Below are 42148 nucleotides of genomic sequence, written 5' to 3'. Positions count from 1 at the left end.
CTCTATTAAACAACGCTACGTAGAGCTGAGCTACTTGCGCTTGAGTTACTGCCATTTAGGGACTCCTTTAATCGTAATTTAAATTTAAATATTTTTTATAGATTGGGTGCAATTATAGCATAAAAAATAAAATTTGTTTAAAGGTGGAGTAAAAACTAGTGCAAGAGTTGGGTTAGATTGCTAAGACTATAATGTAAAATAGCAAAATTTAAGACTAAATCAAAAGAGAAAAATCTCCCGAGATAAGTCGGGAGATAAATATATAAAAACTAATATCAGTTGATATTAAATGTTCCTTGAGTGGTATCATATGTAGCTATGATATCATCCGCTCTGACGCCAGCTAGCTTTACAAGGTGGTCATCAGTAGTTAGCGCATTAGAACTAGTAGCAGCATTATGAACTACATAGGTGTCGTTGCCATAAGTGAAGTAATATACCTTACCGGCTTCATCGTGCGTGGATAAGACAGCATTAATAGCTTCTTTAAGAGTAGTTTTGTCTCTTACTACGCTATCAGCTATTTTCTGGATACCGCTAACCGATCCAAATTTAATCTTATCGCCACTAGAAGCATCGCTAATTACTACATATTTGCTAGCGTCAGCATCGGTCTTTGCATTAGTTACAACGAATTCGTCGCCGCCCGCTCCACCTTTTACGGTAATTGTTTTACTCGCAGTTAGAGTACCGAATGTAATCTTATCATCGCCTGCGCCGAGATCTATATCTAGATTTCTAATAGTAGTCTCCGAAAGCATATTATCCCGCAAAGTAACGGTATCTTCGCCACCGGTAGCTTTAAGAGAGATCAAATTTTTCGCGTTAAGAGCATCTAAGGTTATAGTACCTTTTTCTACATTTCTAAGACCGCTTAAATCAATGGTTCTTAGGCTATCGCCGGTATTGCTAGTATTTAGAGTGTACTCGTCATATCCGGCCCCAAGATCGCCGCTAACTTTAATATTTTCGACACCGACTATACTATTTGTTTTTGTTATATTGATAGTATCATTTTTTACCGAACCTGTAATGTCTGCTTTAAAATCTCTACCGCCAGCTATTCTTAGATCTATAGGAGCCTCGTTCGTTCCTGTTATGTAAGAAATTTTTAGCTTTATGTCGTTTGCGGTTAACCAAGCTGGACCATTGTCAACAAACGATGTCACTCCAAGGGTTTGACCGAGATCTATATCTATTTTGTTTGCAGCTATATTTCCGATAGTTACCTTATGCGCCGTACCGCCTTTTACGATCACGCTATCAGTCGCATCGGTATAGTCAAGAGTAGATGATAGTTTTAAGTGCTGGATATTTGCGCTATTGTTTTCGATATTTAAAGTTCCCGCATTACTAGTATCTATCTCAACTTCACCGCGAGTATCATTATTTAATGACACGTTGATAGTGCCTTGAGTATTTAGCGTAGCATGTAAGGACTGATAGTTATGAGCCTCTATAGTAGCTTGCAGATGATCAGCCGTTAAATTTATATCCTGAATAGACGTACTTCTGTGAGTATTATCTGAGGACTGAATACCTGCAACTACGGTAGCAGATGACTTTTCGTTAGTACCCTTTAAATTTATAGTCGAAAGAGTCGCAAAGTGATCTTCGGTAGCGGTATTGCTTAGCTTAAACTTACCTGCAGTGGTTACATCCAATGTCTTAAGGGCTTTTAGCTTATTTGCTGTGGAATCAAATACGCTATCTGCTTGTGTCGTAGTTACCTTCATAGATGTAGCTAATGGTGCATCAAAGCTTAAATTTTTACCGCCGACGTCTTTTGAATCCATAGTAAGCGTAAGAGCAGTAGCTTTATCTGCTTTTATCGTACCCGTTCCAGAGATAATACCTTTTAAACTTACGTCTAGTTTCGTAGCATTAGCTGCCGTGACGCTAACTAGCTTACTGTCCGTATCAATTTCGTTAGTGTAGTTGACGGCATTTAAATTTGCAGTGTCTATAGTGATTTTATTACCTGTTCCGGTACTTGTTAAAACATTAAGGGTTTTAAGATTAGCTGAATTTATGACGTTCAAACTTTTATTGCTCATCGTATCTTTCAAGCCTACCGTTAAGCTTGTTACATCCGGAGATTTCTCAAGGTCTAAAACAGCAGGAACGCTAGTTGTTATCTCAGAATTTTTAAATATTAAATTCTCAATAGAAGTACTTTCTAGTTTTCTAGCAGTATTAAGTCCGCCGTCTAAATCGTTAAATTCGAGAGTATCGTTACCGTCGCCGCCGTTTACTTTAAATATACCTACGCTTGCGCTATTGATATTGGCCTTGAAGGTATCATTACCCTTACCGCCTTTTACATCCTCTAAAGTAGTATATCCGCCGACTAAATCAGCCGATAGGTTTGCATTTAAGGCTGATGCGTCAAAATTTGTAGTAACACCGTTAGGTGCGGCTTTAGTGCCTGCTAGAGCTATATCTAGAGCCGCATCGCCTTTTACGACTATATTTTTATTGCTAACGCCGCTTATATAGCTTGCAGAGCCTTTAGTAGTAATGTTTAGCTTTTCGATGCCGCTAAATGTTGTAACAATAGAATTTGACATCATACCCTCGGCGGTAGCTGCGCCTACGTTGTCTAAAGTGAGATTTTGCTCGTCGTTAGAGCCTGCGATTATAGCAGGGTTGTAGGTCAGAAGTATATCGCCTGATTTTACGTTTGCAGCACTTAGATCGACGATGTTGGCTAAATTTATAACTCTAGTCGCGCTATCTCCGCCGATATTTACTTTTCTTAAGCCTTCTACGCCTTCAGCATTAAATACCTTTCTAGTGCCGCTATTGTTAGTTAAATTTAGATTTTCTACGTTTCTCAAATATCCGCCGGAAAATCCGTTAAAATTTGTAGTCATATCCGCATTTAGCGTATCTTCGCCAGAACCGCCGTCGATTTTATCTTCAGGATTAAACGTATTTTGAGAAACCACTGAGCTTATAACGCCGTTTATGACATCCGCCTTCGTAGTACCGTTTACGGTATCTTCGCCGGTAGTTAGAGTATGATAAGCGGTGTTTGCCAGCTGATCTACTCTAGCTTTTTGCTCGGTTAAATTCGTAGAGTTCGTAGTTCTGATAATCTCTTGAAAAGGAGTATAATCGTAATTGCCGCTATTATCTTGAGCTATTTGAGAAATTTTTTGCGCCATGTAGGCTGAAATTTCGGTTTTATTTGCAAAAGTCGCCGCAGCAACCGGGTCAGCCGCTCTAGCTTCCGCCGAAGTAGCCACCTCAAACAATTTTACGATAGTGTCGCCTCTTGAGTTGCCGGCTTGGATGTGTCTAACCCATGCGTCTATACCGCTTGGGTCTTGCGAGTAATCCTTGCCTAGGATATTTTTATAAAGCATTTCGACAAAATCTTTATCTTGATTGATTCTGCCGTTATAGTAGGATCTAGCCGCATCGGAATTTAGCATCTCTTGCGCTATTTGAGCTTGCGTTTTATTCGCTCCAGCTCTAACCCATGCGTTAAAGCCGTCTCCCTCGGGAGCGCGGTTAAATAACGCTACGTAAAGTTGCGCGACTTGCGCTTGTGTTACTGCCATTAAGGACTCCTTTTTAATGTTTTTCTTGAGTTTTTGGGTATCTTTACAGAATACTGTCGCTAATTATATCATAAAAACGGTTTAAAACGCAAAAATAAAAACAAATTTTACTTAAACGCTCTTTGAAGGTCTCTCATCATTTCGACTGAAATGTTTGAGTTTAGCCACTGTATCTCCAGATAAGAAAGCACGAGATTATAAGCCGCCGTTAGCGCTTCGTTTCTGGTTTTAAACACTCTAGCGCGCGCGTCGAATAAATTTACGGCGTCTTTTAGACCCTCTTCGTAGCCTCTTTCTATCGATTTTTCGTAAAGTTCGGCATTTTGTAGCGACCTATGCATTAGCTCGCACTCATCGATATAGTTAAGATAGTTGTTGATTGCTTTTTTTTGGCTGATTTCTATCTCTTTTTTTATATCTTTTTGCTGCTCGATGCTAGCTAAATTTAACAGCTTGCCCTCCTCGACCCGCGAGCTGGTAGACCCGCCTGTATATAAAGGCAGAGTAAATCTAAGCATAGTATCTAGCTTTCTGCGCCTATCGCCCGAATAGTCGTTGTCGTCGTAATATAAATTTGAGTAGCTGATACTAAAATCAAGCGTCGGTAGATGCTCGCTTTTTCGTTTTTTATACTCTTGCTCGGAAATTTCAACCGCAAGTACGCTGTCTTTGTATTTGAAATTTCTAGCCACGTCGCCAAACTGGGCTAAATTTATACTTTTAAAAAACTCGGTATCGATATTTTTAAAGCTATCTTTGACCTCGACCTCTTGCCCGACGAGTTTCGTTAGCTCCAGTTTTGCCACCTCGATATTTAGCTTGGCTTTGTTTACGCCTAGCATCGCTTCGTCCAGTCTTACTTTGGACTCTAGCATATCCATTTTATTTACCAGACCGAATTCCAAAGACTTTTGCATCTGGTTAAATTTAGCGCGATTGGCCTCCTCGTAGCTTTGCGCTAGAGCTAGCGTCTCAGAGGCGAAAGTATAGTTAAAATACGCCTCTACGACCTTTTTGGCTAGCTCTTGCTTAGCGTTTTCATAGACGAGTTCGTTGCCTCTTACTCTGATTTCCTCTTGGTTTCTTTGATACCAGATGGCGGGTCTAAAAACGCTTTGGCTAAGGCTAACGCCTACTTTTTTATAGCTTTCGTTTATTTTAGATACTCTGCGTCTATCCATCCTGTCGTATTTTTCGCCTATATAAGACGCCTCAGCGTTAATGGTAGGCAAAAACATAGCCGTAGCTTGAGAGAGTCTCTCCTGAGAGGCTATGTTGTTATACATATTCATCTTTACTTCGTTATTATTTTCTAACGCCATCTCGTAGGCTTCAGAGAGGCTGACGCTTTGAGCCAAAGCAAAATTTGAAGCCAATAAGGCGGAAAGTAAAATTTTAGTCTTCATTAAACGCCCTTTTAAACATATCTATGAATGGTTTTAAGATATACTCCAGCATAGTTCTGTCGCCGGTCTTTATCATCACCTCTACAGGCATACCCGGCACGATAAAAAACTCGTTTCTGTCAAATTCTTTCATGCCCTCCGGCGTGAGCTCGGCTTTTATATCGTAATAAGAGTGTCCGGCACTATCCTGAACGCTATCTGCCGATACGTACGTAATTTTGCCTTCCATAACAAAGCTCGGTTTATGCTGAAACGCGCTAAATCTAATGTCGGCAAGCTGTCCTACATGCACGGTATCGATATCCACTACGTTTAGCTTAGCTTCTACGACGTAGTCGGTATCGTCTGGCACTATGCTCATGATCCTCTCGCCCGGCCTTATAACTCCGCCGATAGTATGAAACGCTAGCTCTACGACGCTACCTTCTACCGGAGATTTTACGATGGTGCGCTCGGATTGGTCTTTTAGCGCATTATATCGCTGCTCCAAGTCTACGAGGCGAATTTTAGCGTCTTCGAGTTTTTTTAGGATATCTTCTTTAAAGCTCCTATCTCTTAGAGCTATCTGCCCTTGCGTCTCGTTTATCTGGACGCCTAGCCTTGCGATCTCGGCGGTACCTGCGGCTAGTTCGCCCTCAACCGCGGTTTTTTCTCTATTTAGGTCGCGCAGTCTGACCTTATCGGCTAATTGCTCTTTAAAAAGCCTTTCCCACTCCCTTATCTCTTCATTTAAAGAAGCGATACGGTCTTTTTTGGCGCTCATAATGGCTTTTGCGCCCTGGATTTGATTTTCCAGCTGCTTTATGCGCTGTTTTAAGATAGTTTTTTCGTTATCGAGCAGCTTTTTTTGCTCGTTAAATATACTAATCTGGCCGTTAGCGACCTCTTCATAGCCGCTTATTTGCTTTATATCGTCGCTAAATTTGATCTCGCTAGCATCGTCTTTTTGCGCTTCTAGTCTAGAAACTATGGCGCTAGTGCGTAGATAATCGGCTCTAACGATACCTATCTCGCTTTGCAATGCGGCGTTTTTTATCTCCACTAGCGGATCGCCTGCTTTGACTACGTCTCCGTCTTTGACGAAAATTTTATCTACGACGCCGCCTTCTAAGTGCTGGATAATCTTTTTGTTACTTACGACGTTTATCTTGCCTACGGCTACCGCAGCGCTATTTAGGGGCGCCATACCTAGCCATATCCCAAAAACTCCCACGAGCATAAATATAACGAAAATGCCGAAATTTACCGTGCCTTTTTCACTCTTAAGTATCATTTATTCCTCCGAATCGTCAAGGCTTATGCTTGGGCGGTTTTGTTTTTGCTGCACTTGAGCTTGTTGCGCGTTGGCTTTGTTAAGCTCGGCTAGTACGGCGTCTCTGGCTCCGAAATACATCAATCTACCACCGTTTAATACCGCGATTTTATCCACTAAATTTAAGATATTTAGCTTATGGGTTATTAGCACGATAGTAGCTTTGCCTTTCATGCTGGAAAGCGCGGCAAAAAGCGCTCTCTCGCCCTCCTCGTCAAGGCTGGCGTTAGGCTCGTCTAGCACGATTATCTTAGGCTCTTTATAAAGCGCTCTAGCTAGAGCGACTCTTTGACGCTGGCCGCCGCTTAGGCTCGCGCCGCCGATACCGATTTTAGTTTCGTAGCCGTCGGGTAAATTTAATATCATATCGTGGACGTTGGCTAGCTTTGCCGCGCGAACGATCGCTTCGCTGTCAAGTTCGCCGAATCTCGCGATATTTTCGGCGATATTTCCTTCAAAAAGCTCGACGTCTTGCGGCAAATATCCGACAAACCGTCCTAAATGATCGCTGTTATACTGCGTGATATCGGCTCCGTCTATACGCACTACGCCGTGAAATACCGGCCAAACGCCCAGCATCGCTCTAGCAAGCGAGCTTTTGCCCGCCGCGCTTGGACCGATGATAGCGCACATATCGCCGCTTTTTAGTTCGAAATTTATCCCCATCAAAGTAGGCGCTTTGCCGTGAGGCGGCACTAGGCTTATGCTTTCTAAAAATATATCGCCCTGCGGATCAGGAAGTTTAAGCTTTTCGTTATCCGCCGGGAAATCCTCTAAAAACTGCGAAAGCCTAGCATAGCTTTCTTTCGTATTTTTATAGCTTTTCCAGCTTGAGATCAAGATATCAAGTGGAGCTAGCGCGCGGCCCATGATGATGGAGCCTGCGATCATCATTCCCGGATTTACTTCCTGTAAAACGACTAAATACGCGCCAAGACCTAACATAAGCGACTGGGAAACTACGCGAAAAACTTTACTTATATTTGCGTACATTCCGGCCTTTACGCTAGATTCGGAGTGGGCTTCTAAAAATTCGTTGTGCTTTTTATGCCAAATTTTCTTCAAATTTCCGTTCATTCCCATCGCTTGGATGACTTCGGAGTTGCGCAAATTTAAGTCCACGAAGCGAGTCTCGGCGTTAAAAGCGTCGTTTGACCTTTTTAGTCCTTCTTTGGTCGCGCCCTCGTTTAAAAGCGCAAGCGCAAATAAAATAATCGCCGCTACGATACTAAAATATCCAAAATAAGGGTGAAAGAAAAATAGTATAAGGATATAAAAAGGTAGCCAAGGAGCGTCTAAAAAGGCAAATACGCCGTTTGCGCTAAGGTACTGCTTTATCGTATTTAAATCTCTCATCGGCTGAGACGAGACTCTGCCCGGCTGCCTGGCCGAGAGCTTAAATATCGCATCATAAACGCGCTCTGATAGCCTAAGATCGAGTTGATTTGAAAATACTACGAGTATCCTAGAACGTAAAATTTCAAAAAGCGCCATACAAAGATACAAAAATATAACGATAAGGGTTAGGAAAAATAACGTATCAAGACTTCTTGAAGTTACGACCCTGCCGTAGAGCTGAAGCATGTATAAAGGCGAGGTCAGCATCAAGACGTTTATGAACATACTAAAAAGTCCCGCGTAAATAATTACGCGTTTGGACTTTTTAATGCTCTCTTTTAGTTCATTTATTTTCATTTGCCGTTTTGCTCTCGTTTTCTAAAATTTTAGCAGCCAAATTTTGCAAATTCGACAAGCTCCTGATGTGCGCGTCTATCAAGCTAATATAGCCTTTTCTAGCAAAATCGGCCAAAGTCGCGTCGTCAAGCTCGTTTAGCTTCTTTCTGCTTACGACCGAAAATCCCTTTATTAGAGTTATTTTTTTATCGTTGTCCGATACCGTTAGCTCTTTGTTTATCAAAATTCCGGCCTTTTTGATTTCTTCGAGCGCTTTTTGAGTCGCGGCTAGCTCGGCATTATAGTTTTGGATAGCCGTGATGGTATTTTTTAGAAAATCGCTAGGCTCTTCGTTCTTCTTAAATAGCTTCTCGCCCTTGCCTTTTAGCTGAGGCGCGTCTTCATCGACGCAAAGGATAGTTTGGTCTTCTACCTTAGCTACCGTAAACGGATAGTTTTGCATTATTGCCGGTACGTATCCTTTGTAGTCTTTATCTATGATTAAATTTTCGTTTCTGCCTAGCAGTACCAAAAGCTTAGGCACTACGTCGTTGGTAAAAACTATCGCTAAGTCCCTATCGCAAAAAAACGCCTCGCTGGCGACTATCTCCGCAAACGGAAAATTCGGTAACTCGTCTTGGTGATAAGACAACCCTTTATGTACTTCTGAATTTAAAGCAACCACTTTCATTTCTGTCCTTTTTTTAAAATTTTGAATTTCTATTCTTTTTGCTAAGCTTAAATTTTTGTCGATATTTTTAAAGGTATATCCGCCGCTTTTTTGTAAGAATGCCAAGACGTCTTCGAATTCGTTTATAAAAACGTTCCTTATCTCGTACCTTTTTATATCGCTTTCTTGAACGAAGCCTCTTTTTTTGTTTCTATTTCGTATAAAGGCGCTGTTTAGTTCCTGCATTATTTTAGGTATGTTTAAGGACTTTAAAAACAGCGATACGGAACCGGACTCCAAAACGTAGCCCAGTATCTCCATATCGTGCTTTTGAGCCAAAGAGTTCAAAATCTCAATGTAAAGCTCTTTTTCGCTTTCGTCGCTAAAAAAGCTTCCTTTTTGTTTTATCAAAACCATTTCCGATTTTATCTCTCTAATTGCTCTACCCAAAATTTACCTTAACCAGTAACTCAAACATCAAGAATGTGATTGTAGTCCTTTTATACTTAAAAAAATATTAAAAAGTGCCAGAGTATTTAATTTTTTATTTTAAGATTTCGGCATTATTGGAATAGATATTGCTTATATTTATGCGATGAATAGTCTATCGCTATTATAATAGTTGCATTGACTTTGCGTAATAGTCGATACATTTATTCGTTAGACGTTAGCGCTTAAGCTAAAATTCACTTTTAAGGAGCCGACATGGCAATTACGCAAGCACAAGTAGCCCAACTTTACGTGGCATTATTTAACAGAGCACCAGAAGGCGCTGGTCTTAGAGCATGGGTCGCCGCAGGCGCGAGCAAAACGCAGGCTCAGTTAGCAGACGATATGCTGCGCTCTCCGGCCGTTCAGTCGTATTTTAACGGCAGCATCGATACTAACAGAGGTTACGTAGAAAATATCTACAAAAATATCCTGGGCAAAGACTACTCCCAGGATCCAAGCGGCATAGACGCGTGGGTGCGCCATTTAGAGGCCGGACACTCAAGAGGCGAGACGCTGGCTAAACTCTTTGAGGTGGCCGCATCGGCAGAAGCAAGAGCCGCAGACCCTACGGCGGCTAGGATATTTGAAAACAAATCCGCGATCGCCGCATACATGGCACAAAAGATCGGAAACATCGATAGCGACGGCAACGGCGGCTATAACTACGCTCCGTTTCAAGAAATCATCCGCACGACTAACGCTACGAATTTAGAAGAGCAAAAGGCTAGAGTAGACGCGCTAGCAAGCGCGGGCGTAAGCAAAACCCTAACCGAAGACGTCGATAATATAACCGGCACCGCGGGCGACGACACTTTCACGGCGAAGTATTATCAAGGCAGCGGCGATAGAAAATCAACGCTCTCTCCGCTAGATAAAGTAGAGGCTGGAGCCGGAAAAGACACGCTAAATTTAACCGTGCTTAGAAACACGAACTCCACCGAACTAACCGACACGGAGCTAACCAACGCCCTAAAAGGCGTCAAACAAATCGAAAATTTAAATATCGATTCGGAGGTTAAATTTAACGCAAGCGGCGTCAAATTTAACTACGGCTTTGAAAATTTAAGCATCTCTACTATCGACAAAGTTAAAATCACCGAAACCGACACCTCAAACAAAGTCAAAATAGACACCACTGGCGACGTAGAGCTAACCGCGGCGCAGGCAAAGGAAACGCAGATAATGTCGCAAGGAAACGTCGTGCTAAACGCCGCCGAAGCTACTAAAGTAGACGTGTCGGCAAACGGTACCGCAAACGTAAACGTCGCTAAAGCCCAAACCCTAAAACTCCAAGCGGGCGGGGCTACGACCGTAACCACGGGCGAAGCGATCAAAAAGGTAAATATCGACCTAAAGCGCGACTCAAACGCCCTAACCTACGCTAATACGAACGCTGCCGAGCTAACGCTGGCAAATTTAGCCCTAGCCTCAGATATAGTCGCGGCAAAAGCCAAAAAGATCGACGTAACGGACGTAAATTTCGGCTCAAACTCTATAAAAACCGACGAACAAGACGTGGATCTAACGATGTCTTACGCCCAGGACTCCGCTCACGCCACGGCCAAACTCTCTTCAAGCGCGGCCGATAAGGTAAAAACGCTAAATTTACACGCCAAAGCGGGCAAAGAAGGCAGCCTAGACGTAGGCAACATCACGTCGCTAACCAAGGTCAAAGTAGACGGCGGCATGAGAAATTTAACCATGGATCTCTCCGCGCAAACGGCTCTTACGAATTTCGATTCAAGCGCTTTTGAAGGCGGATTTTCTAGCCTCAAGCTAAAAAACGTCGCAAACTCTACGGCTACTTTAGGCGGCGGAGACGATACGGTCGAGGTAGATAGCGTAGCAAACGTCCAGAGCATAAACGGCGGCGCGGGCAACGACACTATAGCCGTAACCTCAGCCGTAGCAAAAGCGACCGTAAATAAACTAACGCTTACGAATTTTGAAAATTTAAAGATAACTAACGCGCTAGACGGAGCGGTCGATATGACTAAATGGGCGAATCTAAACTCCGTCGTTCTAGGAGGCGGCACTAGCGCGGGGGCTGAGATCAAAAATCTAGCTAACGGCTCTACCGTAGCGGTAGATACCGTAGCCGTTACCGCAGACGTAGCGGTTCTAATCAAAGACGCGCAAAGCGGCGAAAGCGACGTATTAAATTTAGCATTTAATCCAAAAGCCACAACTGCCGGACTAAACAATACGGGAAATTTCGTCCTAGACTACATAGAAACCGTAAATATAACCTCAAATCAAGATACCGCCAAAACCGCAACCGCGATAAACGTTATAAATTTAAAGGCTAGCGCAGCGGATAAGGCCAAACTAACGACGATAAACGTCAAAGGCGACGGCAATACCGAGCTAAAGATAAACGACCATCTAAAACTAAAAACCGTAGACGCAAGCGCGCTAAAAGGCAAATTTACCTTTGACTCTACGGGCAAGATGGACGCCGCAGGCACGATAAAAGGCGGCCTAGCCGACGATAAGATCACATTTGACGCGCTAAGCGGCACTAGCGTAACGGGAGGTGCGGGCAACGACACGTTTAACGTAAACAAGCTAGGTACCGGCGCGGGAACGTTCGGCGCGGATCGTCTAAGCTCGGTTACGGATTTTTCTAGAGGCGACAAGCTACATCTAGGAAATACCGTAGCAAATAAAAACTCCATCCACAAATACGAGGCCGACGGCTCGCTAGATTTTGCCAACAACCTAGCAAGAGCGCTAGCCGCGGCTAAAGACCACGAGTCAAAGACCGCGTATTTCACGTATCAGTCAAACACGTATCTAGTCTCCTCAGACGCTAACGACGGCGTAACGGCGGACGACTACGTGACCAAGCTATCCGGAGTACAAGACCTAAGCGCGGCCAAAACGGACGCAGACGGAAACGTAATACTATAATTTTATATATTACGCTCATTTTATTCTTTCTTTTCTTGCGGCGGGCGGGCTAGAGGCTCTGCTCGCCGCGCTAAATTCGTGCTTTTTGCGCTCGTTATCCGATAATCAAAAATTTAATGTTATAATCGCCCCGGTATTAACCAAATTCAACTTACCTTAAAGGAGGCCTTTATGGCAGTAACAAAAGCACAAGTCGCCCAACTATACGTGGCATTATTTAACAGAGCGCCCGAAGGCGCGGGTCTAAACGCGTGGTTTGCGGCAGGCGCGACCAAAACGCAGGCTCAACTAGCGGACGATATGCTCCGCTCTCCGGCGGTTCAGTCGTACTTTAACGGCAGGATAGACACCGATAGAGGCTTTGTGTCAAACATCTATAAAAATTTCCTCGGTAAAGACTATGCCGACGATCCTGCAGGCATCGAGTCATGGGTACGCCACCTAGAAGCCGGACACTCAAGAGGCGAAACCCTAGTTAAACTTTTTGAAGTAGCGCAAACTCCTGAAGCCATAGCGGCGGCTCCGGTTGCTGCGGCGATCTTTAGAAACAAAACCGAAGTTTCCGCATATATGGCCGAAAAGATAGCAGACATCGCTCAAAGAGACGACGGCACCTACGACTACGAGCCGTTTCAAGCTATAATCAGAGGCACGACTGATACAAATTTAGAAGAGCAAAAAGCAAAAGTCGACCAACTAGCTAGCGGACAAACTCCTAGTACTAACCAAAATTTTACAGTTAATAACGATGATATCACCGGTACCGACGGCGACGATACGTTTAATGCCGTTTACTACGCAGGCGACGGCGCAAAGACGTCTACATTATCATCTCTAGACAAGCTTGACGCTAAAGGCGGTAAAGATACGCTAAATATCACAGTGCTAAAAAACGGCGCAGTCAGCAGCTTCACTATGAATGATATAAATGCTGCTATGAGAGACGTGAGTAATGTCGAAAATCTAAACATCAGATCTGAAGTAGCATTTAGCGGCTCTGGCGATATAAATAAGAACCTAGATAACCTAAGTATCCAAACTATCGGCAATGTAGCTACCACTACGGATACTAAAGAAAAAGTAACGATCGATACCACCGGAGTGGTTAATCTAACGGCAAACGAAGCAACGAAAGAAATAACCGCCAAATCATCGTCTGCAGCGGTAACCGTAAGTGCGGATAAACTAGTAGATAAGGTCTCTATCGAAGCCGGCGCAGGCGCAACGCTAACTGCAGCAAAAGTACAAGAAGTCGCAATAAAAGCCAAAGGCAACACAACTATAGATACGGCAAAAGCTACCAAGGTAAACGTAAATCTAAACGATAAAGCCAATACGCTGACAATAACAAGCCCGCTAGCCGAAGCTACAGAGGTAACCCTATCTAGCCTAAAGCTAGCAGCTGCCGCAACCGTAGCTAAAGCTACTAAAATAAGCGTAACCGATGTTGATTTTGCTACATTTAATATCTCTACCGATGTAGAAAACGTTGATTTTAGTATGAACTATAAATTTAAAGAAAATAGTACCGACGCTCAATTAACGGCAGCCCTAGTAGCAACTAACGCAAAGAATCTAACTCTACACGCAAAAGCCGATAAAAAAGCATTCTTTACTTATAGCGGCGCGACCACTAAGCTAGTAAAAGCCGTCATCGACGGAGACGCTAAAAATTTAACTCTTGATCTAAGCGCTCAAACTGCTCTTAAAGATATCGACGCTAGCGCATTTACCGGAAATTTTGCAGAGCTTTACGTTAAAAATACGGAAAACTCTACCTTTAAGCTAGGTAGCGGAGACGACGTAGTCGCTCTAACGGCTACCGCCAACAAACAAACCATCGACGGCGGAGCCGGAACAGACTTAGTATCGGTAACTTCAAATACAGCAGAAACCGGCGCAGGCGATAAAGTGACATTTAACAACTTTGAAGGATTGAAGATATCCAATACGTTAGCTCACGACATAGATATGTCTAAATGGAGCGGCTTTACCAACATCACTCTAGCAGACGGCTCAGAGTCTAAATCTATAACAAAACTAGCCAATAACTCTACCATAACTCTAGAGAAGGTGGCTCTAGCTGCAACCAAGAATCTAACTCTAGGCGTAAAAGATGCGGACACGGGCACAAATGATACTGTAAACATCGTCTTGGATCCGAAAACATTTACAGTGACACCACCTAGTACCGATAAAGTCGGCTTGAACAATGCCGGCAATTTTGTTATAGACGACATAGAAAATGTCAATATAACTTCAAATTTAGATACCGAAAAAACCGAAGGCGTAAAAAATACGGTTAAATTTAATGCTACTGCGGACGCAAAGGGCGTGTTGACAAATGCAACCATAAAAGGCGATGCTGATACTGAAGTTATTTTTGGCTCAAATATCAAAAAGATAAAAGCTTTAGACGCAAGCGCGCTAGAGGGTAAATTTACGTTTGACAGCACTGCTCATCTAGCAGATAAAGCCGTTATTAAAGGCGGAGCAAAAGACGATACTATCACGTTTGCCAGCACAATGGCCACAACCGTAACAGGAGGAGCAGGCAAAGATACCTTCGTAATCAATAAAGGTATAGACCCCGTAACCTTTGCCGCTTCTAAAACTTCTACTATTACCGACTTTACAAAAGGCGATACCATAAAGATAGGCGGTTCGACTGCAGCGGTAACCCAAGACAAAATAGTAAAATATGAGACAAGCGGCTCTTTGGACTTCGCCAACAACTTCAAAGAAGCGCTAAAGGCCGCAGGCGATCAGAAGGTGGCATATTTTACTTATAGAGATCCGGATACCAACTCGACTGACACCTATATCGTAAAATCAAATGGAGCCAATGCGGTAGCCGATTCAGATGACTACGTCGTAAAACTAAGTGGCGCCGTCGATCTAAGCAATGCTACGATCACCACAAGCGGACACGATACGCTGATAACCCTCTAATCTCCGCGATAAACCCCGACCTTTCGGGGTTTATCTCTTTTATTTTCTAAATTCCGTTTTTAAACTTCCCTTTCGCGCAAATTTTGTCTTGATTTAAATTTAACCCAAAGCTCAAATTTATCTGCTCCAAATTTCGCCGCTACGGATAAAGCCGCGCGCAAAAAGATAAATCAGGAAGATTTTCGTATTTTTTAGTATAATTGCCCCGAGGTTAAGCCGAAGTGTCGCAGCCTCAGGCTTAAATTTGCCCCAAAACGGAGGTAAATTGAATGCTTTATAAATCGCGGTTGCGGTTATACTACTTTGTATTTTTGCAGTCAAGGCACTAGCCAAGACCCGCCTAGAGCGATCGCGGCGGACTAAGATTTTGCCCTTCGGCGAGTAAATTTATACTTTTTTAGCAAATCTCAAATTTAAAAGGCAGATCGATGTTTTCGTCATTTTTCGCGAGTAAAAAATGGGCTGCGTGGGCGCATCTGGGAGCGATTTTGATACTGGCTTGCACATACGCGCAAGTACAGCTAACGGTCGCGATAAATGAATGGTACAAGGACTTCTACGATATTTTGCAAGACGTCAAAAACCACACGGTAGACGACTTTTGGACGGCGATTAAGATTTTTGCCGCGCTAGCGTTTCCTTTCGTGCTACTGGGTACGGCGATATCGTATTTTACGCGCGTTTGGACGTTTAGGTGGCGAGAGGCTATGACCTTTAGCTACATCGCCTACTGGAAAAAGACGCCGCACGATGTCGAGGGCAGCTCGCAGCGTATCCAGGAGGACATCTACCGCTTCGCTAAAATAGTCGAGGACTTAGGCGTTACGGTAGTAGATGCGGTCATGACGCTAGCGGCTTTCGTGCCTATACTCTGGGTTCTTAGCGCTCAGGTAAAAGTGCCTTTTATGGAGGGCGTCGCGGGTTCGCTCGTGTGGATCGCGGTAGCTACCAGCGCCGGAGGCCTAGTCGTCTCGTGGTTTGTAGGCATCAAGCTACCAGGCCTTGAGTACAACAACCAAAAAGTCGAAGCCGCATTTAGAAAAGAGCTCGTCTACGCCGAGGACGACAAGCAAAACTACGGCGATACGCGCAAGCTAGAAGAGCTTTTTAAAAAGATAAAATTTAACTTCGGCAGGCTCTTTTTGCACTATGGATATTTCGACGTTTGGAAATACTTTTTCTCGCAAAGTATGATCATCGTTCCGCTCATAGCCCTAGGCCCTAGCGTACTAACGGGCGCGATAACGCTAGGCGTGATGATGCAAGTCGTAAACGCCTTTTCCCAGGTGCGCGAGAGTTTGTCTATATTTATAAGAAACTGGACGACCATCACCGAGCTACGCTCCATCCACAAGCGTTTGAAAGAATTTGAAACAAATATCGGCTACAAAGGCACGAAAAACGAGAACAACGAGGGGCTGGGGCTTGATATTTTCGCCTACTGGTCGATCACGGCGAGTGCGTTTGCGATATATTTAGCGCTAGTAGAGTTTAGCGCCTAGCAGCGACATTTTGCGATGCGTAAATCATAAATTTACGCGAGCAAATTTAACTACGCCAGGCTTGCTTATCCGCGAGGTTATCTACGGCGGCGATTTTGGCGTAAATTTCGTTTTAACCAGATGCGAGGTTTAGATATCTCGGCTGCTAAATTTACCCGCGGCGGTAAGGCCGAACATATAAATTTAGCGCGCAAATTAGTAAATTTACCACGCTTGATTAATCCCGCTTTTTACCTTTGCCTTTTTCTTTTCAGACGGATTTTCATCTAGCCTGCGCGCCTTTGCCTTAAATTTGGCGCGCTTGCCAAAACGCTTGCAAACTAAGCGCCTAGGACGCTTGATTTGGGCGCGAATTTATCGGCGCCGAAGTTTTATAATTTTAGCAAGCAAATCCGCCGTCCAATCCGACCTTTTCATTGTTATGCCTATTTTAAGCTAAATTTAAACGCCTATTTACGAATTTATAGCAGTTTAAATATATAATTACCCCAAAATTTATAAAAGGAATAAAAATGATGAAAAAATTTATCCTCTCCGCGATATTTGCGGCCACTCTACTAACGGGCTGCTTTACTAGCTCCACTAGCGACGGAGCGCTGGGTGAAAACAGACGCCAGATGTTTCTAGTCAGCGAGCAAGAGATGAACGAAGCCGCAGCCAAAGCCTACGTACAGACTCTTAGCGGAGCGCGTCAAAAAGGCGCGCTAAACATCGACCCCGTGATGACCAAAAGAGTGCAAGACGTCGCCAAACGCCTAATCGCGCAGGTCGGGGTCTTTAGAGAAGACGCGCTAAAGTGGAAATGGGAAGTAAACGTCATTGACGAAAATACGATAAACGCGTGGTGTATGCCGGGCGGCCGCATCGTCGTTTATAGCGGCATCATCAAAAACCTCTCGCTAACAAACGGCGAGCTAGCCGCGGTTATGGGACACGAGATCGCGCACGCATTGCGCGAGCATAGCCGCGAGCAAGCTAGCTCCGATATGCTCACAAACGTCGGAATTTTCGCCGTTTCGCAAGCTGCGGGACTAGGCGACCTAGCTACCGGCGCCATAAATATGGCCGCTCAGTACACCATCTCGCTACCGTTTTCTCGCTCTCACGAGCGCGAAGCCGACCACATCGGTACGGAGCTGATGGCGCGCGCGGGCTACGATCCTAAAGAGGCGGTAAACGTCTGGGTAAAAATGTCCAAAAAAAGCGGCGGTAGCGTGCCCGAGATACTAAGCACCCACCCATCAAACGAGAGCCGTATAGCCGATCTGCGCGAGGTCGCGGCCAAGCTAGAGCCGGTATATCTGCAAGCCAAAAAGTAAAATTTAGCTAGCGTAACGGCTCTTTTAAACGCTTGCGGCTAGCCGTTTGGGGCGGCAGGCGTTTTTTTATATCTTGCAAGGCGGACAGACGAGCTGCAAAAATCCGCCGAATGCTAAATTTAAACGATTAGATTTTAAATTTACCGCTTTAGCTGCAGTTTTTGATTTGCTTTAAAGCGGCAAATTTAACCGCACTTGATTTTTATGGATTTTGGGTTAGATGTTTTTGTAGTAAATTTAAGGTAGCTTTTGACGCCGATTTATATCGCCTCCCGCATCAAATTTGCGCGCAAGCCTGCTTTTTACCGCGCTTTTACTTACACAAAACGGCACACGGCAGGTACGGCGTTAGTTAATCTCGCGCATCGCATCAAGCCGCTTTAAAAATATCCCTATCCGCTCAAGTTGCGCCGCATCTAGCGCTCTTTTTGAATAAAAATACTCCACGCTGTTGCCGTTTGGATAGTAAATTTTGCCGCCGCTCTCGCTGCGCCCTGCTGCATTGTTTTTGCCGACACAGCTTTCGTTGCCCCCTTCTGCGCCCTGCTCGCTGCTCGCGCCTCGTCCTTCCGCGCCAAATTTGTGGGCTTGCACCGATGAATTAGTATCAAATTTTACGTCGCCATCATCGTTAAATTTAGCCGCTTGCGAGAGCAAATCCTCGCCGCTAGCAAGCTTTAGCCGCCCGCCAAGCTTGCTTGCAAGGCGGTTTAGCGTGCCGTCTATACCGTCGATGATGCGCACGTGAGACGGCAAAATTTCGCGCAAAACGTCCTTAAAATAGTTAAAATGCGTGCAACCAAGCACGAGCGAACCGAGGCGCTCAAGCTCAAATTTAGCTAGCTCCTCGCTCAGATACGCCCGAACCGCAGGCGAGTCAAACTCCAAATCTTGCGCAAACTCCACGAGGCGAGGCAGCGGCAGACTCCACGTCTCGCACTCTAGCCGCCCCACGAGGCGCGCGAGCTTCTCGCCCGCGATCGTTAGCGGCGTGGCGATGAGCAGCGTCGGGCGCGCGCCGAAGCTATCGGCGGCTAGCTTGACGGCGGGCTCCATACCGATAACGGGCACGCCAAATGCGCCGCGAAGCTCCGAGATGGCCGCGCTCGTGGCGGTGTTGCAAGCAACGACGATAGCCTCCGCGCCGCGCGAGACCAAAAACCCGACCGCATCAAGGCTCAGCCGCACGATCTGGGCCCTACTTTTCGTGCCGTAGGGGACGTGATCCTCGTCGGCAAAATACAAAAACTCCGCCCCGCTAAACCGCCGCAGAGCCTCGGCAAGCACGCTCAGCCCGCCGATACCCGAGTCAAAAAACGCTATTTTCAAATCTTTAATCCAAAGTTAAATTTAAAAATAGATTATAACTCAAATTTGCGGTAATTTCGCCTTCGGACACAAATTTTGCCTTTTTGCGGCGGCTAGACTAGCACCTTTACGGCGCTAAAATTCGGGACTGCTTTCAGTTTAAATTTGACATCCAGGTTGCTGTTTTTAATCAAATTTGGCGTAAAATAGGTTAAATCTAACAAAAGGGCTAAAGATGCAAGAAAATCCAGCCGACGCAAAATACGAAATTTCTCGCGCCATTAAGGTCGATCTGGCCGCCATCACGCGCATTTATAACGCGAGCATTTTGGAGCAAAACGCCACGGCCGCGCTACATCCGGTTAGCATAGAGGAGCGCGAAGCGTGGTTTGACGCGCACGAGGCGGCAAATCGCCCGATATACGTGCTGCGCGAGATCTGCGAGGAAAATTTGACGGGCAAAGACGGTAAAGCTGATTGCGAGAGAAAATTTGGCTCAAACGGCAAAAATTTCGGCGCGCAAAAGATAGACGCCGCAAACCAAAAAGGCGAAATCTTGGCCTGGGGCAGCCTCAGCGACTATCATCCGCGCGAGGGCTACCGCATCACGGCCGAGATCAGCGTCTACGTCGCACCGAGCGCTCGCGGCAAAGGACTAGGCGGACGGCTAGTAAATTTTATGCTTGAGCGCGCGCCCAAATTCGGCGTCAAAAACATCATCGCGCTGATATTTTCTAGCAACGTCGCTAGCCTAAATTTATTTGCGAAATTTGGCTTTACGCACTGGGGCGAGCTGCCCGAAGTCTGCGATATGGGCGGCAAACTCGAGAGCCTAACGATACTGGGCAAAAAATTGGGGTAAATTTTAAAATTCGGTACAAAAATAGGCGCTGGATTTTAGCCGAATTTTAAATTTTAGCAGCGCCGTGCGGCCAAATTTGAGCGCGATTTTTGCTCTGGCGGCATAAAATTGACGTTTCCCGGCGGTACGCGTATTTTTAAAGCCGCATTTGCTACAATAGCTGCAAATTTAACCCAAAAGGAGAAAAAATGAAAGAGAAAATCCTAAAACTACTGGCAAGCTCGGAGCCGATGAAGGCCGGCGAGATCGCCCAGGCGCTAAACGCAGACAAAAAAGAGGTCGAAAAAGCGATAAAAGCCCTAAAAGACGAGGGCAAAATAAACTCGCCAAAGAGGTGCTATTACTCGGTATAGTAAATTCGGCGGACGTCAAATAAGAGCAAAGCGCCAATCTAGGACGTTTGAGTTAAAATGTTTTTCCGCAAAGCTAGAAGCTTGCGGAAATTCGGCTTTACGCGCTGGGGCGAACTGCCCGAAGTCTGCGATATGTGCGGCAAACCGGAAAGCCTAACGATACTGGGTAAAAATTTAAACTAATCCAAAAGCTCGGCCGCAAATTTATCTTCGTTAAATTTCCTTCCCAAAAAGGCGCAAACCTCGCGCGCGTCGCGAAGCGCGTTAGCCATGCAGCTAGTAGCTCCGGGGCTTGGCGTCATGTTAAAGCTAATGCCTTCGCCGGTGTTTATACCCGCTTCTCCCAGCATCAAACGCCCGCTTGTTTTATCCAGAACCTGCGGGCGCACTCCGCCGAAATTTCGCGCGTATCTCACGTCTTCGTAGGCTAGCGAAGGCACTATCTTTCGCGCCGCTTTGACGAATAGGCGGCGATTTATACAGGGGATCTCGTAGGCGAAATTTTTAAATAGATAATTTCTAATCTCGCTATCGCAAAGTAGCTCAAACATCGACCTAGCCACCCTACCGTCAAACCTCAGCGTCTTTAAAAAGTCCCAAAACGTCGCGCTTCCGCGGTATCGCTCTAGCTTTGGCATCAGTAGGGCGGTGGGACCAAACCTCGTGCGCCCGTCCGCTAGGATATCGGCGTCGCCGTGTAGCGCGGCAAAAGGCAGCTTTGGATTTTGCACCATATAGACCTTGCCCTTTAGCAGGCGTTTATCGCTCATATAAAAGCTCCCAGCGACTGGCAAACAGCTGTAATCAAGCCCATAACCCATCTTGTGCGCCAAAAACAGCGAATGCGCGCCTGCATCGACTACGACGTAGTTCGCGCTAAATTCGCGCCCGTCTTTAGCCGTGAGGCAAAAGCCGTCGCTAGCGCGGACTATCCGCTCTATCTCGCAGCTTAAAAACACGTCCGCTTCTCGGTTTTCTTTAGATGCAGCGTCGCAGGCGTTTTTTACGAAGCTCTTAGCCGCGCGCCCGAAATCAATCGTCGTGTATTCGCCGCTTTGCACGCCCATCGCCACGATCTCTTCGCTTCTGTCGCCGCTTTTATCGGCGTTTAAAACGACGTTTGGCTCAAGGCTTTTTAGCTCGTCTTTCTCAAAAAGCCGCAGATACGGATAAATTTCACGAAATTTACTAAATCTCTCGCGCAAAGCCGCACTCTCCTCCTCGCCTACACCTAGAACCATCTTTTGGTGCGAGAACATAAACTCGCCCGCGTAGCCGTGCATCAGCGCGTATTTTACGACCATGCGCGCAGCGACGCTTACCTTTTTGGCTTTTTCAAAATCGTAGTTCGTTTCTATATCGCCGCAGTGGATCGTCTGCGAGTTGCATTCTCCGCGCGAATTTAGCGTCGCTAAGTCTTCGTATTTTTCAAAAAGCGCGAGGCTTTTTACGTCCGCGTAGCGTGCAAGCTGATAAAATAACGCACAGCCCGAAATTCCACCTCCGACGACGGCTACTTCGTAATGTCTTTTCATAAAAGCTCCGTAAATTTTTGGCGTATTTTGCCTAAAAATGCTTAAATTTGATTGAGTTTGGCGGGTTTTAAAAAATGCGGCAGCATAGGCTAGCGGCGGCAAATTTAAAAGCTAAATTCGCCGCCTAAATTTACGCTATTTCGCGCCATTTTGCGCTTTAAACTCCGCCAAAAGCTCCTCGTCGCATTTTGGGCAGTATTCGTGCTCGCCGCTGATGTAGCCGTGCTTGGCGCAGACGCTAAAGACCGGCGTTATCGTGATATACGGTAGCTTATAGTTATTTACCACGCCGCGTACGAGATCTTTGCAAGCCTGCGCCGAGCTGATGCGCTCCTTCATGTACAGGTGCAGCACCGTGCCGCCCGTGTAGGAGCTTTGCAGTTCGTCCTGCAGATCGAGCGCCTCGAACGCGTCGTCGGTGAAATTTGCCGGTAGCTGCGTGGAGTTGGTATAATAGATATTTTCGCCAAATCCTGCTTGGATGATATCGGGATATCGCTTTTTATCCTCTTTGGCGAAGCGATACGTAGTGCCCTCGGCAGGCGTAGCTTCGAGGTTATAAAGGTTGCCGGTACTCTCTTGAAACTCGCGAATTTTACCGCGTAAAAACTCTATCATCTCGATCGCAAACTCTCGCCCGAAATCGGTCGCGATATTTTCCTTGTCGTTCGTGAAATTTCGCAAAAGCTCGTTCATGCCGTTGATGCCGATGGTGCTAAAGTGGTTGTTAAAGTGTTTTAGATAGCGCGCGGTGTACGGATACAAGCCGCGTTCGTACATCTCCTGGATAAATTTGCGCTTTTTTTCTAGCGTGGATTTGGCTAAATTTAGCAGATACTCAAGGCGCGTATAAAGCCCTTTTTTATCGCCTTTATATAGATAGCCCAGGCGAGCTAAATTTATCGTCACGACGCCGATACTGCCGGTCATCTCCGCACTACCGAACAGCCCTCCGCCGCGCTTTAGCAGCTCGCGTAAATCAAGCTGCAAGCGGCAGCACATCGAGCGCACGTGGCCGGGTTTATAGGCCTTTTCGTTTGCGACGCGGTTACCGTTTTCATCGGTCGTGTACTGGCTGCCGACGAAATTTTGAAAGTAGCTCGAGCCCATTTTTGCCGTGTTTTCAAAAAGCACCTTCGCCACCTCGCTGTCCCAGTCGAAGTCCTCGGTGATATTTACGGTAGGTATCGGGAAAGTAAATGGCTGCGAGCACTTGTCGCCCTCGGTCATGATCTCGTAAAAGGCCTTATCTATACGGTTCATCTCTGGCTCAAAGGCACGGTAGGTCATATCCGTTAGCTTACCAAACCCGCGCTTGACGGCCTCCTGCGCTAGCTCTGCGTCCTCTAAATCGCTAAATATATGCCTATCCTCGCGCGTAGGTATCTGATCGCGCAGATCGCTCGGGCAAGTGATGTCGATCGTTACGTTGGTAAACGGACTCTGGCCCCAGCGAGCAGGCACGTTTAGGTTAAAGATAAAGCTAGTTATCGCTTTTTTGATCTCTTTATCGCTTAGCTTGTCGCGGAAAACGTAAGGCGCAAGATAGGTGTCAAAGCTGCTAAACGCCTGCGCGCCCGCCCACTCGCTTTGTAAAATTCCTAAGAAATTTGCCATCTGATAAAGCGCTTCTCGGAAGTGCTTTGGCGCTTTGCTCTCAACCCTGCCGCGCACGCCGTTAAAGCCCTCGTTTAAAAGCGCTCTTAGGCTCCAGCCCGCGCAGTAGCCCGTGAGGCAGTCAAGATCGTGGATGTGATAGTCGCCGTTTCGGTGCGCGAGGCCCTCTTCTTTGCTATACACCTTATCTAGCCAGTAGTTGGCGATGACCTTGCCTGCGGTGTTGTTGATGAGGCCTGCGTTTGAGTAGCTGGTGTTTGAGTTGGCGAGAATTCGCCAGTCGGTGCCGTTGATGTACTCGCTGATGGTTTGGGTGGAGTTGATGTAGGTGGTGTCTTCGTTTAGTCCTAAAATTTGCTCGCGCTGAAGCTTGTGCGTGTGTCGGTAGAGCATAAAGCTCTTCATCACATCGAAGTGTCCCGCGTTAAAAAGCGCCTTTTCGATATAGTCTTGCACGTCCTCGACGCTCAAAACTTCGCTGTCAAACACGTGGCTCATAACGTCTAAAAAGACCTTGTCGTCGTACTCTTTGGACTCGCTTTCAAAGGCTTTTTTGATCGCGTCTTGGATTTTATACGGGAGGTATTCTTGCTTCGTGCCGTCGCGTTTTAGGATAAATTTCATTTCATTCCTTACGTTAAATTTTGGTGGTAAATTTGACGAAAGTATAGGCAAAGTTGGCTTAAAATTTAGTGACCGAAATTTGCGCTCCGGGCATTTTAAAAATGTCATTTTTTAGTTTTTTATTGTGTTTAAAGAGCGTATTTTAGGACACATTACTGCATAATACTTAAATTTTAGTCTTAGTAAGATATGATAATTATTACTAAAATTTGCTACTAATAAATACGCGTGTTTAAGGTATAATTTAAAGAATAAGGCTTAACTATATCTAAAACAATAGTTTAAAATCCCAACGGGGAACCTTATTCTTAAAATATATTATACTTATTTCTTACAAAAGAAGAAATTTTTAGCATAATTTCCGTGAATATGTAGACTTTCAATAAAAATAGTAATATAATTCACGTAAATATTTAAAAGGAAAATATTTTGGGCGATATAGTTAAAATTTTCGCCGACATAGGCGAAATATATCAAAAAGACGAAAAGCGTCTCAAAAACGAAGCCTACAAATACGATGCGATCAAAGCGTATCTCTGCGACATAGAAACCAAGCAAATAGAACCGAATTTAAACATAAGTAAAGACTGCCTAATAATATGTAGATTTGGCGTAGGCGCAAATTCCGGTAATCTTTTTCCAAATTCTCAATTTTTATCCAAAGAAGTAAATAAAGACGAAGCTAAATTTATAAAAGGCATTTTGAGATCGGTTTCAAATTTGCTCTCGTGTTTTGAGCCGAGCGATATAGAAAAAGACGCTATTTTGTCCATGTTGCCTAGTATAAATGAAGAATATTTTGCCGATATTATAGATGAGATCAAAGGCCTTGATGAGATAAAAAAGGAAAAAGGCAAAAAAGTCGCTACTTTTTTCTCGCTCTCATACAAGGGCAAGCCCGTTTCTGCCTATTTTAAACAAATTTTTGAAAATCATATCAGCGTAAAAGAGCAAAAATCCTCCTATGGATACGATATTTTAACAAATGAAAAAGGTATAGGCGGCGATGCAAATTTAGCGTTTTGCTCGGTAAATGAGATGCCCGCTAATATGCAATTTATCAAATCAAAACTCCTGCCGCTAAACGCCGTTAGCGCAAAAAAGGTAGAAAACGGCTTTAAAGCGATAAAAGATAAGCTATCGCACAATTTTTACGGTATGAAAATGGCGATTTTGCCGACGATTTTAGGCAAGTCGGTAAATTTAGAAGAGATTATCAAAATACTAGAAGAAACCTCAAAGAATGATATAAAAAGCATTCAAATAGCTGAAAAGGTTATAAAATTTAGCATAGATGATTATCTCGAAATCGCCGCTAAAAAACAGGAAAATTTGCCTGTTTTAAATACGATTTTATTCTATACGCAAAGTAATTCTGCTATCGATTTAAAGCTTGCGATAGATGACGTTTTGCCCTCTTTTATCTCTAAAATTTCAAATTTAATGGGCAATTTTGATATTAAAGCTTTCTATGAAAAAAACAGCGGAACCGACGAGACGATATATCTACAAAATTTATTTGAAGATAGACTAGACGTAATGAGTTTTTTACTGTCGAGAAATAAATTTGATTTAGAGATTATGATAGAGAGATATAGCGATTTGATTTATTACGGTAGCGTCAATAGGGACTATGCGGATAAATTAGAGTGGAGTAAGTATTTTAACGATTTTTACAGGAAAAGAACGATTGATGTTATTAAAAAATATCAGAATTTTTTTAACGAGATCGACGTGCTAAATAAAAAACTAGTATTTCAAAAGGAGTGTGATTTGGAAAATTTAACCGATAAAAAGGAGCTGATTAAAGAGCTAATCAAGAGTAGCGAGTTCTTAAATCAAAACGATGCGCTTATTAGCGCTTATTTGCTCGGTATGCTAAGCGCAGCCCTGATAAACTGGCAGCTCGGCGTTAATGGTGGCGTATCGTTTAGCAACTGGCTTGATAACTACGGCTCGATAAATAAAGAAAGTTTGGAGCGAATTTGGACTAAATGCGACGAGATGATTAGAAGGTTAAAAGGCGCTTCCAACAAACCGAATTCTAATATTGAAAACATAAAAGAGTGTTTGATAGAAATTTTACCGCAAACATTTTTTGAAAAAAGGGCTGGAAAAACGGCCAAAAGCTCATACGTTACGCTTGCTTTTGCTATGGGCGGAAGCGATTATCGTAAATTTTTAAAAGATAAAACGAAATAATTAAGGAGAATAAGATGCAGAAAAAAGAGATACTTTTTTTATGGGACGGAGAGAATTGGAATCCAAACGGCGATATGCTAAGGGATAACGCTCCAAGGTGCGATGATGAAACCGGCATAGCCGAAGTAACGGACGTTCGCATAAAAAGAACTATCAGGGACGAGATTATGAAAAAAGACGAGGCGTCGATTTTTATAAAAGAGTACAGGATAGAGGATGCCCTGTTGGACGCTAAAACAGCGATCAGACAAAGCATAAACATAAGACAAAGCAAAAGCGAACTGCAAAAAGAAATTCTGTCTAAATTTGTCGATATTCGCGCATTCGGCGGCGTATTGCCGATTTCGGATAAAGACGAAATGAAGCAAGATAAGGAGATAAGAACCGCCGGCATTCAGTTTACGGGGCCGGTGCAGTTTAGATTAAGCAAATCCCTAAACAAGGTCGAAATAGAGTATGTTAAGGGAACCGGTGCTTTTGCTAGCGATTACGATCCAAGCGAGTCAAAAAAACAAAAAGATCAAGCGACTTTTAGAGAGGAAAAATTTTTAAGATACGCTATTTTTGCTACTTACGGCATTATCGATAATTATAATGCGGCAAAAACGGGCTTTAATGAGGCCGATGAAGCTAAAATTTTAAAAGCCTTGTGGCACGGAACTAAAAATTTAACGACTCGCTCCAAAATCGGCCAGACTCCAAGGTTTATGCTAATCATCACGTATAAGGACGATACGTTTGCGGGCGATCTAAACAATAGCATAAGCCTAAAAAGCGAAAAAGAAGATAGAGCGATAAGAAGTATCAACGAATACGCTATCGACTTTACGAATTTAAAAAATAAACTCGCGAGATATGCCCCAAATATAGAAAAAATAGAGTATATGAGCGATTATGATTTTGAAGCGATAAATAAAGAAAATTTTGACAGTAGCTGGAAAAAGATAGAGGCATAAAATGAGCATTATTGCTTTTAGATTGTTCGGCGATTACGCTCATTTCTCGCATCCGGCGACGATTTATTCTAGCCTAACCTATCCGGTGCCGCCAAAGACCGCTATAATGGGTTTTTTAGGTGCCGTTATAGGCGAAGAAGAATATTTTAAGCTATCAGGTATCAGATACAGCGTAAAAATAGATAGGCAAATTTTAAAAAAGAGTTTTGTTTTTAACGGCATAAAATTTGCCCTCTCAAGCAATATGCATATAGAGGAAGGCTATCAAAACGCAAAGGAGAAAAAGCAGTTTTATAGAGAGCTCATCTGCTCGCCGTCTTATGTCGTATTTTTAAATTTAGAAAATTTAGAGCAAGGCTACCAGGATAAGATAATTTCAAATTTAAAAGAGCATAAAACCGCCTTTACGCCGTATCTTGGGATAAACTTTTGTATAGCAGATTTTAGTTGGATCGATATAAAAATATGCGAAAAAATACCGCAAGATGAAAGCTTTATAGATACATTTACGCTTATGGATGATTTTATTTTTGACGGTATAAATGAAAATGCGAAATTGACTACGGCTAGAATGCCTTGCGACTGCGAAAATAGACGAATTTTTAAAGATTTTAAAGACTTTGTAATGGAGATAAACGGCAAAGAATCTATAAAATCTAAAAATCGCGGAAATATATATCAGATAAACGATGAAAGAGCCTATTTTATTTGATGAGTTTTGGTCTCATCCAAATAAACTTTTAGAAAATCATATAAAAAATATGATCTCGCCTGATGACGATGAGCTAGATAAGCAGGTTAAACTCTATCACGACATCGCAAAACTGAAGAATAATTTTCAAATTTACATCAGAGATACCTCAAACGATAAGCTGGATAAAAACCACTCATTTCTATCGGCATATTTTTTCTTGCTAAACTCAAAATTTGATGAAATACCGACTCTATTTGGCTTTTTTACCATCGTTTCGCACCATAGCGACGTATTAAATTTAGATAGATTAGTGCGCGAAGATAACAAATTCTTGGGCGATAATTTTGAAAATTCAAAAGAGCTAGAATACTGGGACGAAGTAGCTGGCGCCGCTAAAAATATCAAGATTTATTCTAGATTATCCACTAGCAAAGAAGAGTTTTTAAAGAAAGCTACGAGCCTTCAAATGTTTTCTTGCCGATTAATTTATCGCAATTTTACGTATAAAGATTTCATAGATTTTAAAAGCTTATATTCAAATTTGGTTTATAGCGATAAATTTGAGGCTATCTTTAATGAGCCAAGGCAAGAAAATAAGCAAATTCCGCTTTGTGAGCTAGAAAAACATATTTCAAAATTAGCGGAAAAATCGGGCGACGAAAAACCAAATAAGCGAGATACATTTAGAAATTTTGTTTTAAACAACTTTGACGAAAATTACAAACTTTTTACTTTGACTGCGCCGACCGGCTACGGCAAGACCTTGACCGCTCTAAATTTTGCCTTGAAATTTAACAAATCTCGCATAATTTATGCGCTTCCTTTTACTTCGATAATCGATCAGACCTACGATATTATCGCAAAAATTTATAAAAATAACGATATTTCTGTTAGCAAAGCTCACCACAAAACGACGATAGGCGAAGAAAATCTAACCGAGGAGGATAGGTATTCTAAGATTAAATTTTTGATGGAATCTTTTAGCGGCGAGATAAACGTAACTACGCTTTATCAGCTGATATTTGCGCTATTTGGCAATAAAAACAAAGACAACGTCAAATTTAACCAGCTCAAAAATAGCGTCGTTATCATCGACGAGGCCCAAGCGATCCCGTATAATTTTAGAAAAGATTTTATCCTGCTTTGCGAGATCATTTCGCAGCGGCTCGGCACTATTTTTATATTTATGTCGGCGACGATGCCGGTTATTAAAAGCGAAAATTTTAAAGAAATTTCAAATTTAGAGTATTTTTCAAAGCAGGATAGATACGTTATAAAATGGCTTGATATAGGCGGCGAAGAGGGGCTTTTGGAGAAAATTTGCGAGACCGCAAGGGACAAAAATACCCTCGTCGTCGTAAATACGATCAAAAAAGCGCAGGATCTGTTCGTAAAACTAAGAGATAAATTTAGCTGCTTTTGCTTAAACGGATATATGTATGATGATCACAAACGCGCTACTATCGAGGCGGTAAAGCGCGCAATAAATACAAATAAAGACGATCCGCTTGCGAGTAAAATTTTACTAATTTCCACGCAGTCTATCGAAGCGGGAGTGGATCTTGACTTTGACGCGGGATTTCGCGAAGTCTCGCCTATTAGCTCGATCATACAGACCGCAGGCCGCGTAAATAGGCATTTTGGAAAAATCAGGGGCGAATTATACGTCTTTCCCGAAATAAGTAAATTTACAAATTTAATTTACGGCGATTTGTATAAAGTAAGCGGAACTATTTTGGAGGATTTTAGGCAAAGAGAGGTGCGAGAGAGCGAAATTTTAGAAATTTCAAATTCATTTTTTCAAAAAGTTAGCGCTCAGCTGGAACAAGATACGGATGAAAGCGACATAGGAAAGAGAATAAAAAAGCTTGAGTTTGAGGGCATTAACGAGGATGTCAAAAAGGTTATGGATGATAACTGCAAACAAACGCTAATAATCGAAGCTAAAGAAAATTTCATTAAGGATTTTGAAGCTAAAATTCTTGAAATTAAAAATAGTCAAAATAACGAATTCACGATACGAGATATTTTAAAAAATCACATCAGAAAGTTATCGAAATTTAGCATAAACGTAACGTTTAAAGATAAAGAGAATTTATTACCGAATTTAAGGCAAATACGCGGGCTAAAAGATATGTTTTATCTACCGTTTGGCTCGTCTTATTTTTATAGCACGGATTACGGGCTCAAAAAAGATACGAATTTGGATATCACAGACGAGGTATTCGACTAATGTTTTGCAAAGACCAAATCACCGGCACGCTTGTGAATTATTACGTTACCTGTAAGCGCGAGGCGTGGCTTTACGCGCATCATATCCACGCCGATCAGGAGGATGAAAACGTGCTGATGGGCAAGGCGCTAGCGGAGATCAAAGAGAGCGATTTACAGGACTTTGCATTTTGTAATTTGAAATTTGACAAACTTTCCAAGCAGCGCGGACATTACCTCATAACTGAATATAAAAAGAGCCTAAAAAACGAGCTTGCGGGCAAGATGCAGCTACTTTTTTACGTCTATCTTTTAAAAACGGGTTTAAATTTAAAAGAGGTAAAAGGCAAACTAATCAGCGGTAAAAAGGTGATTTTGGTGGAGGATAGTAGCGAAAATTTCGCTTTAACCCAGCAAATTTTAAGCGAGATAACGGCACTCGTAAATCTAGAGCGACCGCCGAAATTTACGCAGGGAAAATTTTGCGCAAACTGCGCTTATAGCGGATATTGCGTGAGTTAAATTTAATGTATGTGATTTTATTTTACGACATCGCCGGCGCCGAACAAAAAGAGAAAAACAACGCAAACCGCATCAGAAAGGCGGTCGAGAAGTTTTTGCCGCGCGTGCAGTTTTCCGTTTTTGAAGGCGAGATTCGCGAGAGCGATTTTAAAAAACTAACCGCGATTTTGCAAAAAGAGTGCGCTAGCGAGCTTGATTCTATCGTGATTTACACGTTTAATTCGCTGAAATACTCCAAACGTATCGTAATCGGGCAGGACAAAAACGGCGCGCTGTTTAGCTAAATTTGCTCGCGTAAATTTGCCGAATTTGGCAGCAGCTCTTGAAATCCCAGCTAAATTTTAAGGAAAAAAGATGCAAAAAAGCGACAGGACGCATTTTATTTTGAGCGCAGGCAGGCTTCGCAGGCAAGATAACAATATCTATTTTGATAAATTTGACGATGCGGGCGCGGTCGTCGCTAGTAAAATTTTGCCGATAAACGCGATCGATGAAATTTACGTGCTGGCAAAAGTGCAGATCGACACCTACACTATGGCGTTTTTGGCCGATAATAACGTCCTTTTGCACGTTTTTAGCCCGTATCAGAGCTTTCGTGGTAATTTTTATCCAAATACCTCAAACTCGGTCAATAAAAGCGGCTTTGTGCTGCTAAATCAGGTTCGCGCCTTTGACGATCCGCTTAAACGCGCCTACATCGCCCGCGAAATCACTCGCGCGCACATCCTAAACGACGCGGCAAACTGCAAAAGGCACGGCGTGAAATTTGACGTCTCGCCCCATATAGAGGCGCTAAATGCCGCTGCGGACGTGCCTGCGATAATGGCGGTGGAAGGGGCGTTTCAAAAGCTCTACTACGAAAAGTGGAATGAGATAATCGCGGATCAAAAAAGCTTTAAATTTACCGTCCGTTCCAAGCGCCCGCCCGCCGATAAAATCAACAGTTTCATAAGCTACGTAAATACGCGCATTTATAACATCTGTCTCAGCGAAATTTACAAAACCGAGCTTGATCCGCGCATCGGCTTTTTGCACGAGCCAAACTACCGCGCCCTGAGCCTACACCTCGATCTTGCCGAGATTTTTAAGCCGATTTTAGGCGATACGCTGATTTTTAGTATGCTAAATAAAAAGGAGATCACTGCAAAAGACTTTCAAACCGACGCGGGACGGATAAAATTTAGCAACGACGCTGTGCAAAAGATCGAGCTAAAAATGATCGCAAGGCTTGGCGAAACGATCTCGCTTGGCGGGCAAAATCTCACGTGGCGGCAAGTGATCCGCCGCGAGGCTAATCAGATCAAAAAATGTATCTGCGAAGATGCGCCTTACGAGGGGCTGGTTTGGGGCTAGGCTTAAGACATGGCGATAAATTTAGGCAAGCTAAATTTAGCTTAGATATTTTGGTTAAATTTAATCAAAATCAAACTAGCTTTGACGATTTAAGCGCATCAAGGCCGCTCAAAAACCTAAAAAATGCCTAAATTTATCAATTTTTTGCTACAATTAGAATTTTTAAAATCTACAAAAATTTAGGAGAAATTTCTATGAAAAAAGAAGACATAAAAGAGCTGATCGAGTTTTTTAACGACATGGATATGAACCGCATAAAGATAAAAAGCGGGGATTTTGAGGTCGAGCTTGAAAAATTCGCCGACTGCTGCGAGCTGCCAAAGCCAGTCATCCAGGCTCCTGCCCCGACTCCGACTCCGGTAAACGTGGTGGTAAACTCAGAGGTCAAAGCTCCTGCTAATTCTCCAAAAGACAGCATAAAATCGCCTATGGTAGGTACTTTCTACACAGCTCCGAGCCCCGGCGCGGCGCCGTTTGTCAAAGTAGGCCAGCGCGTGAGAAAAGGCGACGTCGTAGGCATCATAGAAGCGATGAAGATCATGAACGAGATCGAGGCCGAATTTGACTGCCAGATCACCGAACTGCTCGTTTCCGACGGTCAGCCGGTCGAGTTTGGCTTGCCGCTATTTGGTGTGGAGAAAATTTGATGGAAATAAAAAGAATTTTGATCGCAAATCGCGGCGAAATCGCGCTGCGAGCCTTGCGAACGATAAAGGAAATGGGCAAAGAAGCAGTCGTGGTCTACTCCACGGCCGATAAAGACGCGCTCTACGTCAAATACGCCGACGTGGCGATTTGCATCGGCAAGGAGCGCTCAAGCGACAGCTACCTAAATATCCCCGCAATCATTAGCGCGGCCGAAATCAGTGAAGCCGACGCGATATTTCCGGGCTACGGATTTTTAAGCGAAAATCAAAATTTCGTCGAAATTTGCTCGCATCACAAGTTAAAATTTATCGGTCCTAGCGTAGCCGCGATGGCGCTGATGAGCGATAAAAGCAAAGCAAAGCAAGTTATGCAGCGCGCGGGCGTTCCCGTGATCCCTGGCTCTGACGGCGCGGTAGCCGACACCAAAGCGGCTAAAGAGCTAGCTAAAAAAATCGGCTATCCGGTCATCCTAAAAGCAGCAGCCGGCGGCGGCGGGCGCGGCATGCGCGTGGTCGAGCGCGAGGAGGATATCGAAAAGGCGTTTTGGTCGGCCGAGAGCGAGGCGATGAGCGCGTTTGGCGATGGGACGATGTATATGGAAAAATACATCCTAAACCCGCGCCACATCGAGGTTCAGATCATCGGCGATAGCCACGGCAACGTCCTGCATATCGGCGAGCGCGACTGCTCTATGCAGCGCCGCCACCAAAAACTGATCGAAGAAAGCCCTGCAATACTACTAGACGAAGCGACGCGAGAGAGGCTACACGAAACCGCGATAAAAGCGGCAAAAGCTATCGGTTACGAGGGTGCGGGAACGTTTGAGTTTTTAGTCGATAAAAATTTGGATTTTTACTTCATCGAGATGAACACGCGCCTGCAAGTCGAGCACTGCGTGAGCGAGATGGTAAGCGGCCTAGACATCATCGAGCTAATGATAAAAGTAGCCCAGGGCGAGGCGCTACCGCCGCAAGAGAGCATCACGCTAAAAGGCCACGCCATCGAGTGCCGCATCACGGCCGAGGATCCAAATACGTTTACGCCAAGTCCCGGTAAGATAACCAAATACGTCTGCCCCGGCGGCCGAAACGTGCGTATGGATAGCCACATCTATCAGGACTACTCGATCCCGCCGTACTACGACAGTATGATCGGCAAACTCATCGTCTGGGATACCGACCGCAACCGCGCGATACGCAAAATGAAAGTCGCGCTAGAGCAGCTCGTCATAAGCGGCATCAAAACCACGCGAGACTTTCATATAGCGATGATGGAAAATCGCGATTTCATCGAAAACAACTACGATACCAACTACCTCTCCCGCCATTAAATTTACGGGCCGGACGGATACGTATTTTTACCTTGCCTAGCAGCCAAAAGGCTGCGGGCTAGGTAAACCTGACCCAAATTCGCTTTATTTAAAAACAGACTGAGACGTTTTGGGGGCAGATAGACAAATTGCCGTTACGCTTATTTATAAACTTTACGGTGCTTACCGCGGCGATGCCAAGCAAAATCAAATTTATCCCGACAAAATCGGCGACTTAAAATCAATCCAATTTCATTTATGCTAAATTTAGAGTTTGCCGGGCGACCCGCCGAGAGATAACCAAATTTATCTCGCGCCTTCTAAAATCGTTTTAGCGGGCGGAATTTGACGCATAAGCTTTAAAGCGATTTTAAGTTTTAAATTTAGCCGCAAATCCGCCAAACCCTAAAAACGCAAATTCGGTTATCGGCATTACTTTATCCATGGCAAAACGGCGCCGCAAAAATCCGTATGATTTTGCCTAGCTTTTGCCCCGCCGCGCCTAAAATAAATTCGAGAAAAAATCGGCGCGGCGATTTAGGCAAAACAGGCAATTTACGGCCGTTTTTTCAAAGGCTTGCGGTAAAACGCCGCTTTTAGTCTAAATTTAGATTTTGCGGCGACTAAATTAAAAGCCTAAATTTTATCCTAGCTTAAAAATATCAAGGCCTAAATTTAACTCGTCTATGATAGATAAAAGCTCTGAAATTTCCTTTTTTATCAGCGCGGCGTCCTCAAGGCTAGGCGGCGGCGAAAACAGCGTAGTTTCAAATCTATTTTTCGCTCCATTTAAAAATAGGTAAAATTTATCGTCCATAAACGCAGCGCTCACGCCCATCTGCGAGGCGTATTTTATCTTTAGCTCGCGCAAGCGCGCCATAAACGCGGGCATCAAAAGATACCTTGCTTCGACCTTGTCTTTCGTAAAAACTCTAAATTCATCGTTAAAAAGAGTATCGTCCATCTGCTCTTTTTCGCCTAAAAATTTAGTATTTAGCGTGCGGCTCGCCACTATCGTTTGACCGTTAAATTTCTTGTAAAACTCGCAGACCAAAACCGAGCCGCTAAAGGCTTGCATATCTTTCATCGTCTCCCAGGCAAAAACTATCGCGGATAGCAAATTTAGCGCCGCCGAGTCGCCGAAATTTAACTTCGCGTCGTTTGGGATATCGATCGCTTCGCTGAGGCTAAATTTGACGCCATTATACGTTCCGCTAATTAGGTCTTCGGCGCGAAACTCATCGGGCGAATAGATGCCGATCCTGCGAAATTCTTTACGGCTGATACCAGCATTTGGATCGTAGTTAAAATTTGGACCAACTTCGCGGATGGCGGCGCGGACGAAAACGTCTTTATAAAACGCTTTGTAATCCTCTGGAGCGTCGATTACTCGGCCCCCGTTCGTAACTAGCGCGACGAGAAAAAACGGAATATAGATAATGATGAAAAATAGCGAAGCAAGGTCGCTATCCAAGAGATACTTTACGGCGAATGCACCGCCCACGGGCACGACAGCTATAAACAAAACCCCTAAAAATAGATACTTTACAAACGCGCGCCTGCACTCTTTTTGCTTTTTTGCGGTTGCCTCTATCGCTTCGTTTATGTTCAAATTTTACCTCTTTTGGGATTTTATGTTTAGAGCGAATTTTAGCGAAATTTACGCCGTAAGAGTGCGGGCTTGGGCGAGTAAGCGGCTAAATTTTAGATAAAAGTAGATCAAACTCGGCCGAAAATAAATTTAAGCCGAATCAAATCAGCTTAAATTTTGCGCTTAAATTTGAGTTTAGCGCAGATGTTTGACGTTAGCTTTTGCGAGGAGTTTGTTGAAGTATTCGCCGATGACGCGCTCTTGTTCTAGTCTGTAAACCGCGTTCATAGCCTCGTTTTTTACCTCGTCAAAAGACGGTACGACCTGCCCTTTTTTAGCCGATACGTAAAACATCTCAAAGCCCTCCGGAGTCTGAAAAATCTGCGTGAAAGTGCCGTCTGCGGTCTGCTGAAATATCTCTCTTAGCTGCGGCGGTATTTGCTCGCTTTTTAGATCCAGCACGTCCATATGCACGCTGTGGTTGGTGTTCATCGGGGAGCTTTTTCTAGCGACCTCCAAAAAATCAGCCGACGGGGCTACGTATCTAGTCACGCTAATATCGCTAAAACGGGCAAATGCGCTAGGATTTTGCTCAAAATACGCTCTAGCGGCGTTTTCTGAAATGTTGATTTTAGCCTCGGAAAATATGCTTTGATATAGCTTTTCTTGCTTTATGCTTTTTGCGACGTCGTCCTTAAACTGCGCGTAATCTCCGCCTTTTGACGTTACGGCGGAGCGAAGGCCTGCTACGTTCATACCGCTGTCGTTTGCTATTTTTTCTAGCCTTTGATTTACTTCGTAGTCGCTAGCTTCGATTTTTAGATTTTTGATCTGCGCGGTTTCTAGCCTATCGCGGATCAGTAAATTTAGAGCGGTCGTCTCATCCGTTTTTAGCTGTGCGGCGGCTTTGCGTAGTTCGTTTATCGTGATGGGTTCGTTTTCGATAATGGCGGCGATGCCGTTTGATATCTGGCTAGCGTTAGCCAGACAAAAACTGAGTAAAAACGCGGCAAACGAGATCTTTTTTAACATATAAAACCTTTGTTTAAGTCTAAAGTAAATATAATTTGAGCATTATAACATTTTAAATTTAAGCGCAAGCTATAAAGGTAAAATTTAATGCAAAATCCAAAAATAGTAACCAGATTTGCGCCATCCCCGACGGGCTACTTGCACATCGGCGGACTAAGAACCGCGCTATATAACTATCTCTACGCGCGCAAAAACGGCGGGAAATTTCTGCTGCGCATCGAAGATACCGACCTAAAACGCAACTCCGAAGAAGCCGTGCAAGCGATAAAAGAGGCCTTTGCCTGGTGCGGGCTGGATCACGACGGCGAGGTGACGTATCAGTCGCGTAGATTTGACGTTTATAAAGAGTACGTAGAAAAGCTGCTAGCCGAGGGCAAAGCCTATAAATGCTACATGAGCAAAGACGAGCTAGACGCTCTGCGCGCCGAGCAAGAAGCCAGAAAAGAAAGGCCCAAATACGACAATCGCTACCGCGAATTTACGGGTACTCCGCCTGCTGGGATCGATCCCGTCATCCGTATCAAAGCGCCTCTAAGCGGCGAGATCGTGATCGACGACGGCATCAAAGGCGAGGTCAAATTTAGAGTCGAGGATATCTTGGATGATTTTATCATCGCGCGTAGCGACGGCACGCCGACCTATAACTTCACGGTCGTGATAGACGACGCGCTGATGGGCGTAACCGACGTCATCCGCGGCGACGATCACCTCTCAAATACCCCGAAACAAATCGTGCTCTACGACGCTCTAGGCTTTAAAGCGCCGAAATTTTACCACGTCGCGATGATAAACGGCGAAGACGGCAGCAAGCTAAGCAAACGCCACGGCGCGACCGACGTGATGGAGTATAAGCGCATGGGTTATCTGCCTGAAGCCCTTTTAAATTTTCTTGTGCGCCTAGGCTGGAGCCACGGAAACGACGAAATTTTCGGCATGGACGATATGCTAAAGTACTTCGATCCGCACGATATAAACAAGAGCTCAAGCACCTATAACGCAAGCAAGCTAGAGTGGCTAAACGCCCACTATATCAAGACTTTGCCGTACGAGAGACTGGCAAGCGAGATGCTTGAATTTGAGATAGATTTTAAAGCTATGCCAAAGGGCGAGGTGCTGTTAAATTCATTGCGCGAACGCTCAAAAACGCTAGTTGAAATGAGCCAAAGCGCAAGGACGATCATAAATGCTCCAAGCGCATACGACGAGAAAGCGTATGCTAAATTTATCACGCCCCAAAGTAAGGAAAATTTGGCTAAATTTGCTGAAATTTTAGGCGAAAATTTAGACGCCAAAGGCTACGAGGAGATGATGGCTAAATTTTTAGAAGCAAACGGCTTAAAGCTAAAAGACCTAGCTCAGGCGCTTCGCGTCGCGCTAACGGGAAATAGCGTAAGCCCGGGGATATTTGAGGTGCTCGAAGTTTTGGGCGCGGACGAGACGAAAAAAAGAATAAAAAATATTTTAAAGGAGAATAAATGACACACGTAACTAACGAAGAGGCGCTCGCGTATCACGAGGGCGGAAAGATAGAGATAAAAGTAAAAACCCCGTGCGCTACGGCAAGAGACCTATCTATGGCCTATACGCCGGGCGTTGCGGTACCGTGCAAGCAGATCGAGGCCGACAACGAACTAGCCTACAAATACACCAACAAAGCAAATTTAGTAGCCGTCATCACCGACGGTACGGCCGTGCTAGGCCTAGGCGATATCGGCGCGGTAGCGGGCAAACCCGTGATGGAGGGCAAGGCGGTTTTGTTTAAAAAATTTGCAAACGTAGACGCCTTTGATATCGAGCTAGACGAGCATGATCCAGATAAGATCGTAGAGATCTGCAAGGCTCTAGCTCCGACTTTCGGCGGTATAAATTTAGAAGATATCCGCGCTCCGAAGTGCTTTGAGATCGAGCGCAAACTACAAGAAGCAGTCGATATCCCGGTCATGCACGACGATCAGCACGGCACGGCGATGATAACAAGCGCAGGCATAATAAACGCGATGGAGATTTCAGGCAAAGACATCTCAAAAATCAAAATCGTAGTTAGCGGCGCGGGCGCGGCTGGCATCGCATGCGCGAAGATGTATAAAGCGCTTGGTGCAAAACACATCGTGATGGTAGATAGCAAAGGCGTGATCCATAAAGGCCGCACCGATCTAACTCCGGAAAAGGTCGAATTCGCCCTTGAAACCGCAGATAGGACACTAGCGGACGCGATGAAGGGCGCTGATATGTTCCTAGGTCTATCAAAGCCCGGCGTCGTGACAAAAGAAATGGTCGCGTCGATGAACGACGAGCCGATTATTTTCGCGCTTGCTAACCCGACTCCGGAAATCTTCCCCGAAGACGTAGCTAGCGTGCGAAACGACGTGATGATGGGTACCGGCCGCAGCGACTATCCAAACCAAGTAAATAACGTTCTTGGCTTTCCGTTTATATTCCGCGGAGCGCTTGACGTCAGAGCTAAAAAGATCACCGAAAATATGAAAATGGCTGCGGCGCGGGCGCTTGCAAATTTGGCTAAAGAGCCCGTGCCTGCTGAGGTTTGCGCGGCGTTTGGCGTAAAAGAGCTAAAATTCGGCAAAGACTACATCATACCAAAACCGTTTGACAAACGCGTCCTAACGGCGGTCGCTCCTGCGGTAGCGCAAGCAGCGGTTAACGACGGCGTAGCTAGGGTAAAAAATTTCGACGTAGAAGCGTATAGAGCGAGTCTGGCGAAGTTATTTTAGTTAAATTTGCGGGGCGCTTTGCCCCGCCGCTCTTAGCTTTTAAAGGCTGCGGCGAGCGAGGCTAAGCCTGCGCTAAATTTATTAATTTTGCTATGCGCTTTGGCTTTACTAAAAAGTCTAAAATTTAGAGCGACTCGCCGAGCTAAATTTAGCCTTGTTTAATCGCGCGCCGATTTGCTCCAAGCCAAAGCCCTAAGTGCGCAAGCCCGTCTACTAAGAGCCAAATTTAGCTCGCCCCATAGCGTCTTAGCCGTGAGCAAGCCTTACGCGCGAAACGAGCGATTTGCGAATTTTACGGCTCAAAACGGTAAAATTTAAAAAGCCCTAGTCTAGCGTTTTTTAAATTTTATCCGCTAAATTTAAGGATCTTTATGAAAAATTTCACCGCCGCCGATGCCGCCGAGCTACCAAACGTCCGCCTAGTCTCTCACCCGCTCATCGAGCACAAGCTAGCTATCTTGCGAGATGCCTCGACGCCGACCTTTCAGTTTAGGATGCTAGTCGATGAGATCAGCCACCTGATGATATTTGAGGCGACGCGCGATCTGGCGCTAAAAGACGTGAGCGTGCAAACCCCCGTCGCGCAGGCGCAGGCCAAAAAGCTAGCGACGAAGGTCATGATCTGCCCTATTTTGCGCGCCGCACTGGGGATGTTAGAGAGCGTTTTTAAAATCATCCCAAACGCCAGCGTCGGATTTTTGGGCTTTCAGCGAAACGAAAAGACCGCGCAAGCCGAGTTTTTCTACGCTAAACTGCCCGCAGACGCTAGAGAGCGCGTGGCTATCGTCATCGATCCGATGTTTGCTACCGGCGGCACGGCGATAGACGCGGTCAAATTTTTACGCGAAAAAGGTGTAAAGCGGATCAAATTTATCTCCGTTATCGCCGCGCCCGAGGGCCTAAAAAGATTTAGCAAGATTTATCCGGACGTGAGCGTTTATACCGCCGCGATCGACGAGAAGCTAAACGAAAAAAACTACATCGTACCGGGCCTTGGCGATGCGGGAGACAGAGTGTTTAATACGCTTTAATTTTAGCTTCTAGAGCGCTAAATTTAGCCTACGTTTTTCCGCGGATTTATCAAATTTGAATGCGATCTATGCGGTCAAGTTTAGCTTTCTAGCGCGCTAAATTTGACGCAAGCGTTTGACGGGAGAGCAAATTTACTCTCGTCTTTACGGCGCCAAATCGTCAAATTTAGACTTAGTCCGTAAAAATTGGCGGTAAATTTAACTCCGGAGTAAGCACTTCAAATTTATTCCAAAAGGTCTTTTTTGAACAAACAACTCATTAGAAACGTCATCTTGCCGCTGGCCGTTTTGCTACTCGCGGCGCTGTTTAAATTTATCGTCCCGGATAGCTCGGCCGCTCCCGGTCAAAATCAGCCGCAAAGCGAATTTAGAGGCGGCGGCGCAGAGAAAAATATAGCCGCCGCGCCGAGCGTAAACGTCGCAAAAGACGGCGCCTATACCTCAAAAGACGAGGTTGCGGCGTATATTTATAGATTCGGCGGGTTGCCGCGAAACTTCATCACCAAAAAAGAGGCTCTCGCGCTCGGATGGGACGCTAAAAGCGGCAATCTGTGGCAGGTCACGGACAAAAAAAGTATCGGCGGCGACCGCTTTTCAAACAGAGAAAAAAAGCTGCCAGAGGCTAACGGTCGCAAGTGGTTTGAGTGCGATATCGGATACCGTGGAGGGCGGCGCGGAGCCGAGCGTATCGTGTTTTCTAACGACGGGCTGATCTACTACACGCCCGATCATTACGAGAACTTTTATCTACTTTATGAGCGGAGGCGGCAGTGAAAATCATAACTCTAAACGGCGCGAAAATGCGCGAGAAAACGGCGGCCTTTGAGTATCTGGCGCGAAAATTTAGCCTGGGCCCCGAGATAAAAAACCTTGACGCGCTTTACGACGCGCTCGGCGAGATAAACGAACCCACGCAGATAAATCTAAAAAATCACTCCTCTCTTGCCGCGCTAGGGGGATATGCTGACGATCTGATCGCTGTCTTTACCGACCTTGCAGAGGAAAACGAGAGGGTAAAATTTGAGATTTTATCTTGATTTTTTCTGGCCGAATTTCGACCAAATTCGTCTTTTAAAAACCCAAATTTAACCTCGCTAGATGGTGATTTTGTTTGCGTTTGGCATTTTAGGCGCAAACTTCTAGCCGCTAGCGCCCGCCTTTTGTCGGGCATAGGCGCGCTGCAAAAACCGCTCAAAGCCTGACGCCAAGCAAAGACAAAAACAGTTTAGCCCAAAATGCGCCGCCTGGCGTTAAATTTAAAGCTCCGAGTCAAGCTTTAGTTTGCGATTTTGCCAAAACCCAAATGCGAAATTAAGCGAATTTAAACGCCAAATAGCCGTAAATTTAACGTTTTTTCGCCATATTTACGGCATAAAGCGGCAAGTAAGTTTTAGGGCACAAAAGCGCAAAAAAGCAAATTTAGCCTGCGGTAAAACGGCGTAAATTTATCCGTTTGGCGGGCCCGCGCCTTTGCTCCGGGCAAACCGTATCCGGCTCTGATACCGACCTAGCAGGCGACTTTGTGGTATAAATTTAGACAAAATAATATAAAATCGGCCAAATCAAATCCAAGGAAAAATATGACCGAAGTAGAAAAATTTATAAAAAAGCTCCACCGCCTGGAAAAAAGCGGCGATCTGGAGGTCGAGCATCTGCTAAAAGCGCTAAAGATACCGGACCCGGCTCTCATAGAGCCTCTGCGCGAGATGTCTAGGCAGTACGACTGGCAGCCGATGAACGACGACCTCATAGCGCCGATGGC

34 protein-coding genes are annotated in these 42148 nt (G+C 44.6%); 24 read left to right on the top strand and 10 right to left on the bottom strand.

Annotated elements, in window-relative coordinates; genetic code table 11:
* Positions 1–275 precede the first annotated feature (275 nt).
* The 5 genes from RYL88_RS01035 to RYL88_RS01015 all read right to left on the bottom strand — a co-directional run bounded on the left by RYL88_RS01035 (position 276) and on the right by RYL88_RS01015 (position 9081).
* The gene (locus RYL88_RS01035; protein ID WP_314988594.1) at positions 276–3569 is read right to left on the bottom strand and encodes a DUF4214 domain-containing protein; all 3294 of its coding nucleotides are present in this window, start codon (positions 3567–3569) and stop codon (positions 276–278) included.
* A gap of 107 nt (positions 3570–3676) precedes the next feature.
* Positions 3677–4975 carry a TolC family protein gene (locus RYL88_RS01030; RefSeq protein ID WP_314988593.1) on the bottom strand — a complete coding sequence of 433 codons (1299 nt, stop codon included), beginning with the start codon at positions 4973–4975 and terminating at the stop codon, positions 3677–3679.
* Positions 4965–6248, bottom strand: coding sequence for an HlyD family type I secretion periplasmic adaptor subunit (locus RYL88_RS01025; protein WP_314988592.1), 1284 nt, complete (start codon positions 6246–6248; stop codon positions 4965–4967). The genes RYL88_RS01030 and RYL88_RS01025 overlap by 11 nt, the downstream gene beginning before the upstream one ends.
* Complete coding sequence (locus RYL88_RS01020; protein ID WP_314988591.1) at positions 6249–7982, bottom strand: type I secretion system permease/ATPase; 1734 nt, start codon at positions 7980–7982, stop codon at positions 6249–6251.
* Positions 7969–9081 (bottom strand): SapC family protein, encoded by a 1113-nt coding sequence (locus RYL88_RS01015; protein ID WP_295144537.1) that lies wholly within the window; start codon positions 9079–9081, stop codon positions 7969–7971. Before RYL88_RS01015 ends, RYL88_RS01020 begins: the two co-directional genes overlap by 14 nt.
* Before the next feature lie 255 nt (positions 9082–9336).
* Between RYL88_RS01015 and RYL88_RS01010 the strand changes: the two genes are divergently transcribed.
* The 5 genes from RYL88_RS01010 (at position 9337) to RYL88_RS00990 (ending at position 17809) form a co-directional block, all read left to right on the top strand.
* Positions 9337–12036, top strand: coding sequence for a surface array protein (locus tag RYL88_RS01010; RefSeq protein ID WP_314988590.1), 2700 nt, complete (start codon positions 9337–9339; stop codon positions 12034–12036).
* 171 nt (positions 12037–12207) lie between these two features.
* Positions 12208–14988, top strand: coding sequence for a DUF4214 domain-containing protein (locus tag RYL88_RS01005; protein ID WP_314988589.1), 2781 nt, complete (start codon positions 12208–12210; stop codon positions 14986–14988).
* Between the two features lie 428 nt (positions 14989–15416).
* The gene (locus RYL88_RS01000; RefSeq protein WP_314988588.1) at positions 15417–16490 is read left to right on the top strand and encodes a putative transporter; all 1074 of its coding nucleotides are present in this window, start codon (positions 15417–15419) and stop codon (positions 16488–16490) included.
* Between the two features lie 10 nt (positions 16491–16500).
* On the top strand, positions 16501–16623 hold the full coding sequence (locus tag RYL88_RS00995) for a hypothetical protein (RefSeq protein ID WP_314988587.1): 123 nt from the start codon (positions 16501–16503) through the stop codon (positions 16621–16623).
* Positions 16624–17005: 382 nt separating this feature from the next.
* On the top strand, positions 17006–17809 hold the full coding sequence (locus RYL88_RS00990) for a M48 family metallopeptidase (RefSeq protein WP_314988596.1): 804 nt from the start codon (positions 17006–17008) through the stop codon (positions 17807–17809).
* Positions 17810–18157: 348 nt separating this feature from the next.
* Here the strand turns inward: RYL88_RS00990 and murI are convergent, their stop codons facing one another.
* Positions 18158–19138, bottom strand: a complete 981-nt coding sequence (gene murI / locus RYL88_RS00985) for a glutamate racemase (RefSeq protein WP_314988586.1) — start codon at positions 19136–19138, stop codon at positions 18158–18160.
* Between the two features lie 214 nt (positions 19139–19352).
* Between murI and RYL88_RS00980 the strand changes: the two genes are divergently transcribed.
* From RYL88_RS00980 to RYL88_RS00970, 3 genes are all read left to right on the top strand, one after another.
* Positions 19353–19979 carry a GNAT family N-acetyltransferase gene (locus RYL88_RS00980; RefSeq protein ID WP_314988585.1) on the top strand — a complete coding sequence of 209 codons (627 nt, stop codon included), beginning with the start codon at positions 19353–19355 and terminating at the stop codon, positions 19977–19979.
* A gap of 188 nt (positions 19980–20167) precedes the next feature.
* On the top strand, positions 20168–20332 hold the full coding sequence (locus RYL88_RS00975; protein WP_314988584.1) for an HTH domain-containing protein: 165 nt from the start codon (positions 20168–20170) through the stop codon (positions 20330–20332).
* A gap of 57 nt (positions 20333–20389) precedes the next feature.
* Positions 20390–20515 carry a hypothetical protein gene (locus RYL88_RS00970; RefSeq protein WP_314988583.1) on the top strand — a complete coding sequence of 42 codons (126 nt, stop codon included), beginning with the start codon at positions 20390–20392 and terminating at the stop codon, positions 20513–20515.
* Here the strand turns inward: RYL88_RS00970 and RYL88_RS00965 are convergent.
* A complete protein-coding gene (locus tag RYL88_RS00965) occupies positions 20512–21867 on the bottom strand; it encodes an FAD-dependent oxidoreductase (protein ID WP_314988581.1) in 1356 nt (451 codons plus the stop codon). The genes RYL88_RS00970 and RYL88_RS00965 overlap by 4 nt on opposite strands.
* Positions 21868–22002: 135 nt before the next feature.
* Entirely contained in the window at positions 22003–24108 is a 2106-nt protein-coding gene (locus RYL88_RS00960; protein ID WP_314988580.1) for a ribonucleoside triphosphate reductase, read from the bottom strand.
* Between the two features lie 429 nt (positions 24109–24537).
* Between RYL88_RS00960 and RYL88_RS00955 the strand changes: the two genes are divergently transcribed.
* The 10 genes from RYL88_RS00955 to RYL88_RS00910 all read left to right on the top strand — a co-directional run bounded on the left by RYL88_RS00955 (position 24538) and on the right by RYL88_RS00910 (position 34024).
* The gene (locus RYL88_RS00955; protein ID WP_314988579.1) at positions 24538–26310 is read left to right on the top strand and encodes a TM1802 family CRISPR-associated protein; all 1773 of its coding nucleotides are present in this window, start codon (positions 24538–24540) and stop codon (positions 26308–26310) included.
* Positions 26311–26324: 14 nt separating this feature from the next.
* On the top strand, positions 26325–27266 hold the full coding sequence (gene cas7b / locus RYL88_RS00950) for a type I-B CRISPR-associated protein Cas7/Csh2 (RefSeq protein WP_314988578.1): 942 nt from the start codon (positions 26325–26327) through the stop codon (positions 27264–27266).
* A 1-nt stretch (position 27267) separates the two neighbouring features.
* On the top strand, positions 27268–27978 hold the full coding sequence (cas5, locus tag RYL88_RS00945) for a CRISPR-associated protein Cas5 (protein WP_314988577.1): 711 nt from the start codon (positions 27268–27270) through the stop codon (positions 27976–27978).
* On the top strand, positions 27956–30193 hold the full coding sequence (cas3, locus tag RYL88_RS00940; protein ID WP_314988576.1) for a CRISPR-associated helicase Cas3': 2238 nt from the start codon (positions 27956–27958) through the stop codon (positions 30191–30193). The genes cas5 and cas3 overlap by 23 nt, the downstream gene beginning before the upstream one ends.
* Entirely contained in the window at positions 30193–30693 is a 501-nt protein-coding gene (locus tag RYL88_RS00935) for a Dna2/Cas4 domain-containing protein (RefSeq protein ID WP_314988575.1), read from the top strand. Before cas3 ends, RYL88_RS00935 begins: the two co-directional genes overlap by 1 nt.
* A gap of 5 nt (positions 30694–30698) precedes the next feature.
* A complete protein-coding gene (gene cas2 / locus RYL88_RS00930) occupies positions 30699–30977 on the top strand; it encodes a CRISPR-associated endonuclease Cas2 (RefSeq protein ID WP_314988595.1) in 279 nt (92 codons plus the stop codon).
* Positions 30978–31047: 70 nt separating this feature from the next.
* A complete protein-coding gene (cas1, locus tag RYL88_RS00925) occupies positions 31048–32046 on the top strand; it encodes a CRISPR-associated endonuclease Cas1 (protein WP_314988574.1) in 999 nt (332 codons plus the stop codon).
* Positions 32037–32177, top strand: a complete 141-nt coding sequence (locus RYL88_RS00920; RefSeq protein ID WP_314988573.1) for a hypothetical protein — start codon at positions 32037–32039, stop codon at positions 32175–32177. Before cas1 ends, RYL88_RS00920 begins: the two co-directional genes overlap by 10 nt.
* 63 nt (positions 32178–32240) lie before the next feature.
* Positions 32241–32693 (top strand): acetyl-CoA carboxylase biotin carboxyl carrier protein, encoded by a 453-nt coding sequence (accB, locus tag RYL88_RS00915; RefSeq protein WP_297966707.1) that lies wholly within the window; start codon positions 32241–32243, stop codon positions 32691–32693.
* The gene (locus RYL88_RS00910) at positions 32693–34024 is read left to right on the top strand and encodes an acetyl-CoA carboxylase biotin carboxylase subunit (protein WP_295143929.1); all 1332 of its coding nucleotides are present in this window, start codon (positions 32693–32695) and stop codon (positions 34022–34024) included. Before accB ends, RYL88_RS00910 begins: the two co-directional genes overlap by 1 nt.
* A gap of 622 nt (positions 34025–34646) precedes the next feature.
* On the opposite strand, the gene RYL88_RS00905 is transcribed toward RYL88_RS00910, so the two are convergent.
* Positions 34647–35615, bottom strand: a complete 969-nt coding sequence (locus RYL88_RS00905; RefSeq protein WP_314988572.1) for a DUF3137 domain-containing protein — start codon at positions 35613–35615, stop codon at positions 34647–34649.
* A 174-nt stretch (positions 35616–35789) separates the two neighbouring features.
* The gene (locus RYL88_RS00900) at positions 35790–36626 is read right to left on the bottom strand and encodes a peptidylprolyl isomerase (protein WP_314988571.1); all 837 of its coding nucleotides are present in this window, start codon (positions 36624–36626) and stop codon (positions 35790–35792) included.
* 87 nt (positions 36627–36713) lie between these two features.
* On the opposite strand from RYL88_RS00900, the gene gltX reads away from it, so the two are divergent.
* The 6 genes from gltX to RYL88_RS00870 form a co-directional block, all read left to right on the top strand.
* A complete protein-coding gene (gene gltX, locus RYL88_RS00895; protein WP_314988570.1) occupies positions 36714–38105 on the top strand; it encodes a glutamate--tRNA ligase in 1392 nt (463 codons plus the stop codon).
* Entirely contained in the window at positions 38102–39355 is a 1254-nt protein-coding gene (locus tag RYL88_RS00890; RefSeq protein ID WP_314988569.1) for a malic enzyme-like NAD(P)-binding protein, read from the top strand. Before gltX ends, RYL88_RS00890 begins: the two co-directional genes overlap by 4 nt.
* 371 nt (positions 39356–39726) lie before the next feature.
* Positions 39727–40386, top strand: a complete 660-nt coding sequence (gene upp / locus RYL88_RS00885; RefSeq protein WP_314988568.1) for a uracil phosphoribosyltransferase — start codon at positions 39727–39729, stop codon at positions 40384–40386.
* 243 nt (positions 40387–40629) lie between these two features.
* Complete coding sequence (locus tag RYL88_RS00880) at positions 40630–41160, top strand: ribonuclease domain-containing protein (RefSeq protein ID WP_314988567.1); 531 nt, start codon at positions 40630–40632, stop codon at positions 41158–41160.
* Positions 41157–41423, top strand: coding sequence for a barstar family protein (locus RYL88_RS00875; protein ID WP_314988566.1), 267 nt, complete (start codon positions 41157–41159; stop codon positions 41421–41423). The genes RYL88_RS00880 and RYL88_RS00875 overlap by 4 nt, the downstream gene beginning before the upstream one ends.
* A 543-nt stretch (positions 41424–41966) precedes the next feature.
* Positions 41967–42148: hypothetical protein (locus tag RYL88_RS00870; protein WP_314988565.1), on the top strand; the 182-nt coding region annotated here is incomplete at its 3' end.

This window comes from uncultured Campylobacter sp. (genome assembly GCF_963517995.1).
In the GTDB taxonomy this organism is placed as follows: domain Bacteria; phylum Campylobacterota; class Campylobacteria; order Campylobacterales; family Campylobacteraceae; genus Campylobacter_A.
This window is presented reverse-complemented; position numbering and strand designations above follow the sequence as displayed.

Excerpts from the sequence above, each read along its gene's own strand:
- RYL88_RS01035 (WP_314988594.1), bottom strand. The coding sequence starts at position 3,569 with ATGGCAGTAACACAAGCGCAAGTCGCGCAACTTTACGTAGCGTTATTT.
- RYL88_RS01030 (WP_314988593.1), bottom strand. The coding sequence starts at position 4,975 with ATGAAGACTAAAATTTTACTTTCCGCCTTATTGGCTTCAAATTTTGCT.
- RYL88_RS01025 (WP_314988592.1), bottom strand. The coding sequence starts at position 6,248 with ATGATACTTAAGAGTGAAAAAGGCACGGTAAATTTCGGCATTTTCGTT.
- RYL88_RS01020 (WP_314988591.1), bottom strand. The coding sequence starts at position 7,982 with ATGAAAATAAATGAACTAAAAGAGAGCATTAAAAAGTCCAAACGCGTA.
- RYL88_RS01010 (WP_314988590.1), top strand. The coding sequence starts at position 9,337 with ATGGCAATTACGCAAGCACAAGTAGCCCAACTTTACGTGGCATTATTT.
- RYL88_RS01005 (WP_314988589.1), top strand. The coding sequence starts at position 12,208 with ATGGCAGTAACAAAAGCACAAGTCGCCCAACTATACGTGGCATTATTT.
- RYL88_RS01000 (WP_314988588.1), top strand. The coding sequence starts at position 15,417 with ATGTTTTCGTCATTTTTCGCGAGTAAAAAATGGGCTGCGTGGGCGCAT.
- RYL88_RS00990 (WP_314988596.1), top strand. The coding sequence starts at position 17,006 with ATGAAAAAATTTATCCTCTCCGCGATATTTGCGGCCACTCTACTAACG.
- RYL88_RS00980 (WP_314988585.1), top strand. The coding sequence starts at position 19,353 with ATGCAAGAAAATCCAGCCGACGCAAAATACGAAATTTCTCGCGCCATT.
- RYL88_RS00975 (WP_314988584.1), top strand. The coding sequence starts at position 20,168 with ATGAAAGAGAAAATCCTAAAACTACTGGCAAGCTCGGAGCCGATGAAG.
- RYL88_RS00970 (WP_314988583.1), top strand. The coding sequence starts at position 20,390 with ATGTTTTTCCGCAAAGCTAGAAGCTTGCGGAAATTCGGCTTTACGCGC.
- RYL88_RS00965 (WP_314988581.1), bottom strand. The coding sequence starts at position 21,867 with ATGAAAAGACATTACGAAGTAGCCGTCGTCGGAGGTGGAATTTCGGGC.
- RYL88_RS00960 (WP_314988580.1), bottom strand. The coding sequence starts at position 24,108 with ATGAAATTTATCCTAAAACGCGACGGCACGAAGCAAGAATACCTCCCG.
- cas7b (WP_314988578.1), top strand. The coding sequence starts at position 26,325 with ATGCAGAAAAAAGAGATACTTTTTTTATGGGACGGAGAGAATTGGAAT.
- cas5 (WP_314988577.1), top strand. The coding sequence starts at position 27,268 with ATGAGCATTATTGCTTTTAGATTGTTCGGCGATTACGCTCATTTCTCG.
- cas3 (WP_314988576.1), top strand. The coding sequence starts at position 27,956 with ATGAAAGAGCCTATTTTATTTGATGAGTTTTGGTCTCATCCAAATAAA.
- RYL88_RS00935 (WP_314988575.1), top strand. The coding sequence starts at position 30,193 with ATGTTTTGCAAAGACCAAATCACCGGCACGCTTGTGAATTATTACGTT.
- cas2 (WP_314988595.1), top strand. The coding sequence starts at position 30,699 with ATGTATGTGATTTTATTTTACGACATCGCCGGCGCCGAACAAAAAGAG.
- cas1 (WP_314988574.1), top strand. The coding sequence starts at position 31,048 with ATGCAAAAAAGCGACAGGACGCATTTTATTTTGAGCGCAGGCAGGCTT.
- accB (WP_297966707.1), top strand. The coding sequence starts at position 32,241 with ATGAAAAAAGAAGACATAAAAGAGCTGATCGAGTTTTTTAACGACATG.
- RYL88_RS00910 (WP_295143929.1), top strand. The coding sequence starts at position 32,693 with ATGGAAATAAAAAGAATTTTGATCGCAAATCGCGGCGAAATCGCGCTG.
- RYL88_RS00900 (WP_314988571.1), bottom strand. The coding sequence starts at position 36,626 with ATGTTAAAAAAGATCTCGTTTGCCGCGTTTTTACTCAGTTTTTGTCTG.
- gltX (WP_314988570.1), top strand. The coding sequence starts at position 36,714 with ATGCAAAATCCAAAAATAGTAACCAGATTTGCGCCATCCCCGACGGGC.
- RYL88_RS00890 (WP_314988569.1), top strand. The coding sequence starts at position 38,102 with ATGACACACGTAACTAACGAAGAGGCGCTCGCGTATCACGAGGGCGGA.
- upp (WP_314988568.1), top strand. The coding sequence starts at position 39,727 with ATGAAAAATTTCACCGCCGCCGATGCCGCCGAGCTACCAAACGTCCGC.